At 63.9% G+C, this 57,671-nt stretch carries 50 protein-coding genes and 1 pseudogene (1 of these 51 running past the window's edge); 19 read left to right on the top strand and 32 right to left on the bottom strand.

All coding sequences use genetic code 11. The annotated features are described in order from the left end of the window. The 4 genes in view from FJW08_RS11630 to FJW08_RS32670 are tightly spaced (at most 36 nt apart) and all read right to left on the bottom strand, a layout consistent with a single transcriptional unit that may run on beyond the window. Positions 1-1,061: the 5' portion of an epoxide hydrolase family protein gene (locus FJW08_RS11630; protein ID WP_140810669.1), read on the bottom strand. Its footprint begins 79 nt before the window's first position; 1,061 of the gene's 1,140 nt are visible here — the first part of the coding sequence; it begins with the start codon at positions 1,059-1,061; its stop codon lies off the left edge, out of view. After that, the gene (locus FJW08_RS11625; protein ID WP_140810667.1) at positions 1,058-1,714 is read right to left on the bottom strand and encodes an MFS transporter; all 657 of its coding nucleotides are present in this window, start codon (positions 1,712-1,714) and stop codon (positions 1,058-1,060) included. The genes FJW08_RS11630 and FJW08_RS11625 overlap by 4 nt, the downstream gene beginning before the upstream one ends. Positions 1,715-1,726: 12 nt before the next feature. Continuing rightward, positions 1,727-2,527, bottom strand: coding sequence for an NAD(P)H-dependent oxidoreductase (locus tag FJW08_RS11620; protein ID WP_245463252.1), 801 nt, complete (start codon positions 2,525-2,527; stop codon positions 1,727-1,729). Positions 2,528-2,563: 36 nt separating this feature from the next. Continuing rightward, complete coding sequence (locus tag FJW08_RS32670) at positions 2,564-2,833, bottom strand: hypothetical protein (protein ID WP_210241183.1); 270 nt, start codon at positions 2,831-2,833, stop codon at positions 2,564-2,566. 52 nt (positions 2,834-2,885) lie between these two features. On the opposite strand from FJW08_RS32670, the gene FJW08_RS11610 reads away from it, so the two are divergent. Together FJW08_RS11610 and FJW08_RS32910 are read left to right on the top strand one after the other, a co-directional pair. Further along, complete coding sequence (locus FJW08_RS11610) at positions 2,886-3,866, top strand: LysR family transcriptional regulator (protein ID WP_126083415.1); 981 nt, start codon at positions 2,886-2,888, stop codon at positions 3,864-3,866. After that, a complete protein-coding gene (locus tag FJW08_RS32910) occupies positions 3,779-4,462 on the top strand; it encodes a DUF1186 domain-containing protein (RefSeq protein WP_181182902.1) in 684 nt (227 codons plus the stop codon). Before FJW08_RS11610 ends, FJW08_RS32910 begins: the two co-directional genes overlap by 88 nt. A 37-nt stretch (positions 4,463-4,499) precedes the next feature. Here the strand turns inward: FJW08_RS32910 and recQ are convergent, their stop codons facing one another. Together recQ and FJW08_RS11595 are read right to left on the bottom strand one after the other, a co-directional pair. Then, positions 4,500-6,332: a DNA helicase RecQ gene (recQ, locus tag FJW08_RS11600; protein WP_140810665.1), complete on the bottom strand. Its 1,833-nt coding sequence runs from the start codon at positions 6,330-6,332 to the stop codon at positions 4,500-4,502. After that, positions 6,329-8,014, bottom strand: a complete 1,686-nt coding sequence (locus tag FJW08_RS11595) for a hypothetical protein (RefSeq protein WP_140810664.1) — start codon at positions 8,012-8,014, stop codon at positions 6,329-6,331. The genes recQ and FJW08_RS11595 overlap by 4 nt, the downstream gene beginning before the upstream one ends. Before the next feature lie 131 nt (positions 8,015-8,145). Between FJW08_RS11595 and FJW08_RS11590 the strand changes: the two genes are divergently transcribed. Continuing rightward, on the top strand, positions 8,146-9,567 hold the full coding sequence (locus FJW08_RS11590; RefSeq protein WP_140810663.1) for a coniferyl aldehyde dehydrogenase: 1,422 nt from the start codon (positions 8,146-8,148) through the stop codon (positions 9,565-9,567). 153 nt (positions 9,568-9,720) lie between these two features. Here the strand turns inward: FJW08_RS11590 and FJW08_RS11585 are convergent, their stop codons facing one another. From FJW08_RS11585 to uxaC, 8 genes are all read right to left on the bottom strand, one after another. Continuing rightward, positions 9,721-10,059, bottom strand: a complete 339-nt coding sequence (locus FJW08_RS11585; protein WP_140810662.1) for a cupin domain-containing protein — start codon at positions 10,057-10,059, stop codon at positions 9,721-9,723. Between the two features lie 10 nt (positions 10,060-10,069). Beyond that, positions 10,070-10,834 carry a 2-dehydro-3-deoxy-D-gluconate 5-dehydrogenase KduD gene (kduD, locus tag FJW08_RS11580; protein WP_140810661.1) on the bottom strand — a complete coding sequence of 255 codons (765 nt, stop codon included), beginning with the start codon at positions 10,832-10,834 and terminating at the stop codon, positions 10,070-10,072. Continuing rightward, the gene (kduI, locus tag FJW08_RS11575; RefSeq protein WP_140810659.1) at positions 10,831-11,682 is read right to left on the bottom strand and encodes a 5-dehydro-4-deoxy-D-glucuronate isomerase; all 852 of its coding nucleotides are present in this window, start codon (positions 11,680-11,682) and stop codon (positions 10,831-10,833) included. The genes kduD and kduI overlap by 4 nt, the downstream gene beginning before the upstream one ends. A gap of 22 nt (positions 11,683-11,704) precedes the next feature. Then, entirely contained in the window at positions 11,705-12,478 is a 774-nt protein-coding gene (locus tag FJW08_RS11570) for a FadR/GntR family transcriptional regulator (RefSeq protein ID WP_140810658.1), read from the bottom strand. 113 nt (positions 12,479-12,591) lie between these two features. Further along, entirely contained in the window at positions 12,592-13,872 is a 1,281-nt protein-coding gene (locus FJW08_RS11565) for a TRAP transporter large permease (RefSeq protein ID WP_140754912.1), read from the bottom strand. Positions 13,873-13,875: 3 nt separating this feature from the next. Then, complete coding sequence (locus tag FJW08_RS11560; protein WP_140810657.1) at positions 13,876-14,400, bottom strand: TRAP transporter small permease; 525 nt, start codon at positions 14,398-14,400, stop codon at positions 13,876-13,878. Between the two features lie 62 nt (positions 14,401-14,462). Continuing rightward, a complete protein-coding gene (locus tag FJW08_RS11555) occupies positions 14,463-15,440 on the bottom strand; it encodes a TRAP transporter substrate-binding protein (protein WP_140810656.1) in 978 nt (325 codons plus the stop codon). A gap of 37 nt (positions 15,441-15,477) precedes the next feature. After that, positions 15,478-16,890 carry a glucuronate isomerase gene (gene uxaC, locus FJW08_RS11550; RefSeq protein ID WP_140754916.1) on the bottom strand — a complete coding sequence of 471 codons (1,413 nt, stop codon included), beginning with the start codon at positions 16,888-16,890 and terminating at the stop codon, positions 15,478-15,480. A gap of 203 nt (positions 16,891-17,093) precedes the next feature. On the opposite strand from uxaC, the gene FJW08_RS11545 reads away from it, so the two are divergent. Continuing rightward, entirely contained in the window at positions 17,094-18,602 is a 1,509-nt protein-coding gene (locus FJW08_RS11545) for a mannitol dehydrogenase family protein (protein ID WP_140810655.1), read from the top strand. Positions 18,603-18,746: 144 nt separating this feature from the next. Here FJW08_RS11545 and FJW08_RS11540 read toward each other — a convergent pair whose 3' ends face one another. The 8 genes from FJW08_RS11540 to FJW08_RS11505 all read right to left on the bottom strand — a co-directional run bounded on the left by FJW08_RS11540 (position 18,747) and on the right by FJW08_RS11505 (position 27,585). After that, complete coding sequence (locus FJW08_RS11540; RefSeq protein ID WP_140810654.1) at positions 18,747-19,154, bottom strand: F0F1 ATP synthase subunit epsilon; 408 nt, start codon at positions 19,152-19,154, stop codon at positions 18,747-18,749. A 111-nt stretch (positions 19,155-19,265) separates the two neighbouring features. After that, positions 19,266-20,840, bottom strand: coding sequence for a F0F1 ATP synthase subunit beta (gene atpD, locus FJW08_RS11535; protein WP_181182901.1), 1,575 nt, complete (start codon positions 20,838-20,840; stop codon positions 19,266-19,268). 70 nt (positions 20,841-20,910) lie between these two features. Next, positions 20,911-21,798: a F0F1 ATP synthase subunit gamma gene (locus tag FJW08_RS11530; protein WP_140754922.1), complete on the bottom strand. Its 888-nt coding sequence runs from the start codon at positions 21,796-21,798 to the stop codon at positions 20,911-20,913. A 31-nt stretch (positions 21,799-21,829) separates the two neighbouring features. Then, positions 21,830-23,359, bottom strand: coding sequence for a F0F1 ATP synthase subunit alpha (atpA, locus tag FJW08_RS11525; protein WP_140810653.1), 1,530 nt, complete (start codon positions 23,357-23,359; stop codon positions 21,830-21,832). Then, the gene (locus tag FJW08_RS11520) at positions 23,359-23,919 is read right to left on the bottom strand and encodes a F0F1 ATP synthase subunit delta (RefSeq protein WP_140810651.1); all 561 of its coding nucleotides are present in this window, start codon (positions 23,917-23,919) and stop codon (positions 23,359-23,361) included. The genes atpA and FJW08_RS11520 overlap by 1 nt, the downstream gene beginning before the upstream one ends. A 246-nt stretch (positions 23,920-24,165) precedes the next feature. After that, positions 24,166-24,561 (bottom strand): DUF4345 family protein, encoded by a 396-nt coding sequence (locus tag FJW08_RS11515; RefSeq protein ID WP_137933072.1) that lies wholly within the window; start codon positions 24,559-24,561, stop codon positions 24,166-24,168. Positions 24,562-24,656: 95 nt separating this feature from the next. Beyond that, a complete protein-coding gene (locus FJW08_RS11510; RefSeq protein WP_140810650.1) occupies positions 24,657-25,352 on the bottom strand; it encodes an aspartate/glutamate racemase family protein in 696 nt (231 codons plus the stop codon). 49 nt (positions 25,353-25,401) lie between these two features. Beyond that, a complete protein-coding gene (locus tag FJW08_RS11505; RefSeq protein WP_140810649.1) occupies positions 25,402-27,585 on the bottom strand; it encodes a primosomal protein N' in 2,184 nt (727 codons plus the stop codon). 92 nt (positions 27,586-27,677) lie between these two features. Between FJW08_RS11505 and fsa the strand changes: the two genes are divergently transcribed. Next, positions 27,678-28,334: a fructose-6-phosphate aldolase gene (gene fsa / locus FJW08_RS11500; protein WP_140754930.1), complete on the top strand. Its 657-nt coding sequence runs from the start codon at positions 27,678-27,680 to the stop codon at positions 28,332-28,334. A gap of 80 nt (positions 28,335-28,414) precedes the next feature. Here the strand turns inward: fsa and FJW08_RS11495 are convergent, their stop codons facing one another. From FJW08_RS11495 to leuS, 3 genes are all read right to left on the bottom strand, one after another. Beyond that, on the bottom strand, positions 28,415-30,955 hold the full coding sequence (locus FJW08_RS11495; RefSeq protein WP_140810648.1) for a DNA translocase FtsK: 2,541 nt from the start codon (positions 30,953-30,955) through the stop codon (positions 28,415-28,417). 254 nt (positions 30,956-31,209) lie between these two features. Beyond that, the gene (lptE, locus tag FJW08_RS11490; RefSeq protein ID WP_140810647.1) at positions 31,210-31,788 is read right to left on the bottom strand and encodes an LPS assembly lipoprotein LptE; all 579 of its coding nucleotides are present in this window, start codon (positions 31,786-31,788) and stop codon (positions 31,210-31,212) included. Then, positions 31,775-34,399, bottom strand: coding sequence for a leucine--tRNA ligase (leuS, locus tag FJW08_RS11485; protein WP_140810646.1), 2,625 nt, complete (start codon positions 34,397-34,399; stop codon positions 31,775-31,777). The genes lptE and leuS overlap by 14 nt, the downstream gene beginning before the upstream one ends. A 154-nt stretch (positions 34,400-34,553) precedes the next feature. Between leuS and FJW08_RS11480 the strand changes: the two genes are divergently transcribed. The 4 genes and pseudogenes from FJW08_RS11480 (at position 34,554) to FJW08_RS11465 (ending at position 37,126) form a co-directional block, all read left to right on the top strand. Next, positions 34,554-35,216 (top strand): YggS family pyridoxal phosphate-dependent enzyme, encoded by a 663-nt coding sequence (locus FJW08_RS11480; protein WP_140810645.1) that lies wholly within the window; start codon positions 34,554-34,556, stop codon positions 35,214-35,216. A gap of 74 nt (positions 35,217-35,290) precedes the next feature. Further along, positions 35,291-35,545 (top strand): type II toxin-antitoxin system Phd/YefM family antitoxin, encoded by a 255-nt coding sequence (locus tag FJW08_RS11475; RefSeq protein ID WP_140810643.1) that lies wholly within the window; start codon positions 35,291-35,293, stop codon positions 35,543-35,545. Continuing rightward, positions 35,545-35,943 (top strand): annotated as a pseudogene (locus FJW08_RS11470) (type II toxin-antitoxin system VapC family toxin); the annotation flags it as partial. The gene FJW08_RS11475 and the pseudogene FJW08_RS11470, both read left to right, overlap by 1 nt. A gap of 133 nt (positions 35,944-36,076) precedes the next feature. Continuing rightward, a complete protein-coding gene (locus FJW08_RS11465) occupies positions 36,077-37,126 on the top strand; it encodes an aldo/keto reductase (protein WP_140810642.1) in 1,050 nt (349 codons plus the stop codon). A 61-nt stretch (positions 37,127-37,187) separates the two neighbouring features. Here FJW08_RS11465 and FJW08_RS11460 read toward each other — a convergent pair whose 3' ends face one another. Continuing rightward, entirely contained in the window at positions 37,188-38,093 is a 906-nt protein-coding gene (locus FJW08_RS11460; RefSeq protein WP_140810641.1) for a LysR family transcriptional regulator, read from the bottom strand. A 122-nt stretch (positions 38,094-38,215) separates the two neighbouring features. Here FJW08_RS11460 and FJW08_RS11455 point away from each other — a divergent pair, with 122 nt between their 5' ends. After that, the gene (locus FJW08_RS11455) at positions 38,216-39,397 is read left to right on the top strand and encodes an MFS transporter (RefSeq protein ID WP_140810640.1); all 1,182 of its coding nucleotides are present in this window, start codon (positions 38,216-38,218) and stop codon (positions 39,395-39,397) included. A gap of 55 nt (positions 39,398-39,452) precedes the next feature. Continuing rightward, a complete protein-coding gene (locus FJW08_RS11450) occupies positions 39,453-40,487 on the top strand; it encodes an aldo/keto reductase (RefSeq protein WP_140810639.1) in 1,035 nt (344 codons plus the stop codon). A 237-nt stretch (positions 40,488-40,724) separates the two neighbouring features. On the opposite strand, the gene FJW08_RS11445 is transcribed toward FJW08_RS11450, so the two are convergent. Beyond that, positions 40,725-40,997, bottom strand: coding sequence for an usg protein (locus tag FJW08_RS11445; RefSeq protein ID WP_140810638.1), 273 nt, complete (start codon positions 40,995-40,997; stop codon positions 40,725-40,727). A gap of 304 nt (positions 40,998-41,301) precedes the next feature. Between FJW08_RS11445 and acs the strand changes: the two genes are divergently transcribed. After that, entirely contained in the window at positions 41,302-43,257 is a 1,956-nt protein-coding gene (acs, locus tag FJW08_RS11440; RefSeq protein ID WP_140810637.1) for an acetate--CoA ligase, read from the top strand. Beyond that, positions 43,257-44,003, top strand: a complete 747-nt coding sequence (locus FJW08_RS11435) for an MOSC domain-containing protein (protein WP_140810636.1) — start codon at positions 43,257-43,259, stop codon at positions 44,001-44,003. Before acs ends, FJW08_RS11435 begins: the two co-directional genes overlap by 1 nt. 15 nt (positions 44,004-44,018) lie before the next feature. On the opposite strand, the gene FJW08_RS11430 is transcribed toward FJW08_RS11435, so the two are convergent. From FJW08_RS11430 to FJW08_RS11420, 3 genes are all read right to left on the bottom strand, one after another. Then, complete coding sequence (locus FJW08_RS11430) at positions 44,019-45,287, bottom strand: cyclopropane-fatty-acyl-phospholipid synthase family protein (protein WP_140810634.1); 1,269 nt, start codon at positions 45,285-45,287, stop codon at positions 44,019-44,021. 361 nt (positions 45,288-45,648) lie between these two features. Further along, positions 45,649-47,127 (bottom strand): pilus assembly protein, encoded by a 1,479-nt coding sequence (locus FJW08_RS11425; protein ID WP_140810633.1) that lies wholly within the window; start codon positions 47,125-47,127, stop codon positions 45,649-45,651. Between the two features lie 359 nt (positions 47,128-47,486). After that, positions 47,487-48,356, bottom strand: a complete 870-nt coding sequence (locus FJW08_RS11420; protein WP_140754958.1) for a transglutaminase family protein — start codon at positions 48,354-48,356, stop codon at positions 47,487-47,489. A gap of 165 nt (positions 48,357-48,521) precedes the next feature. On the opposite strand from FJW08_RS11420, the gene FJW08_RS11415 reads away from it, so the two are divergent. Further along, positions 48,522-49,187, top strand: a complete 666-nt coding sequence (locus FJW08_RS11415) for an HAD-IA family hydrolase (protein WP_140810632.1) — start codon at positions 48,522-48,524, stop codon at positions 49,185-49,187. A gap of 9 nt (positions 49,188-49,196) precedes the next feature. Continuing rightward, entirely contained in the window at positions 49,197-49,661 is a 465-nt protein-coding gene (locus FJW08_RS11410) for a hypothetical protein (protein ID WP_140810631.1), read from the top strand. Positions 49,662-49,722: 61 nt separating this feature from the next. On the opposite strand, the gene FJW08_RS11405 is transcribed toward FJW08_RS11410, so the two are convergent. Further along, positions 49,723-49,944 (bottom strand): DUF1674 domain-containing protein, encoded by a 222-nt coding sequence (locus FJW08_RS11405; RefSeq protein ID WP_140810630.1) that lies wholly within the window; start codon positions 49,942-49,944, stop codon positions 49,723-49,725. A 105-nt stretch (positions 49,945-50,049) separates the two neighbouring features. On the opposite strand from FJW08_RS11405, the gene htpX reads away from it, so the two are divergent. The 4 genes from htpX (at position 50,050) to purH (ending at position 56,032) form a co-directional block, all read left to right on the top strand. Continuing rightward, positions 50,050-51,069: a zinc metalloprotease HtpX gene (gene htpX / locus FJW08_RS11400; protein ID WP_140810629.1), complete on the top strand. Its 1,020-nt coding sequence runs from the start codon at positions 50,050-50,052 to the stop codon at positions 51,067-51,069. Further along, positions 51,066-52,457 (top strand): RsmB/NOP family class I SAM-dependent RNA methyltransferase, encoded by a 1,392-nt coding sequence (locus FJW08_RS11395; protein WP_181182900.1) that lies wholly within the window; start codon positions 51,066-51,068, stop codon positions 52,455-52,457. The genes htpX and FJW08_RS11395 overlap by 4 nt, the downstream gene beginning before the upstream one ends. Positions 52,458-52,596: 139 nt before the next feature. Next, entirely contained in the window at positions 52,597-54,321 is a 1,725-nt protein-coding gene (locus FJW08_RS11390; protein WP_140810626.1) for a heparinase II/III family protein, read from the top strand. Between the two features lie 94 nt (positions 54,322-54,415). Beyond that, positions 54,416-56,032 (top strand): bifunctional phosphoribosylaminoimidazolecarboxamide formyltransferase/IMP cyclohydrolase, encoded by a 1,617-nt coding sequence (purH, locus tag FJW08_RS11385; protein ID WP_140810625.1) that lies wholly within the window; start codon positions 54,416-54,418, stop codon positions 56,030-56,032. Positions 56,033-56,075: 43 nt separating this feature from the next. On the opposite strand, the gene FJW08_RS11380 is transcribed toward purH, so the two are convergent. Continuing rightward, a complete protein-coding gene (locus FJW08_RS11380) occupies positions 56,076-57,452 on the bottom strand; it encodes an MFS transporter (protein ID WP_140810624.1) in 1,377 nt (458 codons plus the stop codon). Positions 57,453-57,671 lie beyond the last annotated feature (219 nt).

Raw genomic sequence — 57,671 nt, 5'->3', positions numbered from 1 at the left:
AAATGGCCGCCCCGCGGCATGTCGGTCCAATGCACGATGTTGTAGGTCTTCTCCGCGAACGAGCGCGGCGGCGGCAAGAACACCGGATCGGGGAAGGCCGCGACGCCGGTCGGCACCTGGATGCGGGTGCCGGCCGGAAGCATTAGCGACTTCTCAAGCCGGCTGCCGTAGTAGATCCAGGTTGCAGTCACGAACGATGCCGGCGCGATGTAGAGCATGATGTTGGTGAGGAGTTCCTCCTCGGAAAACTTGCTCCAGATGTCGGGGTCGCCATTGGCGGTTGTCGGAAGATCGGCCCACTTGCCGAATTTTTCGAGTATCCAGCCCGCCGCTCCGACCGGGCTGTCGGCCATCGCGATGCCGAGCGTCTGCGGACGGGTTTCCTGCTCGTGAAAGTAGGCGCTCTCCTGATCGGCAATCGCGGCCCGCTTGGCGGCGAAGGACTTCTCCTCGCCGGTCGTCGGAGCGGCGTCCTCCGCACGCACGGTCATCATGTTAATATGGATGCCGAGCAGAGCGTCCGGGCGATCATGCGCTGCCCAGGCCGCGATGCCGTGGCCCCAATCGCCCCCTTGAATGAAATACCGCGCGTCGCCGAACAGTTGAATCATCAGCCCATGCACGAGCGCAGCAGCCCGCCGCGGGCCGATCGGGCGCGTGATCGGGTTGGAGAACGCGAAGCCAGGAAGCGAGGGGACGACAACATCGTGCCCGTCCGCTGCGAGCGGCTCCAACAGCCGCCCGAACTCGAGATACGAGCCCGGCCAGCCGTGGAGAAGCAGGACGGGCGGCTTGGAGCCGTCGCCTTTCACATGAACGAAGTGGAGGTGCTCGCCTTCCACGTCGGCCGTGAAGTTGGGCAGCGCGTTGAGGCGCCGTTCGACCGCACGCCAGTCATAGCTGTCCCGCCAATAAGCGGCGAGTCGCTTGAGGTCATCAACCCCGACCCCCGCCGACCAGCCTCCCGCATCCGGCAGCTGGCTCCAGTCATAAGCCTCGACCTTGGCTCTGATCGTGGCGAGCCGTTCGTCAGGGACGTTTATTGTGTAGGGTGAAATCATGATGTTCTCCGCTTAAGCTGGGATGCGGTTCCAGGAAGAGGGTGTCCACGAATCCGATATTGTCGATCGATGTTCTGAGAGCCGAAGACTACTCGGCATACTGCTCGGTACGTCGCCGAGGTTGAAATCGAACCTTCTGATCTCCGTTTCCGAAGCGCGGTGCGTGGCGCTGGCGACGCATAGCCTTTGACCGCAGCCTGTGGACGAGCCGCTGGTCGCCGGAAGCCAGTACGTGCCATTTCGCTATCACCGCAGCTCTCACCGCCGCCTTCCTGTTCTGGCCTACACGGTCGAAACCACAATACTGAGATACCAGTGCGAGGGCTTTCCCGATTGGGAAGGCCCAGCGGGACGATGATGCGTCCCGCCAGCATCGCGCCATAGCCGGACGCGAAGCCGCTCAAGAGATTGCCGAGCGCGAACAGCAGCATCAATCCAACCGCTAGCGGCCGGCGCGGCAGATGCCCGACTAACGCCGTGACCGTGGGGGCACCGGCCGTCACGGCGAGGGCATAGCCGGAAACGAGCAGACCAGCCGCCGGGAGCGTTATCCCGAGATCGCGCGCGATCCCGGGAACCAGGCCGATGATCACGAACTCAGTCGTGCCAATGGCAAATGCTCCCGCGGCCAGCGCGATCAGCGAAGGCTTCATGATCGTCGTGCCTCACGCGTCAACCGTCTCGACCACCCTTTCGACATGCGCGACGATGCCGGTCTGGCCCGGCGCGACGTCATCCGCCATGGTGTGGCGATCGGGGAAATCGCCTCCGTTCTGCGCACGGAACGGGATTGGCGCGTCCGTGAACAGCCCGGCGAGTCGCGCGCGCCAGCCCGCCTTGATCGCCTCGACCTCTTCGGCGGTGGAGACATGGCCGGCGCTGTAGACAGCGTGCGTGGGCAGCACATCCATGCCCGGATAGAAGAGCGCGCCGTGGGTCAGCGGAAAGAGCAGCTGCTCAATCGGCGCGTTGATCCCGCGCGGGCCATAGTCCACCACAGGTCCACCGGCCTGAACATTTACCAGCGCGCGCTTGCCCTTCAGGATGCCGTTCCCGAAGCGAAACTCGTTGGTGCCGTTCTGGTAGCCATAAGCGAAACCAAAGGCATAGACGCGTTCGATCCAGCCCTTCAGGATCGCGGGCACGCTGTACCACCACAGCGGGAACTGCAGGATGACCGCGTCCGCGGCAAGGAGTTTGGCCTGTTCGGCGACAACATCCGGCGTCTGGTTGCCGGTCGCATAGGCATGGCCGGATTCCATGATGAACGACAGCCGGTCGGGATTGGTGCGGACGGGAAAGTCGTCGGCGTCGAACACTGCTTTCCACTTCATGCCGTAAAGTTCGGATTGCACGATCTCGTGTCCGGCGGCGCCAAGCGTCTCGACAGTAACATCGACCAACTGCCGGGTGAGCGAGGTTGGTTCGGGGTGCGCAGATACAATCAGGATATTCTTCATCATCATGCTTCTCTGTCTCTATCGTGGAGTGGGGGGTGCGCTTCAGCGCTCGCTGGGATGTACCCAAGCCAGCGGCTTCACCCGATCATAAAGCTCGGTATGGGCCAGCGCGTTGGTGAAGTTGGAGATGATCTTGGCGGCAAGCCCTATCAGCACTTCGAGCGCCTGACGCTTGGTGTAGCCGGCATCGATGAATGCCTCTGACGGCGCCGCCAAGCAGGCCCGGGGCCAAGGGCACATGTTTCTCGACATAATAGGCAGCATCGAAGCGTGCTTGCTCAGTATTGGATAAAGAAAACTGACGATGACCATCCTTGCCTCCCGCGGGAGAGATTGGTGAAGCTCCTGCGTCGATGCTTGCAAGATGGAGGCTTTCCGGCCATATTTGAAATCGATTATATTTTGTTCGGGAATAAAGGTGGTAGATACCAGCCGCATCGACCTCAACCTTCTGGCAACGCTCGAAGTGCTGCTCGCCGAACGGAACGTCACCAAGGCGGCGGCGAAGCTGCATCTCAGCCAGCCGGCAGTCAGTGCGCAACTCGCGCGGCTGCGGGATTTGTTCGACGATCCCTTGCTTCTTCCCGCCCAGCGCGGAATGACCCCGACCGCCAAGGCAACAGAACTTGCCCCGCAATTGCGCGAGGCGTTGGATCGGGTGCGCTCGACACTGCAATCCCACAGGGACTTCGATCCCGAAACGGCGCAACTCGCTGTGTCGATCGCTTGCTCGGATTATGTCCAGGCAGCCGTTGTGATGCCGCTCGTCTTAGCGCTCCGGCGGATAGCACCAGGCGTGCGCGTGGCGGTTTGGCACCTGTCCCCCGCCCTCATGGAACAGCAGTTGGCGAACGGCGATATCGATTTGGTGATCGCCACACCCGATCCCGCGATGCCGCATCTACGTGCATGTCATCTTTACGAGGAAACATATGTTCTCATCGGCAGGCAAAGCCACCCGGATCTGAAGCCTGGTCTGACGATCGAGAACTATGTCAGGCTGGAACATATCATCGTCTCACGGCGAGGCGGCAATTTCGAGACACCAGTTGACGACGCCTTGGGGGTTCTCGGTTATCGGCGCAATGTCGTCATGTCAGCGGGCTCGTTCTTGTTCATTCCCGAAATTGTTTCCAGCAGCGATCTTGTCGCGCTCGTACCCAGGCGGCTGTTTCGTGCCCAATCGGAAAGGCTGACGATCATCGATCTGCCCTGGCTGAGCGAGCGGTTCGATATCGGCTTGATCTGGCACGAGCGTTGTCACGGCCATGCCGGGCAGCGCTGGGTTCGCGAATTGATCGGAAAGCTGATGGTCGAGGGCGAAGACGACGCGCCGCGCGGCTAGGCGTATTCGACGGCGACGCCGACGCGCTGTTCGGCATCATTGCCGACCGCTCCGTCGACGAATTCATCCGCGACGGTGCATTTGGCGCGGTGACCTTTTTGACCTGGGAAGGTCGCATCGAGCGCGACCGGACGCGGGATTTCGTGGAGCGGTTCTACAAGGAGAGGTTGGCCGACGACTGGGATTATGCATGGGTCGGCTGGCTGAAGGCGATCGCGATGCTAGCCTTGCGAGACCTCGTTCCGCTTGTCTACAGCGCCTGGGACGAGGGCCGTATACCGGAAGATGTGCTTGAACGCAGCGATTTCGAAAGCGACCTGCGGGAAGCCAAGCAACAACCCGGTGACATTGGCCGGTTCGACCGCGCCAGTCTGAGTTACATCGAGGATGTCCTTGTGGCGCTGGATTGGACCCGCGGCCTTGGCGGCGACGATGGCTTCGAGCTCGACGAGGACGATGACGGGCAGTCCGCATTGGCGGACTCGATATGGTCGAATGTAACGCCGGTCACGAACCCGTGGCGCGACGTTGGACGCAACGATCCGTGTCCTTGTGGCAGCGGCATGAAATTCAAGAAATGCTGCCTCACCAGCTGAGGCGCCGAATTTCAAAGACAGTTCCGATATTGCCGTGTCATTCGGTGGCGTGCGCCGCGATCGCACTGAGAAAGATCTCACCGAACTCCTTGAGCTTCGCCGCGCCGACGCCGTTCACCTCGGCGAAATCGTCCAGATCGCGTGGTCGCCGCTCGGCCATGTCGATCAGCGTGCGGTCGGAAAACACCACATAGGCCGGCACCTGGCGCTCCTTGGCCAGCCGCAGCCGCAGCGCCTTGAGCGCCGCCAGCAGCGAGGCGTCCACGCCCTCGGCGCCGGCGGCGGAGCCTTCCCCCGAACGCTTCCTGCCGCGCGCAAGAGGGTCCCGCGTCTCGACGCGATAGCGGAAGTCAACCTCGCCACGGCCGAGCGCGCGGCCGCTTTCGGAGATGGCGAGACCGCCATGGCCCTCGGGATCCAGTATCAAGAACCCGCCGGCGACCAGTTGCCGGATCAGCGACAGCCACACTGGCTTCCTGTGCGCGGCGCCGGTGCCAAAACTGCTTAGCGTCTGATGGCCTCTCGCCAGCACCTTCTCGGTCTCGTGGCCGAGCAGGATATCGATGACATGGGCCGCGCCGAAGCGCTCGCCGCTCTGCGCGACCGCCGCGAGGATGTTCCGCGCCTCGGCACCGCCATCGGCGCGCGGCGCCTGGTCGAGGCAGTTGTCGCAGTTGCCGCAGGCTTGAGCCTCTTCGCCGAAATAACCGAGCAGCACCTGGCGCCGGCATTGCGCCGTCTCGCAATAGCCGATCAGCGTGTCGAGCCGGCGATGCGATCGTCTCTTGTGCTCGGGTGAGGCGTCCTCGTCGTCGATGAACAGCCGCCGCATGCGGATGTCGCCAAGACCGTAGAGCATATGCGCCTCGGCCTCGCGTCCATCGCGGCCGGCACGACCGATTTCCTGATAATAGGCTTCCAGGCTGCCCGGCATATCGGTATGGAAGACATAGGCGACGTCGGGTTTGTCGATGCCCATGCCGAAGGCGATGGTCGCCACCATGACGACGCCGGACAGTGTCATGAAGGCGTTTTGATTGGCCTCACGCACCTCCTTGCTCATGCCCGCGTGATAGGCGAGCGCTCTGACGCCGTTCTTCTCGAGGAACGCCGCCATCTCTTCGGTCTTCTTGCGCGACAGGCAATAAATGATGCCGCTCTTGCCCGCATGGCGCTCTATGAACCGCAGCAATTGCCGCTTGCTATCCTGCTTGGACTCGATCGCCAGCTTGATGTTGGGCCGGTCGAAACCCAGCACCAGGGTTTCGACGCGCTCGGCGAACAGCCGGGCGGCGATGTCGCCGCGCGTGCTCTCGTCGGCCGTCGCCGTCACCGCGATGATCGGCACATTGGCGAAGATGCCACGCAACCGCGACAGGTCTTCATATTCGGGCCGGAATGCCGGGCCCCATTGCGAGATGCAATGCGCCTCGTCGATGGCGATCAGGCTGACGTCGAGCCTGGAGAGCGCGTCGAGCATGCGCTCGGTCATCAGCCGCTCCGGAGCCAGATAGAGCAGCCGCGTCTGGCCCGATGCCACGCGGCGCCAGGCCGCTACATTGGCCTCGCGGTCGAGCGCGGAATTGATCGTATCGGCGGCGACGCCGGCAAGCCGCAGCGCCGCGACCTGGTCCTGCATCAGCGCCACCAGCGGCGAGACGACGAGGGTCAGCCCGCCCAGAACCAGCGCCGGAACCTGATAGCACAGCGATTTTCCGGCACCCGTCGGCATGACGGCCAGCACATGGCGCCCGTCGAGCAACGCGTCCATGACGTCGGCCTGGCCTGGCCGGAAATCGTCGAAGCCGAACACGTCCTTCAGGACGCGCCGCTTGCGATCCTCGGCCAGAATGCCGGTTGCCTGCGTCATTCAGCCAATTCCGTCGTCAATATGCCGGCCGAATTGTCATAGCCGAACTCCCGGCAGAAGCCGTCCACGCGCTCGAGAAACGACGGCGGCAGGCCGCGCAGATAGGTCCTGAACGCTTCATTGCGCTCCCATTTTCTCAGCGAGGTGGACCTGATGGGATTGTTTGCATCGCGGCTGAAGAGCGTAGCCGGCGCCAGGCCGAAGGATCGGGCAATCCTCGCCTGCGCGATGTTCGGTTCGGCGATCACGTCCTCATAGCGCAAATAGGAGATGACTCTCTCCGGCTGGGCCTGTCGCAGCCGTATCAAACCATCATACTCCGCCTCCCAACGCTCCATGGTCACGTGAAAAGGCCGCAGATCGACGGTCTCCGGATGAGAGCTGGTCAGCACGTCGAAAGGATGCCGTACGCAATAGATCAGGCCGACCGAGGCGGGCAAATCTTCAAGATCCCTATAGCTCACGAAAGTGCGTTTTACGACCAGGTTGGCTTGGTAGCGATCCAGATCGATCAGTGTCTGGTACGGCGCTTCGCTGATATGGACATAGATATCCTCAAAACAGCCCATCAGATTGAGGCTGAGCGTGGTGCCGCTGCGCGCGCAGCCGGCGATGAAAATTCTATTTCGGGGTCTCATTGCCGAAGGCAGCATTGGCGCCTTCTGTCGAAGGTGCCAGAAAAGCCGCCTTGCGCGGCGGCGTAACGCCGCGATCGGCTTCCGGGCCGCCGCAGCTTGCACCTCGGAAAAGCCAAGCTCGGCCAGGGCGATTCCGCTTTCTCCGGCGACCGCATAGAGCAGCCAGGTCTGATTATCCTGCTCAAAAATGGCCGGATCGCGTAGCGCGTTTTCGCTGTCCTGGGCTAGGCCGGTCCGACTGGGGCGGATCGGCAAGCCGGCCCCTTCGAACTCCGTCAGCGGCCGCAACACTTCGCTGTCGCCCCGCACGGTCCAGTCCCGCCAATCCTCGGCGAGATCGATTGTGCCGTAAAGGATCCGTTCCGGCGCGTCGCCCCGACGCGTGTAATAGACCCGCAGCCAGCGGCCGGATTTCTGCAGCGCGACATGCCGTGGGGCGAGGTCGTGCCGCATGGCAGGCAGCACGACCGGACCCCGTTGAAAATCCGAAATGCCGTTTCTCGATCGATAGACGGTGATCGCTCCCGTCCCAAGCAAACCGTACCACCAGCCATCGTGACGGAACATGCGCGCGTAGGACGGCCCGAGCGGCTCGGAAAGCGGAGTGAAACGAAGCCCGTCGACGGATGTCGCGACGAAGGTCATCTGGCCTTCACCGGATTTTGCCGGGCCGTGAAAATACATCACGAAATGGCGAAGCTTCTGGTCGATGTGAACATCGGGCGAGGCGATATGCCCGACGATGAATGGACATTGATCAAGAGACAGCACACCGCCGGGGTGGATGCGCCAAGGCCCATGCAGCGAATCGGAGTAGGCGAGGCGGATATAGGCCCCCGTGTGGTCCGCGAAGTAGAGATAGTAGGCACCAAGCCGGCCGGGCACCCATTCAGGCATGCTGATCAGCGACGGCCCGTTGATGTTGGCCCCGTCATTGCCGGGCAGCATGTCCGGCGTAATGATGAGTCCGTGTCGCATGGCGGTGACACGAATTTGCGGAATCATGCGCCACGCGCCCTTGTCGGAGATTTCAGCTTGCCGCATTCGATACAACGGCATGGATGCAAACGGAAGGTCAAACAGCCATGTGAGCCTCGCCTCTCCTTGCGGCATGTGCTCTGGCTGGATTCAGGCTGGCCCTGATGTAAGCTGGGCAGGAGCAAGGAGAGCGCGCGATGCTGCAGGTGAGACAGGATGTCCTCGGCGAGCGGTTCCGGCTGCAGCGCGCCGCCTTCGAGAAACAGCCCTTTGCCGACCTCGGCCTGAGAAAGGACCGCCTCAGGCGCCTGTTGGCGCTGACCGAGCGGCACGAGACCGAAATCTGCGCCGCGATCGACGCCGACTTCGGCGGCCGCTCGTCGCACGAGACGCGGCTTGCGGAACTGTTTGTCGTGCGCGCGGGCATTCGCCACGCCCTTGCGCATGTCGGCGGCTGGATGCGAGAGCGTCGTGTCGCCACCACCTTGCCCTTCCTGCCGGGCAAAAACCGCCTTCTGCCGCAGCCGCTCGGCGTCGTCGGCATCGTATCGCCCTGGAACTACCCCTTTCAGCTGGCCGTCGCGCCTGTCACGGCCGCGCTCGCCGCCGGCAATCGCGTCCTGGCAAAGCCCTCCGAACTGACGCCTGCTTTCTCAGAGCTGCTGGCCAGACTGGCCGCCGAGCACTTCGCCCCCGATGAGCTCAGCGTCATCACCGGCGATGCCGAGATGGGCAGGGCCTTCGTCTCGATGCCGTTCGATCATCTGCTGTTCACCGGATCGACCGCGGTCGGCCGCCAGGTCGCGCTCGCCGCCGCCGCCAACCTGACCCCGGTCACGCTCGAACTCGGCGGCAAGTCGCCGGCGATCCTCGACGCCTCCTGCGACCTCGACGCGGCGACAGCCAGCGTCGCCTATGGCAAGCTGTTGAATGCCGGGCAGACCTGCATCGCGCCGGACTATTTGCTGGTGCCCAAGGGACAGGCAGACACGGTCGCCGCGAAGCTCGCAATCGCCGTGGCGCGGCTCTACCCCTCGCTGCGCGACAATCCCGACTATACCGCCATCATCAGCGACCGGCATTACCAGCGGCTGCGCGCCATGATCGCGGAAGCCCGCGAGGCCGGCGCCGATGTGACCGAGATCAACCCGGCCGGCGAAGACCTCGGCACCGCGGGCCGGAAGCTTTTGCCGACCCTGGTCAGCAACGCCGGCCCCGACCTGCGGCTGATGCGCGAGGAGATTTTCGGCCCGGTGCTGCCGATTGTCGAATATGCCACGGTCGACGACGCGATCGACCATGTGAACCGGGCCGACCGGCCGCTGGCGCTCTACTGGTTCGGCACAGACAGCGGCAACCGCCGGCGCATCCTGCGCGAGACCGTCGCCGGCGGCGTCACCATCAACGACTGCATGCTGCATCTGGTGCAGGAGAACCAGCCCTTCGGCGGCGTCGGCGCCAGCGGCATGGGCACCTATCATGGCGAATGGGGGTTCCGCACCTTCAGCAAGCAAAAGCCGGTCTTCCTGCAGTCGCGCTTGAGCGCGGGAGCCCTTTTGCGCCCGCCCTATGGCAAGACGTTCGAACGGCTTTTCAGCCTGCTCAGGCGCATCACCTGACGCGCATTAAGTCTATCTTCATCATGATCCGGCAGGTTTCCGATCCTGCGGTGATGTTTTGAGTACCGCGGCGTCATTGGCGCCCAGGCAACAAACCCGCGCTTCCCTGGAGGCGCGGGTTTTTCATTGGCCGAGAAATCGTCGGCGGCCCGGTCAGGCGAGAAAATCGGCGCGGTGCGGCGTAAAACTGTCGACCAGACGCCCGGCCTCCAGCGCCCTGACGCCGTGCACCAGGCCGGAGGGCACGATGAAGCTGCCGCCGGTCTCCAGGATTTCGGTGCGGCCCTCGACGGTCACCTCGAAACGGCCTTCGGCGACATAGCTCGCCTGGACATGCGGATGTGAATGCAGCGCGCCGACGCCGCCCTTGTCGAAGCCGAATTCGACCATCATCAGCTCGTCGGTGGATAGGAGCACGCGCCGGCGGTTGCCGTCCGGGGTCGGTGTCCAGGCGCCCTCGCCGGCTTGCGCGAAAGTCTTCGGCTTGGTCATTGCCATCTCCTCACCGCGCCAGCCAGCCGCCGTCCACCGGCACCACCGCGCCATGCATGTAGTTCGAGGCCGGCGCCAGCAGGAAGACGGCGGCATCGCCAATGTCTCCCGGCTCGCCCCAGCGCCCGGCGGGAATACGCCCGAGGATGGCGGCACTACGGTCGGGGTCGGCGCGCAGCGCCTGCGTATTGTTGGTCTCGATATAACCCGGCGCTATACCGTTGACATTGATGCCTTTCGCCGCCCACTCGCAGGCGAGCAGCCGGGTGATGCCGAGCACCCCATGCTTGGATGCCGTGTAGGACGCAACGCGGATGCCGCCCTGGAAACTCAGCACCGAGGCGATGTTGACGATCTTGCCCTGGCGTCCCTCGGCAAGGATGCGCTGGGCAAAGGATTGGCACAGCAGGAATGCCGTTTTCAAATTGACGTCGATGACATCGTCCCAATCGGTCACCGTCAGGTCGACGGCATCGGCGCGGCGGATGATGCCGGCATTGTTGACCAACCCGTCGAGCGGCCCGCTTTCGTCCCAGACACGACCGAGCATCGGTCCGGCCGCGCCCGTGTCGGCAAGGTCGGCGGCAACCGCCTCGAATTGGCCGCCCAGAGCCGCGACCTTGCTCGCGGTCTCGGCCATCGACGAGCGGCCGACGCCGATCACCGCGCCCCCGGCGCGCGCGATCGAGACCGCGATGCCTTGGCCGATACCGGTGTTGGCGCCGGTCACCAGGATGCGCTTGCCGGCCAGGCTGAAGGCTGTGAGATCGCTCACCGCAGCGTGTCCATCGCCACCGGGTCGACATCGGTGTAGTCGACATTGTCGCCGGCCATCGCCCAGATGAAGGCGTAGTTGGACGTGCCGGCGCCCGAATGGATCGACCAGCCCGGCGACAGCACCGCCTCCTCGTTGCGCATGACGATGTGGCGTGTCTCGTCCGGCTCGCCCATGAAGTGGAAGACGCGCGCCGCCTCGGGCAGGTCGAAATAGAGATAGGCCTCCATGCGCCGGTCATGCACATGGCACGGCATGGTGTTCCAGATCGACCCCGGCGCCAGCTGCGTCACGCCGACGACGAGCTGGCAGGTTTTTGTTCCCCCGGCATGGATGAACTGGAAGATCGAGCGCTCGTTGCAGGCCTCGTTGCTGCCGAGGTCGAGGCGCTTGGCGTCATCGAGGCGGATCAGCCGGCTGGGATGAGCCTGGTGCGCCGGCGCACTGAGCAGGTAGAACTTGGCCGGCGCGGCCTTGTCGGCCGAAGCGAATGACACATCGCTGGAGCCCATGCCGAGATAGAGCATGTCGCGCGCCTGCAGGTCGAAGGACTGGCCGCTGGCTTCGATCATGCCGCCGCCGCCGATATTTACGGCGATCAATTCGCGCCGGTCGAGAAAACCCCTGGTGCCGGTCGGCTTGATCGCTTCCAACGGCAATGCCGTCGCCACCGGCATGGCGCCGCCGACGATCATGCGATCGTAGTGGGTGTAGGTCAGGCTGATGCGGCCGGGCTGGAAGAGGTCTTCGATGTGGAAATTATGGCGCAGTTCGTCCGTTCCCATGGCAGCGGCCGCGGCCGGGTCGATGGCGAAGCGCGATGTGTAGTCGGTGTGGTTCTGGCTCATCTCTGTCCTGACTGCTGGTGGATCATTCGCCGGCGGCCGCCTTGACCGAACTGGCGTAATAGGCCTGCCGCGCCTGCAGGCGCTCGCGGTAGCGTTGCTGGCTGGCGCCGAGATGGGTGCGCATCGCCTCACGCGCGGTTTCGGCATCGCCTGAAGTGATCGCGTTCAGGATCACCAGATGCTCGCGCTGCAGCCCGCGCTGGTAGCTGTCGGACTGCACCAGTTCGGTCGACCAGGGCGAGGTCACGTCGCAAGGAATGGCGCGGCGGCCGAGCACGTCGAGCATCTCGACATAGAACGGATTGTTGGTGGCGCTGGCGATGGCGCGGTGGAACGCAAGGTCGGCGGGTCCGGTCGGCTGGCTGTCGAGCAGCATCCGCTCGAACTCGAAGAAGGCCTCCTGGATCGCCGCCTCCTGCGCGGCGTTGCGACGGACGGCGGCGAGCCCGGCCGATTCGATCTCGATCGCCAGCCGCACCTCGAGCACGTTGAGCGCGATGGAATCCTTGTTGCCCATGTCGGCTGCCAGCGCGCCGAACATGGTCGAGATGTGCTCGGTGACGAAGACCCCGGCGCCCTGCCGCGGCTCGACAAGGCCGTCGGCGGCAAGCTTGGCCAGCGCCTCGCGGATGACGGTGCGGCTGACGCCGAAGGTCTCGGTCAGTTGGCCCTCGGTCGGCAGCTTGTGGCCCGGCAGGATCTCGCCCGCCTGCAACTGCCTGCGGATCGCCGCCACGACGGTTTCCGACAGCTTGGGTTTTCTCTCGACCCTGAGGTCGTTTGCGGTCTCGGACACGTAGTGACCTCCTAGAGCAATTCCAGGAAAGGCGCGTAGCGGTTTTCCCTGTGGAATTGCGTGAAAACAAAGAGTTAGAGCGGTTCAGCGATTCCACCGATCGCTGAACCGCTCTAATGGAACAGGCCCGGCAGCCACAATGAGATTTCCGGTATGTAGGTGACGAGCATCAGCACGGCGAAGGCGGCGCCATAGAATGGCCAGATCGAGCGCATCGCCGTCCAGATCGGAATACGGCCGATGGCGCAGCTGACGAACAGCACCGCGCCGACCGGCGGCGTGCAAAGGCCGATGCCGAGATTGAGGATGAGGATCACGCCGAAATGCACCGGATCGACGCCATAGGCCATGACCACCGGCAGGAAGATCGGCGTCGTGATGATGATCAGCGGCGACATGTCCATGAACGTGCCGAGGATGAGCAGGATGAGATTGAGCAGCAGTAGGATGACAAGCTTGTTGTCGGATACCGATTGCAGGAAGGCGACGAGCGAGGCCGGCACCCTGAGATAGGCGAGCAGCCAGCCGAAGGCGGCCGCGCAGCCGATGATCATCAGCACCATCGCCGTCGTGCGCACCGCTGCCGTCGTGGCGGCGACGAAGTCGCTCCAGCTCATCGAGCGGTAGATGATCAGCGTCACCAGGAAGGCATAGACGATGGCGATGCAGGAGCTCTCAGTCGCGGTGAAGATGCCGGACCTGACGCCGCCGAAAATGATGCCGATCAGGATGAGCCCGGGAATGGCGGCGACAAGCAGCTGCAAGGCCCGGCCGAAGCCGGCGAACGGCTCCGTCGGGTAGCCGCGGCGGCTGGCGACCCAATAGGCCGTTGTCATCAGCGACAACGCCAGCAGCAGACCCGGCAGCACGCCAGCCGTGAACAGGTCGGCGATCGAGATACGGCCGCCGGCCGAAATCGAATAGATGATCATGTTGTGGGACGGTGGAATGAGAAGGGCGATGATGGCGCCGACCGACGTGATGTTGACGGCATAGTCGACGCCGTAGCCGCGCGCCTTCATCTGCGGGATCATCAGTCCGCCGACCGCGGAGGCATCGGCCACCGCCGAGCCCGAAATGCCGCCGAACAAGGTCGATGCCGCGATGTTGACCTGCCCCAGACCGCCGCGCAAATGGCCGACCAGGGAGCCCGCCAGAGCGACCAGCCGCGCGGCGATGCCGCCACGCACCATCAGGTCGCCGGCGAAGATGAAGAACGGTATGGCCATCAGCGAAAAGACGCTGACGCCGGAATTCAGCCGCTGGAATACCACGACCGGAGGCAGGCCGAGCGTGAGGATCGTCGCGAAGCTTGCGACGCCGAGGCAGAACGCGATCGGCGTGCCGATGATCAGCAGGAAGACGAAGGTACCGAAGAGAACGGTGAGCGCCATGGTTCAAAGCTCCTCGCCGGTCGCATGGATGTCGGCATCGACGGGCAGGCCGGCAAAACGTCCGGCCAGCCGCTCCAGCGAAAAAAGGCATACCAGCGCGCCACCCAGGATGACTGGCAGGAAGCTGACGCCCCCCGGCAAAGCCAGCGAAGGCATGACCGTGTTCCAGGTCAGCCTGGCCAGTTGTACGCCGTAGACGATCATGCCTGCGCCGAAGGCCAGCACGACAAGATCGGAAATGCTGCGCAGCACCGCCTTGGCCGAGGCAGGCAGGACATAGAGCAGCACGTCGAAGCCCAGATGCGTGCGCTCGCGCACGCCGACGGCGGCACCGAGAAAAATGAACCAGCCCATCAGCAGCACCGAGAAGGATTCGGTCCAGCTCGGCGAACGGTTCAGCACATAGCGCGAGAACACCTGCCAGAAGATGATGATCGTCATCAGCGTCAGCCCGGCGCCGCTGACCCAAAGTGCCAACCGTGCAAGCCCGGAGAGCACCCGTTCCGCGCTCAGCCAGAAGCCTCGCATGGCCGACGCGCCCGAAGGCAGCGCGGGGACCTCCGCGCTGCTCGGTCCGTTGCCCGTGCCGTTCATTTCTCGGCCTGTATACGGGCGGCCAGGTCCTTGAGCTCGGGTGTCGACAGGTACTTGTCGTAGACCGGCTTCATCGCGTCGATCAGCGGCTGCTTGTCGATCTCGCTGACCTTGACGCCCGCGGCCTCGACGATGCCGCGCGACTTCTTCTCCTGCGCGTCCCAGAGTTCGCGCATCTTGACGACGCTGTCCTTGGCCGCCTGACGCACGATCGCCTGGTCTTCCGGCGACAGCTTGTCCCAGCTTGCCTTCGACATGACCAGCACTTCCGGCACGATCTGGTGTTGGTCCATCGTGTAATGCTTGGCGACTTCGTAGTGCTTGGCGGATTCGAAGCTCGGCCAGTTGTTTTCGGCGCCGTCGATGACGCCGGTCTGCAGCGCCGAATAGACTTCGCCATAGGCCATCGGTGTCGCATTGGCGCCAAGCGCGTTGACCATGTCGACGAACACGTCCGATTGGATGACGCGGAACTTCATGCCTTTCATGTCGGCCATCGAGGTGATGTCCTTCTTGGTGTTGTAGAAGGACCGCGCGCCGGAATCGTAGAAGGCGAGACCGACGAGATCATGCGCCTCGAACGCCTTCAGGATCTGGTCGCCGATCGGCCCGTCCATGACGTGGCGCATGTGCTCGACGGAGCGGAACATGTAGGGCAACGACGGCACGGCGGTCTCCGGTACGATGCCGTTGAACGGTCCCATCGAGACACGGTCGAGGTCGATGACGCCGGCCTGGGTCTGCTCGATCGTGTCCTTCTCCTCGCCGAGCTGCGCCGAGTGATAGACCTCGATCGAATAGCGGCCGGCGGTGCGCTGCTTGATCAGGTCGCCCATGTACTTGACCGCCTCGACGGTCGGGTACCCGTCCGGATGGGTATCCGAGGATCGCAGCACGGTTTCGGCATTGGCTATGCCGATCAGCAGCGAGCCGAAGGCAAACGTGGCCGCCGTCAATTTCGAGAAATGCAACATTACTGACTTCCTCCCTTTGAAAATCGAAACGTCCGGCTCAGAGCCGGTACGCATTCTTGGCAAGCGTGTAGGCAAGCTCCTTCGCGAGTTCATGCGCCTCGTCCTCACGCAGCCGGTGCTCGGCGACGAGACGCGCCAGGAACGCGCAATCGACGCGGCGCGCCACGTCGTGACGGGCGGGGATCGACGGAAAGGCGCGGGTGTCGTCGTTGAAGCCGACCGTGTTGTAGAAGCCGGCGGTCTCGGTCGTCATCTCGCGAAAACGGCGCATGCCTTCCGGACTGTCGTGGAACCACCAGGCCGGCCCGAGCCTCAGCGCCGGATAGACGCCGGCCAGCGGCGCCAGTTCGCGCGCATAGCTGGACTCATCCAGCGTGAACAGGATGACGGTGAGATCGCGCTCCAGCCCGACACAGTCGAGCAGCGGCTTCAGCGCCGTCACATAGTCGGTGCGCGTCGGGATATCGAAGCCCTTGTCCCTGCCAAATTTCTGGAAAACGCCAGGCGAATGGTTGCGCCAGGAGCCCGGATGGATCTGCAGCACCAGCCCGTCATCCCGGCTCATCTTGGCCATCTCGGTCAGCATCTGGGCGCGAAACAGCTTTCGTTCGCGCTCGTCCTGCGAGCCGGCGCGGACCCGGTTGAACAACTCCTGCGCAGCGGCATCGGACAGATTGGCGGTCTCGGCCGTCGGATGGCCGTGATCCGTCGAGGTCGCGCCGAAACTCTTGAAGAAGGCGCGCCGCTGGCGATGCGCGTCGAGATAGCCGGCCCAGGTCCCGGTGTCGCAGCCGGTGATCTCGCCGAGCCGGTCCAGATTGGCCGAAAAACCTTCGAAATCGGGATCGACGACGGCGTCCGGCCGATAGGCGGTGACGACGCGGCCCTCCCAGCCGCTGTCGCGGATCATCTGGTGCCATTTGAGATCGTCGAGCGCGCCTTCGGTCGTCGCGATGACCTCGATGTTGAAGCGTTCGAACAGCGCGCGAGGACGGTAATTCTCCCACTGCAACACCGTCGCGATCGTGTCGTAATGGCGATCGGCGGTTGCGGCGCTCAACGGCTCTTCGATAGCGAACAGATCCGCGAGCACATGGTCGAACCATAGCCGGGTCGGCGTGCCACGGAAGAGGTAGTAGTGCTCGGCGAACAGCCGCCAGATCGCCCTGCCGTCGGTTTCGACGGGCGCACCATCGAGGGTCGGTACGCCGAGAGCCTCCAGCCGCACGCCCTGGCTGAACAGCATGCGAAAAATATAGTGGTCCGGCACTATGAGCAGCTGCGCGGGATCGGGGAACGGCTCGTTCAACGCATACCAGCGCGGGTCGGTGTGGCCGTGCGGGCTGACGATGGGCAGGTCCTTGATGCCGGCATAGAGATCGCGGGCGATCGAGAGCGGACGCGCCTCGGCTGGAAACAGCAAATCCGCATTGATCAGTGCCACGGCCATCCTCCCGGCCCTATCGGTAGGGTTGACCAGAAATAATGTCAACATACAAAAATTGGATTGTTGTATGATGACTTTTGAGCAAAGCTGAGCATTGTCGGCGAACGCCGCCGGTGTTACGCCGCCAGTGTTCCGCGGCTTGCGATCCGCCTCCGGATCACCGCCGTTCCATGACCAGCCGTTTCACGAGATGAGTGCGCGAACCGATGACAGACCGCCGCCTTTCCAACCGCACGGCGCCCGCATTACCGGCCAAGGTCGCCGCGCCTCGATATGATCGCGGTGCGGTTGCACCGGGCATCGTGCATCTGGGCGTCGGCGCCTTTCACCGCGCCCACCAGGCCGCCTATGTCGATGAATGCCTGGCTGCCGGCGAAATGGGCTGGGGCATAACAGGCGTGTCGCTGCGCAGCGCCGACACGCGCGACGCGCTGGCGCCGCAGGATGGGCTTTACACACTTGCGATCCGCGGCAGCGGCGGCGAGAAGCTGCATGTCATCGGCTCCATCGGCTCGATGCTGGTAGCACCGGAAGACCCGGCCGCGGTTCTGGCGGTGCTGACCGATCCGCGCACCCGCATCGTGACGCTGACGATCACCGAGAAAGCCTATCTGCGGGCTGCCGGTGGCGGATTGGACGCGGCGCATCCCGACATCGTCCACGACCTGGCCAATCCGCGAACGCCGAAGACGGCGCATGGTTTTCTGACCGAAGCGCTCGCCTGGAGGCTGGCTGCCGGCATCCCGCCCTTCACCGTGCTTTGTTGCGACAACCTGCCGGCCAACGGCGCCACCTTGCACAGGCTGCTCATCGAATTCGCTGAATTGCGCGATGCCGGTCTTGGCTTGGCGGGCGGTGCTGGAATCGCCGGCCACATCGCCGGTCATGTCGCATTTCCCTCGAGCATGGTCGACCGCATCGTGCCGGCCACGACGGATGCCGACAGGGCGCGGATATCAGGTGAACTTGGTATCGAGGACGCCTGGCCCGTGATGACCGAACCCTTCAGCCAATGGGTGATCGAAGATAGTTTCCCCACGGGCCGCCCGGCCTGGGAAAAATTCGGCGTCACCATGGTCGGCGATGTCGCTCCCTTCGAGGATATGAAGCTGAGGCTTCTCAACGGCGCGCATTCGGGCATCGCCTATCTCGGCCTGCTCAGCGGCCACCCCACGGTCGATCGCGCCTTTGCCGATCCGGCGATAAGGCGGTTCGTCGATGCGCTGTGGGAGGAGGCCAAATCGACATTGCCGGACGATGCCGGCCTCGACACATCAGCCTATACGGCCGAGCTTGCCGAGCGTTTCTCGAACACGGCACTTGCCCACCGCACGGCGCAGATCGCCAATGACGGCAGCCAGAAGCTGCCTCAGCGCATCATCGCCTCGGCCATCGAGTGCCTCGAAGCCGGCACCGAACTGGTCCACCTTACGCTGGTCGTTGCTGCCTGGATCGCCGCTTGCGCGGCGCGCGGAAAAACCTTGCCGGAGGGCCATTTCACCGATCCGCTCGACGCGCCGCTGACGGCGCTTCTGGACCAGCAGCTGCCGGCCAACGAAACCGTGACGGCGGTGTTCGATCTGGCCGGCTTCGCCAGGGATCACGCCGAGCGCCAGACGCTGATCGAACTCGTCGCCGTCCATCTCGTCCACCTGCGGCGGGACGGCACGACCTTGGCTTTTGCTGCGCTCGGCATAGAGGCCAAAGGGCCGTAAGGCGGAACTGGCACGGATCAGCGGGCCATAGAGGACTTTGATGCCGGCGCCACAGCATCGCGCCATAGCTGAATTCTCGCCGCTCGAACGAAACAAAAAAGCGAGGCAAGTGCCCCGCTTTTCACTTCGCTTCTGAGTTGAGGGTCAAGCCGGCAGGATGGCGCCTTCCAGCGTGGTGAGTTGGCCAAGGAACTGTTCCGCCTTGCTGCGCGCCTGGTCGTCCTTGGCGTCGGCGGCGTCTTCCCTGGCTTCCTGGATGCGGCGGGCGAGATCGGCGCGGTCGACATCCTTCACCGCGACCGCCGATTCCGCCAGCAGCGTGCAGCCGGCCGGGACGATGTCGGCGAAGCCGCCGAACACGACATAGCGTTCTTCGCTGCCCGAGGCGTTCTTCACCGTGACGACGCCCGGCTTGATCGTGGTCATGACCGGTGCGTGATGCGCCATGACGGTCATCTCGCCTTCGGCGCCTGGAATGACGACGGATTCGACCTCGGCGGAAACCAGCAGGCGCTCCGGCGAGACCAGTTCGAATTTGAAAGCTTCAGCCATGATCAAATTAGCGAGTAGGGAATAGTGAGCAGGAAGTAGGGAGAGAGGACAACCGCCCGATCACCCAGCTGCTATTCACTACTGACTACTGACTACTCCCTATTCCCTTGATTAAGCCGCTTCAGCCGCGAGGCGCTGTGCCTTCTCGACCGCTTCGTCGATGCCGCCGACCATGTAGAAGGCGGCTTCCGGCAGATGGTCATAGTCGCCATTGCAGAGGCCCTTGAAGCCCTTGATGGTGTCGGCGAGGTCGACCAGCTTGCCCGGCGCGCCGGTGAACACCTCGGCGACGAAGAAGGGCTGCGACAGGAAGCGCTCGATCTTGCGGGCGCGGGCCACCGTCTGCTTGTCCTCTTCCGAGAGCTCGTCCATGCCAAGGATGGCGATGATGTCCTGCAGCGACTTATAGCGCTGGAGGATCGACTGCACCTGGCGGGCGACGCCATAGTGCTCCTCGCCGACGACCAGCGGGTCGAGCATGCGCGAGGTCGAATCGAGCGGATCGACGGCCGGATAGATGCCCTTTTCGGCGATCGAACGGTTCAGCGTCGTCGTCGCGTCAAGGTGAGCGAACGAGGTCGCCGGCGCCGGGTCGGTCAAGTCGTCGGCCGGCACGTAGATCGCCTGCACCGAGGTGATCGAGCCCTTGGTGGTGGTGGTGATGCGTTCCTGCAGCGCGCCCATGTCGGTGGCGAGCGTCGGTTGATAGCCCACGGCCGACGGGATACGGCCGAGCAGCGCCGACACTTCCGAGCCAGCCTGCGTGAAGCGGAAGATGTTGTCGACGAAGAACAGCACGTCCTGGCCCTGGTCGCGGAAATATTCGGCGACCGTCAGGCCGGTCAGGCCGACGCGGGCACGCGCGCCCGGCGGCTCGTTCATCTGGCCGTACACCAGCGCCGCCTTCGAGCCTTCGCCGCCGCCCTTCTTGTTGACGCCGGATTCGATGAACTCGTGGTAAAGGTCGTTGCCTTCGCGGGTGCGCTCGCCGACGCCGGCGAACACCGAGTAACCACCATGCGCCTTGGCGATGTTGTTGATCAGTTCCTGGATCAGCACGGTCTTGCCGACGCCGGCGCCGCCGAACAGGCCGATCTTGCCGCCTTTGGCGTAGGGCGCGAGCAGGTCGAGCACCTTGATGCCGGTGATCAGGATCTGCGCTTCCGTCGACTGTTCGATATAGGCCGGAGCCGGCTGATGGATCGAGCGCAATTCGACCGCGTCGACCGGGCCTGCCTCGTCGACCGGCTCGCCGATGACGTTGATGATGCGGCCGAGCATGCCCGGGCCGACCGGCACGGCGATCGGGCCGCCGGTGTCGCGCACTTCCTGGCCACGCACCAGACCTTCGGTGGAGTCCATGGCGATACAGCGCACCGTGTTTTCACCCAGATGCTGGGCAACTTCGAGCACCAGTCGGTTGCCGACATTGTTGGTCTCGAGCGCGTTCAGGATCGGCGGCAGATGCTCGCCGAACTGCACGTCGACGACAGCGCCGATGACCTGGCGGACCTTGCCGACAACCCCGGTGGCCTTGGTGGCCACGGCCTGCGTCTTGGCTGCTGCTGCCCTGGCCGGAGCCGCCTTTGCTGCCGCGGCCGGGGCCTTGGCGGCCTTCGCGGGGGCTGCTGCCTTGGGGGCTGCCGTCTTCGGGGTTGCCTTCTGGGGGGTCGCTGCTTTCGCCATCGTCTTTACCCTTTTCGTCCTTTGTTTCTCACGCGGTCCGGTTCGCGGGCCAATGACCCGCAGACCGCGCCTAGAGCGCCTCGGCGCCCGAAATGATTTCGATCAGTTCCTTGGTGATCTGCGCCTGCCGCTGGCGGTTGTAGGTGATCGACAGCTTGTTGATCATCTCGCCGGCGTTGCGCGTCGCATTGTCCATGGCGCTCATCTTGGCGCCCATTTCGCCCGCCGCGTTTTCGAGCAGCGCGCGGAATACCTGCACCGCGATGTTGCGCGGGATGAGGTCGGACAGGATTTCGCCCGGCTCCGGCTCATACTCGTAGACGGCGCTGGCGCCATCCGCCGACTCGGGCTGAGCCGAAGAGGCGGAAGCTGCCGGAATGATCTGCTGCGCGGTCGGAACCTGGCTGATCACCGACTTGAACTGCGAGTAGAACAGCGTGCAGACGTCGAAGGCGCCCTCGTTGAACAGGTGGATGACCTTGCGGGCGATCGCATCGGCATTGACGAAGCCGAGCGTCTTGACCTCGCGCAGATCGACGCGTTCGATGATCATCGCGGCATAGTCGCGGCGCAGGATGTCGAAACCCTTCTTGCCGACGCAGATGATCTTGACCTGCTTGCCATCGGCCAGAAGCCGGCGGATATGGTCGCGGGCATGACGGGCGATCTGCGAATTGAAGCCGCCGCACAGGCCGCGCTCGGCGGTGCATACGACAAGCAGATGCACGTCGTCCTTGCCGGTTCCAGTCATCAGCGCCGGGGCATCGCCACCGCCACCGACAGCCTGGGTGATGTTGGCCAGGACGGAACCCATGCGCTCCGAATAGGGACGCGCCGCTTCCGCCGCCTCTTGCGCACGGCGCAGCTTCGCCGCGGCGACCATCTGCATCGCCTTGGTGATCTTCTGCGTCGCCTTGACCGAGGCGATACGGTTACGAAGGTCTTTTAATGAAGGCATGCTTCAAACCTGATCCCGTCTTGCACTTCGCTCAGGCGAAGGTCTTGGCGAAGGCGTCGATCTCGGCCTTCAGCTTGGCGCGCAGATCGTCCGACAGCGCCTTTTCCTTGCGGATGGCGTCGAGGACGTCCTTGCCGGCCGAACGCATGTGGCTGAGCAGGCCGTGCTCGAACTTGCCGACCTGGTTGACCGGCAGCTTGTCGAGATAGCCGTTGACGCCGGCGAAGATCACCGCGACCTGCTCTTCGGTCTTCAGCGGCGAGAACTGCGGCTGCTTCAACAGCTCCGTCAGGCGCGAGCCGCGGTTGAGCAGGCGCTGCGTGGCGGCGTCGAGATCCGAGCCGAACTGCGCGAAAGCAGCCATTTCGCGGTATTGCGCGAGCTCGCCCTTGATCGACCCGGCAACCTGCTTCATCGCCTTGATCTGCGCCGAGGAACCGACGCGCGACACCGACAGGCCGACGTTGACGGCCGGACGAATGCCCTGGAAGAACAGGTTGGTTTCGAGGAAGATCTGGCCGTCGGTGATCGAGATCACGTTGGTCGGGATGTAGGCCGACACGTCGTTGGCCTGCGTTTCGATGACCGGCAGCGCGGTCAGCGAGCCGCCGCCCAGATCGTCGTTGAGCTTGGCGGCGCGCTCGAGCAGGCGCGAGTGCAGGTAGAAGACGTCGCCCGGATAGGCTTCGCGGCCCGGCGGACGGCGCAGCAACAGCGACATCTGGCGATAGGCCACCGCCTGCTTCGACAGATCGTCATAGCTGATCAGCGCATGCATGCCGTTGTCGCGGAAATATTCGCCCATGGTGCAGGCCGTGAACGGCGCCAGGAACTGCATCGGCGCCGGATCGGAAGCGGTGGCGGCGACGATGATCGAATATTCGAGCGCGCCGCGCTCTTCCAGCACCTTGACGAACTGCGCGACGGTCGAGCGCTTCTGGCCGACGGCGACGTAGACGCAGTAGAGCTTTTCCTTCTCGGGGCCGTTGTCGTGCACCGACTTCTGGTTGAGCATCGTATCGAGGATGATGGCGGTCTTGCCGGTCTGGCGATCGCCGATGACCAGCTCGCGCTGGCCGCGGCCGACCGGGATCAGCGCGTCGATGGCCTTGAGACCGGTCGACATCGGCTCGTTCACCGACTTGCGCGGGATGATGCCCGGCGCCTTGACGTCGACGCGCTTGCGCTCGGTCGCCTTGATTGGACCCTTGCCGTCGATCGGATTGCCGAGCGCGTCGACGACGCGGCCGAGCAGGCCGGGGCCGACAGGCGCGTCGACGATGGCGCCGGTGCGCTTGACGGTGTCGCCTTCCTTGATGTCGCGGTCGGCGCCGAAGATGACGACGCCGACATTGTCGGCTTCGAGGTTGAGCGCCATGCCGCGGATGCCGCCGGGGAATTCGACCATTTCGCCGGCCTGGACATTGTCGAGGCCGTAGACGCGGGCGATGCCGTCACCGACGGACAGCACCTGTCCGACTTCGGAGACCTCGGCCTCCTTGCCGAAATTCTTGATCTGGTCTTTCAGAATTGCGGAAATTTCCGCGGCGCGGATGTCCATCAGCCGACCTCTTTCAGTGCAAGCTTGAGCGAATTGAGTTTGGTTTTGAGCGACGTATCGATCTGGCGCGAGCCCATCTTGACCACCAGCCCGCCGAGCAGCGACGGGTCGACGGTGACGGAAATGGCCACGTCCTTGCCGGCAACGCTCTTCAGCGCCGCCTTGAGTTCGGTCTGCTGCGCCGCCGTCAGCTCATGAGCCGAAGTGACTTCGGCGGCAGCCTCGCCACGGTGCTCGGCGGCGATCTGGCGGAACGCCTTGATCATGCCGGGCACCGCGAACAGTCGGCGGTTCTTGGCGACGACGCGCAGGAAATTGCCGGTCAGGCCGGTGATGCCGGCCTTGTCGGCGATCGCCGCGATGGCCTTGGCCTGGTCCTCGCTGGAAAACACCGGGCTGTTGATCAGCCGGGTGAGGTCCGCGCTGCCCGCCAGCATCGTCTCGAAACTGTTGAGGTCGGCCTCGACCTTGGTCACGGAATTTGCCTGCGATGCCAGTTCGAACAGCGAACCGGCATAGCGTTCTGCGACACCTGAGATTGGCGATGACGATTGAGCCACGGACCGTCTTTTCTCTTGTCTGACAGGCCGCAGATTGTTGGCGCGAGCAAAAACTCTGGCTAAATCTTTGACCTTACTGCATTTTTCCAAGCACGGAGGCGCGGCTTCCGCTATCCCCGGCCGAAAGTCGATTGCCGTCTAGCACAGGCATTTTAAGACCGCAATGCGTCGTTCCGCATGGTTTTCAGGCACTATTGTCGCATCCGGCGAAAGATCAGCGTCCCGCGCGCCGGAATAGCCTTCGATTCAGGGCACAAAGCCGAAGGCAAAGGCGAGCGGCAAGGCCGCGAGCGCCAATTCCACCACGATCGAAACCCAATTGAAAGGTGTATTGGCGCCATCCGACATCATCGACAGCAGCCGGCCGAAGGCGGTGAACAGCCAGGAGAAGCCGAGCGCCATGTAGACCAGCGGCTGCGCGAGCAGGATGCAGCACAGGCCGACCCCGAGATAGAAGCCCGACATGCGGCCTCGCCCTTCGGCGATCGCCGCCGCCTTCTCGGGTTTCGCCTGCAGGCGCAGGATGCGGAACGCCAGAGCCGGCGCCAGGAAGAACAGAAGGCCGAGCAGGACGGTGAAGACCGCGCTCGACCAGGCCAGCCATTCGCCCTGGCTCGTCGGCCATGGAAGCGCAAAATCCATCGTGTCCCCTCGAAATGCCTGCTTGAAATTGCGGGGCATTCTAGCGGAGGAAAAATGCCGCGCCAGATGGCTCCAGCCACTTTAGGAGACGCGCATCAACCGAGCGCGAATTCCACCGCCGCCTCGGCATGGATGCGCGTCGTGTCGAAAACCGGAATGTCGAAATCGCCCTGGCCGATGAGCATGGTGATCTCGGTGCAGCCCATGATCAGGCTGTCCGCGCCCTCTTCGCCGCGCAAGCGGTTTGCCTCGGCGACATAGGCGGCCTTCGAGGTTTCGGTGACGATGCCCTGGCAGAGTTCCTCGTAGATGACGCGATGGACCATGTCGCGCCCGGCGTCGTCAGGCACCACTGGCGACAGGCCATATTTGTCGGCAAGCCGGCCCTTGTAGAAATCCTGCTCCATGGTGAAGCGTGTCGCCAGCAACGCCGGACGCTGCATGCCGGCTTTTCTGATCGCCATCGCAGTGGCATCGGCGATATGGATCAGCGGGATCGACACAGCCGCCTGCACCTGGTCGGCCAACTTGTGCATTGTATTGGTGCACAAAAGCAGGCCTTGCGCGCCGCCGGCCTCGAGTTTGCGCGCGGCATCGATCAGCAGCGCGCCGGCACCGTCCCAGTCACCATGATGCTGCCGCTCGGCAATCTCAGAAAAATCGAACGACCAGAGCAGCAGCTTTGCCGAATGCAGCCCACCCAGCCGCTCGCGCACGATCTCGTTGAGCAGGCGATAATAGATTGCGGTCGATTCCCAGCTCATGCCGCCGAGCAGGCCAAGGGTTTTCATTGATCTTTCCGTTTCTCTCGCCGAGACAACTGTAGCTGAAATTGAGTCCCTACAAAAAACTCTGCGGGTCGATGTCGACCTGCACCCGGATCGAGCCGCGCTGCTTCGGTCCGTTGGCGAGCATGGCCCGGATAAAACCTTGCATGTCGGCGCGCCGTTCGCCCTGGATCAGCAGGCGGAAGCGGTGGCGTCCGCCGAGCAGGGACAGCGGTGCTTCCGCCGGCCCGAGCACGAACAGGTCCGACGCTTCCGGTGCCGCGCGGCGCAGGCCGCGTGCATGGCCCTCCGCCTCCGCCCGCGTCACCGCGCTGACGATGACGCCTGCCAGTCGGCCGAAGGGCGGCAAGGCGGCGCGCTCGCGCTCCGAAATCTCACGCTGGTAGAAAGACTCGGCATCGCCTGAGACGATCGCCCGCATCACCGGATGGTCGGGCTGGAAGGTCTGCAGCAGGCCAAGGCTCTTCTTGCCGGTGCGGCCGGCACGGCCGGTCACCTGGCTGAGCAGCTGGAAGGTACGCTCGGCGGCGCGCGGATCGCCATTGGCGAGGCCGAGGTCGGCGTCGACGACGCCGACCAGCGTCATGTTCGGGAAATTGTGACCCTTGGCGACCAGTTGCGTGCCGATGACGATATCGGCCTCGCCATTGGCGATTGCCTCCAGCTCCAGCCGCAACCGCCGTACGCCCCCCATGATGTCCGACGACAGCACGATGGTGCGCGCGTCCGGGAAATGCGTGACGACCTCCTCGGCAATGCGCTCGACCCCCGGCCCGCAAGCAACCAGATGATCGAGCGTGCCGCATTCCGGGCAGGCTTCGGGACGGCGCTCATTGTGACCGCAGTGATGACACACCAACTGGCCGCGAAAGCGGTGTTCGACCAGCCAGGCCGAGCACACCGGGCAGCCGAAACGGTGGCCGCAGACCCGGCACAGCGTCAGCGGCGCATAACCGCGCCGGTTGAGGAACAGCAGCGACTGCTCCTTCTTCTCCAGCGTCCGGCGCATATGGTCGATCAGCACCGGCGACAGGAACCCGCCACGGGCGGGCGGCGCGCGGCGCATGTCGATCGACTTGAGATCGGGAAGTGCCGCCTCGGCGAAGCGTGCGGAAAGCACAGCCCTTGCATAGCGGCCCTGGCTGGCATTGACCCGGCTCTCGACCGACGGCGTCGCCGATGCAAGGACCACGGGGAAGCCGCCTATATGCCCGCGCACGACAGCCATGTCGCGCGCATTGTAGAAGACGCGGTCTTCCTGCTTGTAGGCGGGGTCGTGCTCCTCGTCGACGACGATCAGGCCAAGTTCCTTGAACGGCAGGAACAGCGCCGAGCGCGCGCCGGCAACGACACGCACGCCGCCCTCCGCCACTTGCCTCCAGACTTTTTCACGCATTCGCGGCGGCAGGTCCGAATGCCATTCGCCCGGCTTGGCGCCGAAACGTTGCTGGAAGCGTTCCAGAAAGGCATGCGTCAAGGCGATTTCCGGCAGCAGGATGAGCACCTGCTTGCCCTGCTCGAGCGCGGCCGCCACAGCCTCGAAATAAACCTCCGTCTTGCCCGAACCGGTGACGCCGTCGAGCAACGCGACGTTGAACTCGCCGGCCGCCACATTGGCGCGCAGCATCGACGCGGCCTCGTTCTGGTCCGGCATCAGTTCGGGAACGGCATAGCTTGGGTCAGGCGCGGCCACCACCGGGCGCGGCGGGATCATCACCGTCTCGAACACGCCTTGCGCCTTCAGCCCCTCGATCACAGTCGACGACACGCCCGCGGCATGGGCAAGCCCGGAGCGCGTCCAGGCAAGGCCGCCTTCGGCCGTTTCCAGAACGCGCGCCCTCGCATCGGTCATCCGGTCAGGCACAAGGAGGGTGCGCTGCAGCCCTTCGATCCAGGGTTCGGGATCAAAGGCCTCCGGCGCCCTGAGCAGCATGCGCGCCACCATGCCCGGCGCCGACAGCGTGTACTGCGCCACCCAGTCGACGAAGCGGCGCATGGCGCGGTCGATCGGCGGACAGTCGAAAACCTGCTCGATCGGGCGTAATTTCCTGGCATCGACCTGCTCGACCGCGCCGTCCCAGACAATGCCGGCGACCTGGCGCGGCCCGAGCGGCACGCGCACGATCGAACCCGGCACCACGCGCATGCCGACCGGCACGGCATAGGTGTAGGGGCGTTCGGCCGGCATCGGCACCAGCACCGGCGCGGCCGCGACAAAGGGCGAATCTTCGATCATGAGGCGTGACCTTGCCCTGACTTTGGTCTAGATCAAAGAGCAACGCTGAACGTGCCTTCCCAAGCACGACGAAAATCGTCAGGAGACCCGCCATGAAATTTTTTGCCGACACCGCCGATATCAAAGAGATCAAGGAACTGAACGATCTGGGACTGCTCGATGGCGTCACCACCAATCCCTCGCTGATCCTGAAATCGGGCGGCAAGATCATCGAGGTCACCAAGCAGATCTGCGACATCGTCGAAGGCCCTGTCTCGGCCGAGGTCGTGGCGACCGAGTTCAAGGACATGATGGCCGAAGCCAAGGTGCTGGCCAAGATCGCGCCCAATATTGCCATCAAGGTGCCGCTGACACTGGACGGCCTGAAGGCCTGCAAGACCATCCGCACCGAGATGAACCGCATGGTCAACGTCACGCTGTGCTTCTCGGCCAACCAGGCGCTGCTCGCGGCCAAGGCCGGCGCGTCCTTCATCTCGCCCTTCGTCGGCCGCATCGACGATACCGGCTCGGACGGCATGGAGGTGATCCAGGAGATCCGTCAGATCTACGACAATTACGACTTCCAGACCGAGATCCTGACCGCTTCCGTGCGCACGGTGAACCACGTCAAGCAGGCGGCTCTCATCGGCGCCGACGTCATCACCGCGCCGCCGGCGACGCTGAAGGCGCTGGTCAATCATCCGCTGACAGACAAGGGCCTTGCCGCTTTCCTCGCCGACTGGGCCAAGACCGGCCAGAAGATCAGCTGAGCGATCCGCTACCGGATATGAAAAAAGGCCGGGCAACCGGCCTTTTTTCATGCGCTGTGGATCAAGAGAAGCCTGCCCGGTCAGTCCGTGCCGTCGTCGGGGAGCGCGGTCGGCGACGGGCGCTTGCCCGCCATGATCTCGCGCTTGCCGACATGGTTGGGCGCGCCGACCAGGCCTTCCTTCTCCATGCGTTCGACCAATGAAGCCGCGCGGTTGTAGCCGATGCCGAGGCGGCGCTGGATGTAGGACGTCGAACATTTCTTGTCGCGCAACACCACCTTGACCGCCTCGTCATAGCTGGAATCGCCATCCTCGGCGGCAACGGCTCCCTTGTCGAAGACCGCTCCCTGGTCGTCTTCCTCTTCCTCATCATCCTCGTCGGCCGTCACGGTCTCCAGATATTCGGGCCGGCCCTGCGCCTTCAGATGCGCCACGACATGCTCGACCTCCGCGTCGGAAACAAAGGGGCCGTGCACGCGGGCGATGCGCCCGCCGCCCATCATGTGCAGCATGTCGCCCTGACCGAGCAGTTGCTCGGCGCCCTGTTCGCCCAGGATGGTGCGGCTGTCGATCTTCGACGTCACCTGGAAGGAGATGCGGGTCGGGAAATTGGCCTTGATCGTGCCGGTGATGACGTCGACCGAAGGCCGCTGCGTCGCCATGATCAGGTGAATGCCGGCGGCGCGCGCCATCTGCGCCAGGCGCTGGATGGCGCCTTCGATCTCCTTGCCGGCGACCATCATCAGGTCGGCCATCTCGTCGACGATGACGACGATGTAGGGCATCGGCGTCAGGTCGATCTCCTGCTGTTCGAACAGCGGCTCGCCGGTGCCCTTCTCGAAGCCGGCCTGCACGGTCATGACGACCGTCTCGCCCTTGTCCCGGGCTTGGGCGGCGCGCTCATTGTAGCCGTCGATGTTGCGCACGCCGAGCCGCGCCATCTTGCGATAGCGATCTTCCATCTCGCGCACCGCCCATTTGAGCGCGGTTACGGCCTTCTTGGGATCCGTGACGACGGGGGTGAGAAGGTGCGGGATGCCGTCATAGACGGACAGTTCGAGCATCTTTGGATCGACCATGATCAGCCGGCATTCTTCCGGCTTCAGCCGGTAGAGCAGCGACAGGATCATGGTGTTGATGGCGACCGACTTGCCCGAGCCGGTGGTGCCGGCGACGAGCAGATGCGGCATTTTCGCCAGCTCGGCGATGACGGGTTCGCCGCCGATCGTCTTGCCAAGGCAAAGCGCCAGCTTGCAGCTGGTCTTGCGGAAGCCCTGCGATTCGATCAGTTCGCGGAAATAGACGGTTTCGCGGGTCTCGTTCGGCAGCTCTATGCCGATGACGTTGCGGCCGGGCACCACGGCGACGCGCGCCGAGACCGCCGACATGGAGCGGGCGATGTCGTCGGCGAGACCAATGACGCGGGAGGATTTGACGCCCGGCGCCGGCTCGAACTCGTAGAGGGTGACGACCGGGCCGGGGCGTACGTGGATGATCTCGCCGCGCACGCCGAAATCCTCCAGCACGCTTTCCAGGAGATCGGCATTCTGCTCGAGCCGCTCCTGCGACATGTAGAAGCCCTGCCCTTCCGGCGGCTGCTGCAGCAGCTCCTCCGAGGGAAGTTCGTAGCTTTCGCCCGTCACCGGCCGCGCAACCTTGCCAGCCATGGGCAGCGACGGTGCGCGCATGGCGGGAACGGCTTCCTCCGCGCGCTGCACAAGTGGCGCCGGGAGGGCGCTGCTTGCAGCAGGCGCCATCGCGGCCGTCGTCCGAGCCTGCCGGGCAGCCCTGCCCGCCGGAACGGGCTGCACGGCCACGGCCTCGTTGGAGTTGGCCGGAAACACGTCCGGCGTGGCGGACGGGGCCTGGCCTGGAAGGCATTCGATGACACGGAACAAGGCGGTGACATCGGCCGCGGAGATATCGGCCCGCACGGTGGCAACCGGCGGAGGCGCGACCGGTGCACGCGAAACTGGGTTGACTGAGCGGGCCGGCGACGTCACGTCAACCAGAAGCGGCGCCAAGCCCTCGAAGAAGGCATGATCGGAAAGATAGGGCCGCCGGACTTTTTCAGCAGGGGGAGTTTTGACTGGTGCGCCATTCCCGCCGACGGGCGCCGGGCGCGTGGCCGCTCGAGCGGGCACCTTCGGAGCCGCGGGCGGAACACCTTGCGACGTCTCGCCGCCGCGTGCTGGCTGAGCGGGCGCGGCCGGCGACGGTCCGCGATGCATGACGCCGCCGGGCCCCACTTGCTGCGTCGGCAGCGCCTGCGGGCCACCCTGCCCGGCAACCTCGTCCTGCGGCGGGCGGTGCTTGGGCTCATAGTCCGGGGTGCGTGTAAAACGCACATTGGGCGCAAGGAAAAAATACTCTTGCCAGGCAGGGCTTTCGGTATCGCCGCCCTGCGGGAAGGCGTTGCCCGCCGCGGGCTTGCCATTCGGCCCCGCGGAGGACTGCCTGTCGCTGCGGGGATCGGCAACCCGCCCGGATTGGCCGGCATAAGAATCACCGGGCTGGCGGATATCCACCTTGCCGCGCGGGCCGCCGGCGCGCTCCCCTTCGGGGTCATCGGGCGAAGCTGTGTGCAACGAATTGACCCGAGAAAAACGCCTGGCTTCCATGCTCAAGACTCACTGTGGAACGTCTGCTGAGCAATAGGGAGCGAGTGGTTAACAGTTGCTTCCGTCAGTGCCGTTGGAGCGACCGAAAAATATCTTTCGCGGCGATGGCCGAACGATACGGATTCGAGCGCTGGATCGTATTCGACGATTATCCACGCGCGCCGGGCGAGCATGAGCAAGCGCTGGCCCTTGGCCATCGGAAACGGCCCAGGCACCAGGATCGAGAGGACGTCTTTCGTGAACGAAGAGTGGCGCTAGCTGGCCGTCTTGCCGTGCCGGGCCAGATCCTGGGCGATGGACAGTTGCAGGGCTTCGGCCAGTTCGCGCGCGGCACGGTTCTCGGCGTCGATCTGCGCCCGGTAGGAAGCAAATTCCTGACGCGGCTTGTCGAAGGACGAGGTGATCGCCCGCTTGCCGACCGCGATCACCGCGCCGGTTTTCGCGTCGGTCAGCGTGTAGCCGGCGGTCAGCGTCACCGAACCGGCGGTCGGCTCGTCCTGGTCGGTTCCAACCTGGACGAGCGCCGAGGATTCAACGGCTTCGGTCACGCCGAGATCGAGCGAATAAAGCGGCGAGGCCGGCTCGCCGGCGCCGCGCCCGAACCCGAAGATCAGGTTGTTGCGCACCTGCTGGGCATAACGCGTCCGGACCGGCTTGACGGCGATCGACGCCATCTCGGCATTGGCGGTCGAACCCGTCGACAGCGGCGCGCTCGAATAGAGCGGCCGCACCTGGCAGGCCGAGACGAGCGCAAGCGAGCCGACGAGGCCGGCAAGCGCGATGCGGCGCAGCAAACGGCTCAACTCTGTCTTTTCCCGATCAGGCAACGACATTGACGATCCTCTGCGGCACGATGATCACCTTGCGCGGAGCCTTGCCTTCTAGTGCTTTCTGCACGAAGTCGAGAGCCAAGACCGCTTTTTCGACCGCACCTTGGTCCGCGTCGCGGGCAATTGTCAAATCCCCCCGCTTCTTGCCGTTGACCTGCACCGGATAGGTGACTTCGTTGTCGACGACCAGCGCCGGATCGAAGACCGGCCACGGCCGTTCGGCAACCAGATCGGTGCCGCCCAACTCCTCCCAGCACTCTTCGGCAAGGTGCGGCATGACAGGCGCGATCAGGTGCACCATGATCTCCACGGCCTCGCGGCAGGCGCTTTTCAGCGCCGTATCGGCCTTGCCTTCCGCCACCTCGTTGAGCGGGGCGGTCAGCGCGTTGGCCAGTTCATAGATGCGGGCGATGGCACGGTTGAAGGCGAGCTTCTCGATGTCTTCGCCGACCGCCTTCAGGATTTTGTGCGCGGCCTTGGAAACGGCCCCCGCCTCGCCATCATTGGCCGCCTTGGGCGTGACGCCTGCCAGCGTCTCGGCCGCCGTCGACACCAGCCGCCAGATGCGCTGCATGAAGCGATGCGCGCCGGCGGCACCGTCGTCGGTCCACTCGACATCGCGTTCGGGCGGCGAATCCGACAGCATGAACCAGCGCGCCGTGTCGGCGCCGTAGCCGTCGGTGATGTCTTCCGGGCTCACAGTGTTCTTCTTCGACTTCGACATCTTCTCGAGCGGGCCGATGGTGACCGCCTCGCCGGTGGCGATGTCGATGGCGCGGCGCTTGCCGTCGACATCCTCCAGCCGCACTTCGGTCGGCGCCAGCCAGCGGCCATTCGATGCCGTGCCGACGCGGTAGGTTTCGTGCACCACCATGCCTTGCGTGAACAGGCCCTTGAACGGTTCGGCCAGGTCGACATGGCCGGTCTCGCGCATGGCGCGGGTGAAGAAGCGCGAATAGAGCAGATGCAGGATCGCATGCTCGATGCCGCCAATATACTGGTCGACCGCCAGCCATTCGTTCGCCGCCTTGGGATCGGTCGGATCATGCGCCCAGGGTGCCGTGAAACGGGCGAAATACCAGGACGAATCGACGAACGTGTCCATCGTGTCGGTTTCGCGCCGGGCGTCCTTGCCGCATTGCGGGCACTTCACATGCCGCCACGTCGGATGCCGGTCGAGCGGATTGCCCGGCCGGTCGAAATCGACATCGTCCGGCAGCTTGACCGGCAGGTCGGCCTTCGGCACCGGCACCACGCCGCAATCCTCGCAATGGATCATCGGGATCGGGCAGCCCCAGTAGCGCTGGCGCGAAATGCCCCAGTCGCGCAGGCGGAAGTTCACCTTGCGCTCGGCCATCGGCCGGTTGCCGATCGTCTTCTGTTCCAGGAGGTTCGCGACCTCGTCGAAAGCCCGGTCCGGCTTCATGCCGTCGAGGAAGCGCGAATTGATCATCGCGCCGTCGTCGACATAGGCCTCGTCGACGACCTGGAAAGCCGACGGGTTCTCGCCGTCCGGCATCACCACCGGCACCACCGGCAAGCCGTATTTGTTGGCGAAGTCGAGGTCGCGCTGGTCATGCGCAGGGCAGCCGAAGATAGCTCCGGTGCCGTATTCCATCAGCACGAAATTGGCGACATAGACCGGCAGCGTCCAGGTATCGTCGAAGGGATGGACGACGCGGATGCCGGTGTCGAAACCCTTCTTCTCGGCCGTCTCCAGCGCCGCCACCGACGTGCCCATATGGCGCACTTCGTCGATGAACTTCGCCAGCGCCGGATCGGTCTCCGCGGCCTTCTTGGCCAGCGGATGATCGGCGGCAATCGCCATGAAGGAAGCGCCGAAAATAGTGTCGGGCCGCGTCGTATAGACTTCCAGCTCATGCTCGCCGGCAATTTCCGAGGCCAGCGGCCAGCGGATCAGCAAGCCTTCCGAACGGCCGATCCAGTTCTGCTGCATCAGCTTCACTTTTTCGGGCCATTCATCGAGGCCGTCCAGTGACTCCAGCAGGTCCTGCGCGAAATCGGTGATCTTGAAGAACCATTGCGTCAGTTCGCGCTGTTCGACCAGCGCGCCGGAGCGCCAGCCGCGCCCGTCGATGACCTGCTCGTTGGCGAGCACCGTCATGTCCTCTGGGTCCCAGTTGACCTTGGAGGATTTGCGCGTCACCAGCCCCTTCGCGACGAAATCGAGGAACAGCATCTGCTGGCGGTGATAGTAATCGACGTCGCAGGTGGCGAATTCGCGCGCCCAATCCAGCGACAGGCCCATCACCTTGAGCTGCTCGCGCATGGTGGCGATGTTCTGATAGGTCCATTCCTTGGGATGGACCTTGTTCTGCATCGCCGCGTTCTCGGCCGGCATGCCGAAGGCGTCCCAGCCCATCGGATGCAGCACGTTGAAGCCCTTGGCCCGCTTGTAGCGCGCCACCACGTCGCCCATCGTATAATTGCGGGTATGGCCGATATGGATGCGCCCCGAAGGGTAGGGGAACATCTCCAGCACGTAGTATTTCGGGCGCGGATCGTCATTGTGCGCTTCGAAAAGCTTCTTTTCGGCCCAGGCCTTCTGCCATTTGGGCTCTGACGCGCGCGGATTGTATCGTTCGGTTGCCATGGGATGTTTTTCACTTAAAAGCATGCGGACTGCGGGCAAGAGCCCGGCAGTTCACGAAATGTGGTCCGGGTGTTCACCATGGTTTGGCAAACCCGTCAACCATATGGGCATCGCGGCTGACAAAAACGCGGGTCAAAAACAGCGGGATTTGCATATGGGCGACACCGTTCAGCAGTTTTTCGCGGTCAGGGCGAAGATCGCCGCCGCCGAGCAGGAAGCCGGCCGTGAAGCCGGCGCGGTGACGCTGGTGGCGGTCTCCAAGACCTTCGACGCCGTCGATATCCAGCCGGTGATCGAGGCCGGCCAGCGCGTCTTCGGCGAGAACCGCGTCCAGGAAGCACAGGGCAAATGGCCAGCGCTGAAGGAAGCTTCCCCCGATATCGAACTGCACCTGATCGGCCCGCTGCAGTCGAACAAGGCCAAGGAGGCGGTGGCGCTTTTCGACGTCATCGAGACCATCGACCGCGACAAGATCGCCGCCGAGCTCGCCAAGGAAATTGCCCGGCAAGGCCGTGCGCCAAAGCTCTATGTTCAGGTGAATACCGGTTCGGAACCGCAGAAAGCCGGCATCGAACCGCGCGAGGCGGTCGCCTTCGTCAAGCGTTGCCGGGAAGTCCACGGCCTCGCCATCGAGGGCCTGATGTGTATTCCGCCGGCCGACGAAAACCCTGGCCCGCATTTCGCACTGTTGGAGAAGCTCGGCAAGGAAGCGGGCATCGCCAAACTGTCGATGGGCATGTCCGGCGACTACGAGACCGCGATCGCCTTCGGCGCCACCAGCGTCAGGGTCGGTTCGGCGATTTTTGGAAGCAGGTAGTCCGGCCTGAACCGCCGGCTTGCTGCGTCATGAGTCGGATGCGATATCTAGCCAAGCTAGCTAGGACGCATTCTATGAACTGGCACCTTCAGGACGCAAAGAACAATTTCTCCAAGCTGGTCCAACGCGCGCGCAGCGAGGGACCGCAGACGGTGACGTTGCGCGGCGAGCGTGCCGCAGTGGTACTCTCCGCCGATGATTACGACCGTCTGGCTGGAAAAAAGAAGTCGTTGGCTGAGTATCTTTTGACTGGCCCGGTTTGGGACGACGATTTCGCCGAGGAGGTCAACCGTCGCCCGGAAACGATGATCCGGAACGTCGATCTCTGATGTATCTGCTCGATACGGACATCGTTTCAGATGTGCAGAGGCGGCTGCCCAGGCCGACTGAATGCCTGGCTTCGGTGGATCCAACATCGGTCAACGTCAGCGTCATTACCCTTGGTGAAATCGAGCGTGGGATCGTCAAGCTGGGCAAGGTCGATTCCGAAAAGGCGACACGCCTCGATTTATGGCTACGGAAGCTTCGGCGTGACAACGCCGACCGTATTCTTGCTGTCACGGAAGACGTGGCGTTGACTTGGGGCCGCATCACCGCCGGTCGGACACGAGGCAGCGCTGACACGCTCATCGCGGCAACCGCACTAGCTCATGACCTCATTCTGGTAACTCGCAATGTCACCGACTTTGAAGATACTGGTGTGACGGTGCTCAATCCCTGGGACTCTAAGCGTTCCTTTCCGCTCGGAATGCACCATATCGTTAGGCCTGATCCGCAGGGCCATTATGCCAGCACTAGAAACGAAACGTACCGTTCCTATTTGTCTCGGCGTCACCACATATTCTCCTGGAGCTTTCGCCATGCGTTACAATCAGCTTGGAAATACGGGGATGTTCGTCTCCGAACTTTGCCTCGGCACCATGACTTTCGGCGCCGCCGGCCAGAATGCCCAATGGGGCCTGATCGCCAGCCTCGACCAGAAGGGCGTCAACGAGATCGTCGGCCGCTCGATCGCCGCCGGCGTCAACTTCTTCGACACGGCCGACGTCTATTCCGTTGGCGAGTCCGAACGCCTGCTCGGCCAGTCGCTTAGGGATCTCGGTGTTCTCAGGTCGAATGTGGTCATCGCCACCAAGGTTCATGGCGCCATGGGTGAAGGCCCGAACCAGCGCGGCTCCTCGCGCGGCCACATCATGGATTCAGTCGATGCCAGCCTCGAACGGCTGCAGCTCGACCATATCGATCTCTATCAGTTGCACGGCACCGACGCGGTGACGCCGATCGACGAAACGCTGCGGGCACTCGATGATCTCGTCTCCAGTGGCAAGGTTCGCTATGTCGGCGTCTCCAACTGGCAGGCCTGGCGCATCGCCAAGGCGCTCGGCATCGCCGACCGCAAGGGCTTTGCCCGCTTCGAGACCATCCAGTCCTATTACTCGATCGCCGGCCGCGACCTCGAACGCGAGATCGTGCCGCTGATCAATGAGGAGAAGCTCGGCCTGATGGTTTGGTCGCCCATGGCCGGCGGGCTGCTGTCCGGCAAATACGGCCCCGGCGCACCGGGCAATGGCGAGGGCCGCCGCGCGTCCTTCAACTTCCCGCCGGTCAACGAGGACCGCGCCTGGGCGGCGGTCGCCGTCATGCGCGAGGTCGCCAAGAAGCATGATGTCGGCGTCGCCACCGTGGCGCTCGGCTATGTCCTGGCCAAGCCTTTCGTGATGAGCGTGATCATCGGCGCCAGCCGCATGGACCAGCTCGAGCAGAACCTTGCCGCCACCAGCCTCGAGCTCGATGCCGACGATCTCGCCAGGCTGGACGAAGTGAGCGCCTTGCCGTCCGAATATCCCGGCTGGATGGTCGACCGCCAGAGCGCCGGCCGTCGTCCGGCGCCTTTCGTCCCGAAGGCATAGTTCGTACCGCGAGCAAGCCGGCCCTTTTCGACGCCGCGTGTCCCTGGACGCGCGGCTTCGGTTACAGCCGGACGGTCTCGGCAAGAAAGTCGAGAAAGGCCCGCACCCGTGCAGGCAGGTGTTTGCCCTGGCCGACATACACGGCATGGGTCGGCTCTTCGTCGCCGGGGTTGAAGTCTTCCAGCAGCGGCACCAGCCGGCCGGCGGCAATGTCGGGCTCGACATGCCAGCGCGCCAGCCGCGCAATGCCCGCCCCTGACAGGGCGGATAGCCGCATTGCCTCGCCGTCGCTCACCGTGGCGGTGCCTGCGATCGGGACCATGACCGGTGCTCCGGCCGTGTCGATGAACGGCCAGCCGTCGATGTATCGGACGAAACCGAAGGCAAGCATGTTGTGACGGCCGAGATCGCCGGGCGTCAGTGGCGTGCCGCGCGCTTGGAGATAGGCGGGCGTGGCAACTACCACCATCCGGCTCTGGCCGAGCTTGCGCGCCACCAGTCGTGACTCGCGCAGCGGCCCGGCGCGTATGGCGATATCGGCGCGCTCTTCCAACAGGTCGATCACGCTGTCGGTCAGCACGGCCTCGACGGAAATTTCGGGATAGCGTTCCAGAAAGCGCGGTAGCAGCGCCATTAGCCGGTGTTGGCCGAACGGCACGTAGCTGTTGACCCTCAGCCTTCCGCGCGGCGCGGCTCCTGCCGCGGCTTCACGCTCGGCCTTATCCATGTCGGCGAGCACGCGCACGCCGCTGTCGTAAAAGGCCGTTCCTTCCGGCGTGAGCTGGAGCTTGCGCGTCGAGCGGCTGACAAGCCGCGCGCCAAGCCGGGTTTCGAGCCGCGCGATCAGCTTGCTCACCGCCGAAGGTGTCATGCGCAGCAGCCGCGCGGCGGCCGAGAAGCTCCCCACCTCGACGACACGCACGAAGACTTCGATCTCGCCAGAGCGGTTGATGTCGGGTCGAGCCATCTGTGAATCTATTTCACAGGAAGTATGCCTTGGGCAAGTCTGGTTCACAACCTGGTGGACCACGATCTTCCGGGCCGGGGCGCGCGCTGGGCGTCCTTTGCCGACAGATGGGACCAACCGCCATGCCTCTTGCTCTCTATGCCCTCGCTGCCGGTGCCTTTGGCATCGGTGTCACCGAATTCGTCATCATGGGCCTGCTCATCGATGTCAGCAAAGACCTCGGCGTCTCGATCTCCGCCGCCGGCCAGCTGATTTCCGGCTATGCACTGGGCGTCGTCATCGGTGCACCCTTGTTGACCATCGCCACCGGCAACTGGCCGCGAAAAACCGTACTGCTGGCGCTGATGGCGATCTTCACGATTGGCAACCTCGCCTGTGCGCTGGCGCCCGATTACTGGACGCTGATGGGTGCCCGCATCATCACCGCCTTTGCCCATGGCACTTTCTTCGGCGTCGGCTCGGTGGTCGCCACTGGTCTGGTCGCGCCCAACAGGAAGGCTTCGGCGATCGCGCTGATGTTCACCGGGCTCACCATCGCCAACATCCTCGGCGTGCCCTTCGGCACCTGGCTCGGCCAGGCCTTTGGCTGGCGCGCGGCCTTCTGGGCGGTGACCGCGGTCGGCCTCGCGGCCTTCGCCGTCATCCTGGCCCTGGTGCCGCGCGGCCAGGCCGCGCTCGAGAAGAGCGACTGGCGCGCCGATCTCGCCGTGCTGCGCCGCACGCCCGTCCTGCTCGGCCTCGCCACAACGGTGCTCGGCTATGCCGGCGTCTTCGCCGTCTTCACCTACATCGCCCCGTTGCTCACCGAGATCAGCGGCTTCAGGGAAGCGGCCGTGTCGCCGATCCTGCTCGTCTTCGGCGGTGGCCTCGTCGCCGGCAATCTCGCCGGCGGCAAGGTCGCCGATCGCTGGCTGGTGCCGGCGGTGCTCGGCAGCCTCGTGGTGCTGGCGCTGGTGCTTGCCACGATGAGCTTCGCCATCCACAGCCAGATCATGGCCGTGATCTATGTCGGCCTGCTCGGTGCGGCCGCCTTCGCCACCGTGGCGCCGCTGCAGATGTGGGTGCTGGAAAAGGCGCAAGGCGCCGGCCAAAGCCTGGCCTCGTCGTTCAACATCGCCGCCTTCAATCTCGGCAATGCCGCCGGCGCCTGGCTTGGCGGCGCGGTCATCGCCCATGGCCTTGGACTGGGTTCGCTCACCTGGGTCGCTGCCCTGCTGCCGCTCGCGGCACTCGCCGTGGCCGGACTGGCGCTGCGCCTCGATCGCGGCGCCAGGCTCGGCGCGCCTGCCCCTGTCCGGTCGTGACATCGGCCGACACCCGAATCGCCTCACCTATTCACAAACCACCAGGAGCAAGAAAATGGACTATCGACATCTCGGCGCATCGGGCCTGAAAGTCCCGGCGCTTTCATTCGGCGCCGGAACTTTTGGCGGTTCCGGCCCGCTGTTCGGCGCCTGGGGAAACAGCGACGCGCAAGAAGCGCGGCGGCTTATTGACATCTGCCTCGAGGCCGGCGTCAACCTCTTCGACACCGCCGATGTCTATTCGAATGGCGCCTCGGAAGAAGTGCTCGGTGAGGCGATCAAGGGCCGCCGCGACGCGGTTCTGATCTCGACCAAGACCGCGCTGCCGATGGGCGACGGGCCGGCCGACTATGGCTCGTCGCGCTCACGGCTGATCAAGTCGGTGGACGCCGCGCTGAAGCGCCTCGGCACCGACTATGTCGACCTGCTGCAACTGCACGCCTTCGATGCCGGGACGCCGATCGAGGAAGTTCTGTCGGCGCTGGACGGGCTCGTGCGCGCCGGCAAGCTGCGCTATGTCGGCGTCTCCAACTTCTCCGGCTGGCAAGTGATGAAGTCGCTCGGCCTGGCGGAGAAGCACGGCTACCCACGCTATGTCGCGCATCAGGTCTACTATTCTCTGCTCGGCCGCGACTATGAATGGGAGTTGATGCCGCTCGGCCTCGACCAGGGCGTCGGCGCGCTGGTGTGGAGCCCGCTCGGCTGGGGCCGCCTGACCGGCAAGATCCGCCGTGGCCAGCCTCTGCCGGAAAAGAGCCGGCTGCACGAGACCGCGAGCTTCGGCCCGCCGGTCGAGGACGAGCATCTCTATCGGATTGTGGATTCGCTCGATGCGGTGGCGCAGGAAACCGGCAAGACCGTGCCGCAAATCGCCATCAACTGGCTGCTGCAGCGCCCGACCGTCTCCTCCGTCATCATCGGCGCCCGCAACGAGGAGCAGCTGCGCCAGAACCTCGGCGCCGTCGGTTGGACGCTGACGCCGGAGCAGGTGAAAAAACTCGACGCGGCAAGCGAGGTCACCGCGCCGTACCCCTATTTCCCCTATCGGCGTCAGGAAGGCTTTGCCCGGCTGAATCCGCCGGCGGTGTGATTGCGAGGACTCTAGCAGGCAAGGTCGCGGGACAGCGCCCCCCTCTGGCCTGCCGGCCATCTCCCCCTCTTGGGGGGAGATGGGATGCCGCGATGGCTTTCGCGAATCTCGAACGTTGACGGAGCGGCGGCATCACCGAACCAGTCAATCTCCCCACTTGAGGGGGAGATGTCCGGCAGGACAGAGGGGCGCGCCGTAGGGTGCCGACCTCAACAGCCATCATCGCGTTACCATCGTTCAATGCAGCACGAATTCCCCATCGACTTTGCGCCACTCGTTCGGCGCGATCAGCTTCTGGTGCGTATAGACCACCGAATGCAGCGGCCCGTCGAGCTTGGCCTTCCAGAATTCGATGAACCTGACCAGCACCGGAAACTTCGGAGCGATGTCGTAGTCCTGCCAGACGAAGCTCTGCAGGAGATGCGGGTGGTCGGGGAAATGATAAAGAATCTTGGCCGTGGTCAGCCCGTAGCCTTTGAGCATCAGGTCCATTTCAAGATGGTCGCGCATTGCGGTCCCCAAGGTTGATTCTCCATCCCCCAAGCACCAATTGTGCGCGCCGTTACTTAACTGTCTATTGATTTTTCTTGATCGCAAAACGAACTTTTCCCACAAAAACATGCAGTTAGCAGCGAACCGCGTCGAGTGCTGACAGTCTCGAAAAGCGCCCCTGCGGCATCCCGCCACGCGAATCCAACGTCTAATATTGCCGTCGCGGCGGAACTGGTAATAATGCCGCCGAATTCGCGGCTGCGTCGCCGCGATCACGCGGGCGTTTCAAGCCGGCGGATTGGGTTCGGGAGGAAAGCCAGAAATGTCCGAGGTTCATGTCCATCGCGTCCAGCCGGCGTGGAAGAAGAACGCCCTGATTGACAATGACACCTACCTCAAATGGTACGCCGACAGTGTGAAGAACCCGGATAAGTTCTGGGGCAAGCACGGCAAGCGCATCGACTGGTTCAAGCCCTTTTCCAAGGTCAAGAACACCTCCTTCGACGGCAAGGTCTCGATAAAGTGGTTCGAGGATGGCCAGACCAATGTCTCGTACAATTGCATCGACCGCCACCTGAAGAAGCGCGGCGACCAGACCGCCATCATCTGGGAAGGCGACAATCCCTACGACGACAGGAAAGTCACCTATAACGAGCTCTACGAGCATGTCTGCCGGCTCGCCAATGTGATGAAGAAGCACGGCGTCAAGAAAGGCGACCGCGTCACCATCTACATGCCGATGATCCCGGAGGCGGCCTACGCGATGTTGGCCTGCACGCGTATCGGCGCCATCCATTCGGTCGTCTTCGGCGGCTTTTCGCCCGATGCGCTGGCCGGCCGCATCGTCGACTGCGAATCGACCTTCGTCATCACATCGGATGAGGGTCTGCGCGGCGGCAAGCCCATTCCTCTCAAGGACAACACCGACAAGGCGATCGAGGTTGCCGCCAAGCACCATGTCAAGGTCAAGACCGTCGTGGTCGTGCGCCGCACGGGCGGCAAGATCGGCTGGGCGCCGGGGCGCGATGTCTGGTATCACGACGAAGTCGCGACGGTCAGGCCTGAGTGCAAGCCGGAGAAGATGAAGGCGGAGGATCCGCTGTTCATCCTCTACACGTCGGGCTCGACCGGCCAGCCGAAGGGCGTGCTGCACACCACCGCCGGCTATCTCGTCTATGCCTCGATGACGCACCAATATGTCTTCGACTACCATGACGGCGACATCTACTGGTGCACGGCCGATGTCGGCTGGGTGACCGGACACAGCTACATCGTCTACGGACCGCTCGCCAACGGCGCCACCACGTTGATGTTCGAGGGCGTGCCGAACTATCCCTCGCAGTCGCGCTTCTGGGAAGTCATCGACAAGCACAAGGTCAACATCTTCTACACCGCGCCGACGGCGTTGCGCGCGCTGATGGGCGCCGGCGACGACCCGGTGAAGAAGACCTCGCGCAAGTCATTGCGCGTGCTGGGCTCGGTCGGCGAGCCGATCAATCCGGAAGCCTGGGAGTGGTATTTCAACGTCGTCGGCAACGGCAAGGTGCCGATCGTCGACACCTGGTGGCAGACCGAGACCGGCGGCATCCTGATCACGCCGCTGCCGGGCGCCACCGACCTCAAGCCAGGCTCGGCGACACGGCCCTTCTTCGGCATCAAGCCGCAGTTGGTCGACGGCGAAGGTAAGGTGCTCGAAGGGGCCGCCGACGGCAATCTCTGCATCACCGATTCCTGGCCCGGCCAGATGCGCACCGTCTATGGCGATCACGATCGCTTCGTGCAGACCTATTTTTCGACCTACAAGGGCAAATACTTCACCGGCGACGGGTGCCGCCGCGACGCCGACGGCTACTACTGGATCACCGGCCGTGTGGACGACGTCATCAACGTTTCCGGCCATCGCATGGGCACGGCCGAGGTCGAATCGGCGCTGGTCAGCCATGAGAAGGTCTCGGAAGCCGCCGTCGTCGGCTATCCCCATGACATCAAGGGCCAGGGCATCTACAGCTACGTGACCTTGATGAAGGGCATGGAGGCGACCGAAGAGCTGCGCAAGGAGCTCGTCGCCCATGTCCGCAAGGAGATCGGCGCCATCGCCACGCCCGACAAGATCCAGTTCGCGCCCGGCCTGCCCAAGACCCGCTCGGGCAAGATCATGCGCCGCATCCTGCGCAAGATCGCCGAGGACGATTTTTCCGCGCTCGGCGACACCTCGACGCTTGCCGATCCGGCCGTGGTCGACGACCTCGTCGCCAACCGGCAGAACAAGAAGGGCTGATGCGGGAAGACGCGGCATTGGGCACCGTCACCCAGTTGTGGCGCTATCCCGCCAGTTCGCTCGCCGGCGAGCGCCAGGACGCCATCCTGGTCGGCACCGACAGCATCGAGGGCGACCGTATGTTCGGCCTCGTCGATATCTCGGACAATGAAATCGCCCGGCCCGACCGTGACGCCAAATGGCACAACGTGCCGCGCATCCGGACCCGGTTGAGCCGTAGCGGCGAATTGGAAATCGCCATCCCCGATGGCGACTGGCTCTCCGCACCCGGCGCCGAATGCGACCGCGCCGTGTCGGCCTATCTCGGCTTCGGCGCCTCGATCCGGCCGTTCCGCAGGGAGAATGCGGCAGGCTATGCCGGTCCGCTGACCGCGGAACGCTACCGCAAGGCGCCGATACATCTCCTGACCACGGCATCCCTGTCGCGGCTGGAGGCGCTGCATCCGCAACGTGCCGCCGATCCCCGCCGCTTCCGCCCCAACATCGTCGTCGACATGGCTCCGGTCGACGGCTCGTTTCCCGAAACGGAATGGATCGGCCGCAAGCTCGCCATCGGCGACCTCGTCCTGACCATCTCCGAGCCGTGCCGCCGCTGCGGCTTCACCATCATTGCCCAGGATGGTTTCGACAACGATCCGGGGATCCTGCGCAACTTGGTCCGCCACAACGCCCACAATCTCGGCGTCTACTGCACCGTCGACCAGCCCGGCCGTGTCGAGATCGGCGCGCCGATGCGGTTCGTCTGACCTACCGACCCAAGCCTACCGATAAAGATCCGCCCGCGTCGGTGGCAGGCCGCTTGGGCCTCGCGCGCGTTTGGTGGCGACGGTCTGGAATATCTGCGCCGAGGCGCGTTCGAAGGTGATGGAGCAGCCGCTCAGGTAAAGCAGCCACAGCCGCGCCTTGGCTTCACCGACCTCGGCGATCGCCTCGCCGAACCGCGCCTGCAGACGCTCGGCCCATAGCCTGCAGGTGCGGGCATAGTGCTCGCGCAAATTCTCGACATCGTAGACGAGGAAGCCGTGTGCCTCGAGATTGCCTAGCGTCATGCCGATCGTGTCGAGCTCGCCACCCGGGAAGATGTATTTGATCAGCGCCTTGTATTCCGGCCCCTTGCGCAGGGTCTTCTTGATGTCGCCTTTGCTGCGCCTCGTGATGGCGTGATGCAGATAGATGCCGCCCGGTTTCAGCAGCCAATGGACAGCGGAGAAGTAGGCGGCATGGTTTGCCAGGCCCAGATGCTCGAACATACCGATGGACGATATCTTGTCGAAGGTGCCGGTGAGTTCTGCGTAGGACTTTATCTCGATGGTTATCTTGTCCTCCAGACCCTCGGCGCGAATGCGCTCTCGGGCGAGTGAGGTCTGGGCTTGCGACAGCGAGACGCCGTGTCCGACGACACCGTAATTTTTCGCGGCATGGATCAGCATCGCGCCCCAGCCGCAGCCGATGTCGAGCAATCTTTCACCGGGTTTCAGCCGAAGCTTGCGGCAGATATGGTCGAGCTTGTCGACCTGCGCCTCGTCGATGCCGTTTGCGAAATCCTGGAAATACCCGCAGCTATAGACCATGCGCTCGTCGAGAAAGAGCCGGTAGAAGGCATTCGAGATATCATAGTGATGCTGGATCGCCTCCTTGCTGGAGCCGCTGACGAACGGGTTGCGACCAGCGAGATCGACCCGCGACGCCATCTGCTTTCTCGAAAACAGCACCGCCGGCAAGTCACGCAGAAGCGCCCGTTTCGGCAATGCCTTCAGCTTCGAGCGCAGCTTGCCCGTTGAAGGCAGGGCGTAGAAATCGAACAGCGATCCATCCTCGATGTCGACTGCCTTGGAAATCCACATCTCGATGAGGGTCGACAGGGAGGGTCGGCGAACGATCTGCCAGACAATGTCGTGGTCGTTGATGACCAGCACGGGGCCGGTGGCGGGGCCGATCCGCTCGCCGGTCCACAGCCTGACCGCGAAGCCGGGCTTCACCGCCTCGACTACCGTTCGAACGATGCGCGCAGCTCTTTCGGTGGCGTCCATGCCCTTCCCCGCGGTCGATGGCTCGATCTTGTCCGTTTGAGACCTGGATCGCAAGCCAAAGCATGCGGCGCCATCTTCGGGCAAGGATGCCTTTTTCAGCATGGCACTTGTCATTTGCTGCAACGCACCCCATCATGAGGGTGTGTTCAACAAATCGAAAGGAGGTGATCCGATGTCGAGTGATTTCGTTTTCCAGAACGTGGCCTCAGCGGATTGCACTTTCGGGAAGCAGTCTTCCCGTTAAGGCGCGAGATGCGCGGCGGGTGACGTGAACGTCACCGCCATTGAGCCGCGCCATGGACGGAAACACGGAAGGCCGCCGGCTTCGAAAGAAGCGGCGGCCTTTTCCTTTTTGGGCGGATTATTGGGTCAGTATGACCTTTTCGCTGTTGCGGATGATTTCCTGAAAGGCATCGTTCAATTCTACGCCGGTGGACACCTCGAAATAATGTTTCTCGGTGGCGGAGGCGTCTTTCGACGAACAATCCTTCAGCACCGCCTTTGCCTGGTCCCGCTCGGTTGCCGACATGTCCTTGTCGTTCAGGTCGAAGCCGATGGTGAAGATCTCGATGCCGTCATTTTTCATGTTGTCGCACAGCGTTTCAGCATTGCCGCGCGCAAGGTTACCCTGGCCGTTGTAGCTCCCGGCGGCACCCGCGAAGGCCGTATTGAACTGGCCATCGGTCATCAGGATTGCGACCTTGGCAATCTTCTTCGGATCGGCGTTCGAAGCGCCGTTGCCGAGGCCGGCATTCTTGATTGCGGCGCGCCATTGCGGCGACAGCATATAATAGGTCCACTGAATGGCGATCGCGCCGGCTGTAAAACCACCGGCCCGGAAGTCGTCGATCGAATCAAGCAATGCATCGGAATCCGCGGTCAGCGGAATCACTTGCGCGTCAGGACATCTGTTCATTCCCTCGCCGCTGAGATGATCATCCCGGTTGACCAGGGCATAATATTTCTTGCCGTTCCTGTCTGTGCGAACAGTGTCTGGGCCGTCGGCGCTCAAATCCGCATCGCCGTTTTTGTTCTTGCGCTCCGTAGCGCAATTATCCGGGCGCGGCATGGCCGCACCAACAATGGAGATGTAGTCGCTGAAGGACGGCAGCAGATTTTTGCCCGTCTTGGCAACGAGAAGCGAACTGCCGGCGACGGGTGGCAGCTCGGAACTCCCTTGCTTTTCGGCATAGACGTTTTCGGCCAGTTTGCCGGCGTTCACGCCAGATGCATAAGGCACAATCGCGACACGGACGCGGGGGTTCTTCGGGTCCTGGTTCTCGAGCATCGTCTGGACGGCATTTCGCGCAGCGGCTATCAGGTCGCCGATCTTGTTGACGTTGCCCCGCTTGGCCATCGATCCCGTTATGTCGAGCATCATGGCCACCTCTATCTGCTTGTCGGAATAGAGCGCTGTGGTGGAAGCACCGACGCGCTGCATGTCACCGGTGCTGAACAACGGGAAATAGAGGCCGACATCGACATGGGCATCCGCCTGGACCGTTTTGGCGGTCCTGTCGACGATCAGCTTGTCGAGCACGATCTGGCCGGCGTGCAGAATTCCGGCGGTAGCGTTGGCGTCGAGAAAGGCCTGCACGGATTTGTCGGCGTCGGCTTCCTTGGTGGCGCCGGTGGTCAGGTCACGCGCCGTCGATGTCACCGCCGCATCGACCACGCCCTGCAGGCTCGATCTGGCATTGTAGAGCTGCGCGACATTGACCGAAAAGCCCGCGACCAGCGCCAAGACCGAGGCAGCAAAGCCGAACAGGACCGCGAAATTTCCACCGCGATCTCTGGCGAACCCGCCGACCGCGTGAACAAGACCCCCGTAATTCCGCATCCAACAGCCTCCGCTTGCCTCGGCCTCGTCGCCGCAGACAGGGCAATGCAGGATTCCAGCCGGATGACGCCGCCTCGCGCCGGGACATTTTCGGCCAGACATCAAGCTATTGTTTTTGCTTGATTTCGGTCTTCGTGAAGGTGAACGGCTGGTAAACGAAAAAGCACGATCGCCGCCGCGTTTACCAGGCGCTTACCATGCTCGACAGGAGGCAATTGCCGAAGCCTTGGCGACGTCCTGTTGCGGCACAGGCCTTCTGTGCCGAAGCGGACCAACTGTCCCAGGATTGCGAGGCCGAGGCACAAACCTAGGTGTGTTGAGATTCAGGTCAGGCCGGCCTCATCTGAATATCGACATAGCTAGGCCAGCATCTGTGCGCTGACCGTCCTGTCGATGCCGCGGTGGGGTGGATTGAACAGCCTGCCTTGCTGTTCGTAGGTCCATACCTTGAACAGGGTGAGCCGGTGCGGGCCGAAACTGTGCAGCAAGGGAACGTCGATGGCGTCGCGCCCGCGCGCGATGACGACGCGGCCGATCCTGGGCCGGTTGTGGCGCGGGTCGAACGTGTACCACTTGCCGTCGAGGAACGCTTCCATCCAGGCCGAAAAATCCATCGGCGCCGGATCGGCCGGCACGCCGATGTCGCCGAGATAGCCGTTCACGTAGCGCGCCGGAATGTTCATGCAACGGCAAAGCGTGATCGCCAGATGGGCGAAGTCGCGGCACACCCCGACGCGTTCCTCGTGCGCCTGCGCGGCAGTGCGGGTCGAACGCGCATAGCCATAGCCGAAGGACAGGCGGTTGTGGACATAGCCGACGATTGCCTGCACCCGCGCCCATCCGGACGGAAGATGGCCGAAAAGCTGCCAGGCGAGATCGCTCAGATGATCTGTCTCGCAGTAGCGGCTGCCCAGGAGATAGAAGAGCACCTCGTCGGGCAATTCGGCGACCGGCATTTCCCGGGCCAGCGTGTTGACCTCGTCCGTCTCGCCACTGTCCTCGACGACCGCGTCGTAGAGGATGCGAAAGCCGCCGGCGGGCGCGGTAAAACGGCGACAGGCATTGCCATGCAGGTCGTGATAGAGCCTTGTCGGCACCGATGGCGAGATGAGCACACGTGTCTGCCGCTTGATGTCGCCCTGCCTGTCCTTGTGAATCTCGAGCAGCGAAATCACCGGAGTTGCCTCGGCGCATTCAATGGCGATCTCGTAGCCGAGGCGTATTAGCATGGGCGTCGTCCCCTGGTTCGCGTGATGGGAATTGTACGGTTTCAAACGTTGCAAGGTGACGGTGGTTCCCTGGATCAAATGCGCTCGCGCGCCTTTCCATGCCGGCGCCTTGGCGTTACGGTTGCGTCCTCCCTCGACACCCTCCCCCGGACTTCAAGGAAAATCATGTTTGCTGGCAGAAAATTCGCCGCCTTCCTCTTCGACATGGACGGCACGCTCATCAATTCCATCGCCTCGGCGGAGCGGGTCTGGGGCGATTGGGCGCGGCGCCACGGCCTCGACGTCGCGGCCTTCCTGCCGACGATCCACGGCGTTCGGGCGATCGAGACCATCACCGCCCTGGCGCTCCCGGGCGTCGACCCGAGACACGAAGCGGATTTGCTGCTGAAGGCCGAGGCCGACGATCTCGATGGCATCCTCCAGATCGCCGGCGCCGTGTCATTTCTCAACGCGCTGCCGCCGGAACGCTGGGCGATCGTAACCTCGGCGCCGCGTTCGTTGGCGCTTGCGCGCATGAAGGTCGCCGGCATTCCTGTCCCTGCCGTCCTCGTCGCGGCGGAGGACGTTTCCCGCGGTAAGCCGGCGCCCGATTGCTTCCAGCTCGGCGCAAGACGGCTTGGCTTCGACGCACGCGATTGTCTGGTGTTCGAGGATGCCCCGGCCGGCATTGCGGCGGCGGAGGCGGCGGGCGCGTCGGTCATGGTGATCAACGCCACGCACCAGCATCCCCTGGCAACACAGCATGCCGCGATCGCCGGTTATGATGAGATCGACATCACCGTCGACGAACGCGGCTGGGTTGCGCTCGAGCCGCAGCGCAACGCTGCTTGAAGAACCGATATGGATAAACGGCCTCCTAAAGCTGACGAACCGGACATCCTACTAGCCGGTCTTTCACTTTGGGCCATGTCGCGTGAGTTCCCAGACAGCGACGATTATTGGGACGGCAACTGGATTAACATCCTGGCACGCGTGGATGCCTCCGGAGCCCGGATTGAAGTACAGGGACCATATGTCCGCAGCGACGAACTTGGAGTTTTTCACGACCAACTGGCGACGCTTTACCGGGACTTACGTGGGAGCGCTGAGCTAAAGTGCATCGAGCCCGCGCTCCGTGCGAAGGTAACCTGCGGCTTATTGGGGCAGATCGAGGTCATCGTCGATATCACGCCCGATCACCTTTTCCAGTCACATCATTTTGTCTTTACGGTTGACCAAAGCTGTCTGGTCGTGACTCTCGCTGGCTGCCGGCGTGTATTGCAACTGTTCCCGGTCAAGAACGCGCCAGACCGCCCCACAGAGTAACGGCAAACAAGCGGCTGGAAGACTGTTAAAGGAGGGTTGGCTTCAAGAAACCTGAAGCGTTCTAAAAGTCGCTTGTCAGGCCCTTCACTTCCCAGTCGCCATAGCGGCCGGGTTCCTTGCCCCCACGGCCGCCGATCTCGCGGGGCAGCGCGGCTTCCTTCCGGGCATAATCTTGCCGCCTTGCCTCTGCTTCCTGCAGCGCGCGGCGGGCGGCGGGCGTCAGCTCTTTTGGCGCCGTGCCGTCATCGGGGCCGGCCGGCGTTTTACTGGTTTCGTCGTTCATGCGATATCTCGAGCGGATTGAAACAGGAGCAGGTGTTTCCCATCATATAGCGATGACCTCACGAGGATCGACCCTTTTTCACCGCCATCCGGACAGGAGCAGACGATGAACACCATTCGCACCGCCATGCTTCTCGCCACCATGACTGCGCTGTTCATGGGCGTCGGCTTTTTGATCGGCGGTTCAGGCGGCATGATGATCGCGTTGGTGATCGCCGCCGGCACCAATTTGTTCAGCTATTGGAACGCCGACAAGATGGTGCTGTCGATGAACCACGCCGTCGAGGTCGACGAGAAGAACGCGCCCGAATATTACGCCATCGTCCAGGCACTGGCCAAGCAGGCCGGCCTGCCGATGCCGAAAACCTATCTGATCGACAATCCGCAGCCGAATGCCTTCGCCACCGGCCCCAACCCGCAGAACGCGGCGGTCGCCGCCTCCACCGGCCTGCTGCAGCGGCTGACCCATGAAGAGGTCGCCGCCGTAATGGCGCATGAGCTCGCCCACGTCCAGCACCGCGACACGCTGACCATGACCGTCGTCGCCACCTTTGCCGGTGCCATCTCGATGCTCGGCAATTTCGCCTTTTTCCTCGGCGGCAACCGCGACAACAACCCGTTCGGCTTTGTCGGCGTGCTGGCGGCGATGATCGTGGCGCCCTTCGCGGCCATGATCGTGCAGATGGCGGTCAGCCGCACCCGCGAATATGAGGCTGACCGGCGTGGCGCCGAAATCTGTGGACACCCGCTATGGCTGGCCTCCGCGCTTGACAAGATCGCCCGCGGAGCCGAACGCATTCCCAACCTCGATGCCGAGCGCAATCCCGCGATAGCGCATCTCTTCATCATCAACCCCCTGCATGGCGAGCGCATGGACAGTCTGTTCTCCACCCATCCGAGCACCGACAACCGCATCGCCGCCCTGCAGGCGATGGCGCGGCAAATGGGCGACGGTGCATCGCGGGCCACGCAGCGCCAGGCACCGACACCACCGCAGGCGGACGAGCCGCAATCGGCCGGACCGTGGGGCAAGCCGGCCGAACCGGAACAGACGGCCGAACCGGCCAGCCCGAAGCCCAATCCATGGGGTCGCAACCCGACCGGGCCCAAAGGCCGGTGGTCGTGAGCGTGGCGGGCAGAGCACCTCGGCGCACGGTTTCAGGCGATCAGGACCACGATGCCGGCGGCGAGTTCGTTGCCGGCCTTGCCGCGCGCAAGGCGGCGGCGCGGCTGCTGGCAGCCGTCATCGATGCACGCACGCCGCTTGACGGCCTGACCGACCACGAGAACGGCCATCCGCAATACAGGGCGCTCGATTTGCGCGACCGCGGCCTGGTGCGCGCCATACTGGTCACCGCGCTGCGCTACCGCATGACCATAACGGGACTGCTGGCGCGGCGCCTGGAAAAGCCGCTGCCGCCCAACGCGACCGCCTTGTCGCACATATTGCATGTGGCGGCGGCGCAGATCCTGTTCCTCGACATCCCCGACAGCGCCGCGGTCGACCTCGCCGTGACCCACGCCAAGTCCGATCCCCGAACGCAGCGTTTTTCCGGCCTGGTCAACGGCGTGCTGCGCACGCTGGCGCGAGCCAAGGAAGCCGAGCTTCCGGCCGCGCTTGCCGCCACCGACGAGGCGCCAAAATGGTTTTCCGACCGGCTGAAGGCCGCCTATGGCACCGAGGAGGCCCGGCAGATCCTGGCCGCCCATCGCCACGAGGCGCCGGTCGATTTCTCGGTCAAGGCCGATGCCGAACTCTGGGCCGAAAAGCTCGGCGGCATCGTCCTGCCCATGGGAACGGTTCGGGTGGATAAGCTTGCCGGCGCCGTCACCGAATTGCCTGGCTTCGCGGAGGGCGCATGGTGGGTCCAGGATGCCGCCGCCAGCCTTCCCGCCCGGCTGTTCGGCGATGTCACCGGCCTGCGCGTCGCCGATCTTTGCGCAGCGCCCGGCGGCAAGACCGCGCAACTCATTCTCGCCGGCGCCAAGGTCACCGCGGTAGACACCTCGAAGAACCGCTTGGCGCGGCTGGCGCAAAACCTCGACCGCCTTGGCCTCCCCGCCGAAATCGTCCAGGCCGACCTGCTCAAATACGAGCCGGCGGAGCTGTTCGACGCCGTGCTGCTCGACGCGCCATGTTCCTCGACCGGTACGGTGCGCCGGCATCCCGACGTGCCATGGACCAAGACGGCGGCGGACGTCGAAAAGCTCGCCGACTTGCAACGCAGGCTGCTCGCCCGCGCCGTTATGCTGGTCAGGCCCGGCGGCAGGATCGTCTTTTCAAATTGTTCGCTCGACCCGCTCGAAGGCGAGGAACTGCATCGTTCCTTTCTCGAGGACACGGCTACGGTCATTGACGATCCGCTGCGGCAAGGCGAGATCGCCGGCATCGATTCGTTCCTCACGTCGCAGGGCACGCTGCGCACCACACCCGCCGATCTCGACCTCGGCGCCCCGGAGCGCTCCGGTCTGGACGGCTTCTTCGCCGCACGCATGCGTCGAACCTCGGCCTAACCACTGGGATTTGCAGATTTTTTTTGGAAGCACCCGGTCCAAGAGCAGGGGACCCCGCTCCGTCCTATGGAATTCGCCTCGCATAAGTTCTTGAATCATATAAGCTTGTGCTTGGGGTATAGGACGACCAGGAGGGGTTTTGGCACTGGCTGCCAGCAACACGACGCGTCTGTGGACGCTGGTCGCGAAGGAGTTCTGGCGCAAGACGCGCCGGCGCCTGCGTGCCGGCCCGATCTATCGTTGGCGCTATTCCGGACGTACACCCGAACGCGTCCTGATCGCGCCGCCGGACCTGCGCCTTGCCGATCCGCAGATCGCGCTCGAGATCTATTACGGCCGTTATCCACTGTCTGGCCATCTGGTCGAGACCGGTGGCAAATCCCCTTTCCAGATCAATGTCCCCAATCACGGTTGGCAGAAGACGCTGCATGGCTTTCGCTGGCTGCGCCATATGCGTGCCGCCGGCACGGAGCTCGCCGCGGCAAATGCCCGCGCGCTCGTCTCCGACTGGATCGCCATGCATGGCAACCATATTTCGGGCATTGCCTGGGAACCAGGCACGACGGCCAAACGCATCATCGCCTGGTTGCAGCATTCTTCCGTCGTGCTGCAGGGCGCCGAGTTCCCCTTCTACCGTGCTTTCCTGAAATCGCTGGCCATGCAGATCCGTTATCTCAGGTCGATGGCGCGCGAAATGCCCGACGGCAAGGACCGGCTGCGCGCCCGCATCGCGCTGGCCTTCGCGGCACTGTCCCTGCCGGCGCCGGCCTCGGCGTTGCGCCGCGCTACCCGCAACCTCGCAGAGGAACTCAATCGCCAGATCCTTGCCGACGGCGGCCATATCTCGCGCAATCCAATGGCGGTGCTGGAAATCCTCGCCGACCTCCTGCCGCTGCGCCAGACCTATGCCAACCAGGCCGAAGCGCCGCCGCAGGCGCTGATCGGCGCCATCGACCGCATGCTGCCGGCGCTGCGCTTCTTCCGCCATCAGGATGGCAGCCTCGCCCGTTTCAACGGCATGGGCGCCACAATCCATGACCGCATCGCCACCATCCTGCGCCATGACGACACCGCCGGCTCGCCGCTGCTGCATGCGCCGCATTCGGGCTATGAGCGGCTGGCGATCGGCGGCACCACCGTCATCGCCGATACCGGCCCGCCGCCGCCGGTCGACGTCTCCAATGCAGCGCATGCCGGCTGCCTCGCCTTCGAACTCTCGTCGGGACGCCAGCACTATATCGTCAATGCCGGCATCGACACCTACGGCGCCGCCGAGTTCCGGCCGCTGGCTCGCGCCACCGCCGCGCATTCGACAGCCACCATCAACGACACGTCTTCGGCGCGTTTCACTCACGCGCTGCGGGTCAACGACCAGTTGGGTTCACCGTTGATCGGCGGCCCGCGGCAAGTGCAGTGCAAGCGCATCGACCAGAAGGGCGTCCACGGCTTCATCGCCCGTCATGACGGCTATCTCCAGCGTTTCGGCTTCCTGCATGAGCGTGAGCTGAAACTCTCCGCGGACGGCAATGTGCTGGCGGGTCGGGACCGGTTCCAGCGGCCCGGCAACGCAGCGATCCGCAACAGCGGCCGCGATTTCATCACCGTGCGCTTTCACGTCCATCCTGACATCAATCTGCTGCAGGACGAACAGGAACGGCTGGTACTGACCGCCGATCAGGCCGATACCTGGGTGTTCACCTCGGGCGAAGTGACGCCCGAAGTTGAGGAATCGATCTATTTCGCCGGTCTGGGCGGTCCGCGCCGCAGCCGCCAGATCGTGCTCGCCTTCAAGGCGTCCGAAATTGCCGAAGTCCATTGGCAGCTGACGCGGACAAAGATCGTCGGTTATCCCGAAAACAACTGACCCTGGCTTCCAGCGCCGACCTTGCCGCTTGATTTCCTGATGCCATATGCTACGGCGCGGGCTTGCCCCTCCAGCCGTGAAAGGCCGCCAGCCCATGGCCGTTCCTGCCAAGAACATCCCCGCCCCCGACCTCGTTCCGGTTCGCCGTGCCTTGCTCTCCGTCTTCGACAAGACCGGGTTGATCGATTTCGCCAGGGCACTGGCCGCGGCCGGCGTCGAGCTCGTCTCCACCGGCGGCACGGCAAAAGCGATCGCCGAAGCCGGCATGGCGGTGCGCGACGTCTCCGAGCTCACCGGCTTTCCCGAGATCATGGACGGCCGCGTCAAGACGCTGCACCCATCCGTGCATGGCGCGCTGCTTGGCGTGCGCGATGATCCCGACCATGCATTGGCGATGCGCAAATATGGCATTCAGCCGATCGATCTCGTCGTCTCCAATCTTTATCCGTTCGAGGAGGTCCGCCGCTCCGGCGCCGACTACGCGGCGATCGTCGAGAATATCGACATTGGCGGCCCGGCGATGATCCGCGCCTCGGCCAAGAACCATGCCTATGTCGCCATCGTCACCGATCCCGGCGACTACGCCGCGGTGTTGAACGCGCTGGAGATGAACATCGGCTCGCTGTCGCTGGATTTCCGCAAGAAGCTGGCGGCCAAGGCCTTCGCCCGCACCGCCACCTACGATGCGGCGATCTCGGGCTGGTTCGCCGAGGCGCTGGAGATCGAGCATCCGACCTGGTGCGCCTTTGGCGGCAGGCTGGCCGAGGTCATGCGCTATGGCGAGAACCCGCATCAGGATGCCGGCTTCTACGTCAATGGCGACAAGCGGCCGGGCGTCGCCACAGCGCGGCAGTTGCAGGGCAAGCAACTATCCTACAACAACATCAACGACACCGACGCCGCCTTCGAACTGGCCGGTGAGTTCGATCCGAACCGCTCCGCCGCCGTCGCCATCATCAAGCACGCCAATCCGTGTGGCGTCGCCGAAGGTAGGTCGCTGAAAGCGGCCTACGCCAAGGCGCTCGCCTGCGACCCGGTCTCGGCCTTTGGCGGCATCGTCGCCTTGAACCGCACCCTCGACGCCGAGGCGGCCGAGGAGATCGTGAAAACCTTCACCGAGGTGATCATCGCTCCCGACGCCACCGACGAGGCCACGGCAATCATAGCTGCCAAGAAGAATTTGCGCCTGCTGATCACCAGCGGCCTGCCCGACCCGCGCACGGCAGGCACGACCGTCAAGTCGGTTTCCGGCGGCTTGCTCGTCCAGGGCCGCGACAATGCCGTGGTCGACGACCTCGAGCTGAAGGTGGTGACGAAGCGCGCGCCGACGCCAGCCGAAATGGCCGACCTCAAATTCGCCTTCCGCGTCGCCAAGCACGTCAAGTCGAACGCCATCGTCTATGCCAAGGACGGCGCCACCGTCGGCATCGGCGCCGGCCAGATGAGCCGGGTCGATTCCTCACGCATCGCCGCGCGCAAGGCCGTCGACGCGGCGGAGACGGCGGGCATGGCGGAGCCGTTGACCAAGGGCTCGGTCGTCGCTTCGGACGCCTTCTTCCCCTTCGCCGACGGCCTGCTGTCGGCCATCGAGGCCGGTGCCACCGCCGTGATCCAGCCGGGCGGCTCGATGCGCGACGACGACGTCATCGCCGCCGCCGACGAACACGGCATCGCCATGGTGTTCACAGGCGTGCGCCATTTTCGGCATTGAGCGCGACTTCCTTCTCCTCTTGTGGAAGAAGGAAGCGGCGCTGCTACTCAACCGGCCGATCCGCCGGATAGGGTGTGCGAACCAGGATCGCCATGCCGACCGCCAGGAATAGGATGATGGCCGCCATGCCAAGCCGGGCCGAGCCGCTGGTGGCGGTGATCGTCGCCACCATGAACGGCGCCAGGAAACTGGTTGCCCGCCCGGCCAGCGCATAGATGCCGAAATAGCGGCCGGATTCGGCCGCGGTCACGCTGCGCGCCATGTAGGAGCGCGACGACGCCTGCACCGGCCCGAAAGCCAGGCCGATCAGCAGGCCATACATGATGTAGGCCTTCTCAGCCGCCGTGCCGAACAGGCCCCCGAAATCGGTGGTGGAAAGCTGGATCAGGCCGAGCAGCGTGAAGCCGGGCCCGGTCGATATGATGCCGATGGTGGCGATCGACAGCATGACCAGCGAAATCATCACCACCGCCTTGGAGCCGAGCGCGGTGTCGAGCCGCGCCGCGATCCAGCAGCCGAAGATGGCGACGATGTTGAGGATGATGCCGAACATGCCGATTTCGGTGATCGACCAGTGGAACATGCCGGCCGCGAAGGTGCCGCCCAGCGCCAGCAGCGCATTGACGCCATCCTGGTAGATCATGCGGGCGACGAGGAAGCGGAAGATGCCGCCACGCTTGCGCACCTCGGCCAGCGTCGATTTCAGCTCCGACAGGCCTTCGCGCACCGCCGGCCCGATCGGGATGCCCTTGATGGCGTCGGGCGTGAAGAAGAACATCGGCAGGATGAACAGGAAATACCAGCCGGCCGACAGCGGCCCGGTGGCGCGGGCATCCTCGCCCAACTGCGGGTCAAGACCGAACAGCGGGGTGATGCCGATGATCGTCTTACCGGTCTCCGGCGAGCCGGCGAGGCAAGTGACGACGAAGATCAGTGCGATCATGCCGCCGAGATAACCGAGGCCCCAGGCCATGTTGGAGATGCGGCCGATCTCGCTCTTCGGCACTAGGCGCGGCATCATGGAATCGTTGAAGACGGTGGAGAATTCCGCCGCCACCGACGCCAGCGAGAACAGCGCCACGATCAGGAACAGGTTGGAACCTGGCGCGGCGAACCAGAGCAAGGTGAGACTGGTGACCTTGATCGCCGCGAAGAAGGCGATCCACGGCTTGCGCGGTCCGGTCTGGTCGGCGATCGAACCGAGGATCGGCGACAGTACGGCGATAACCAGCCCGGCGGCGGCGATGCCATAGCCCCAGACGGCCTGGCCGGTGGTCGGGTCGCCCGCCATGCGCGAAACGAAATAAGGGCCGAAAATGAAGGTGGTGACGACCGTGAAGAACGGCTGCGCCGCCCAGTCGAAGAACATCCACCCCCAGATGCCGCGCCCGGACGCCCGCTGCATTGTCTCTACCGCCATAATGACTCCCCCGGCACCCGCTCCGCCCGTGTCGGCGGCATGTCTGCACGTTTTCCGATACTCATGCAAATGACAAGCGTCGCGCCGCCCCTCATTGTCCTGCCGGGCATTTCTCCCCGTGCAGGACGGGGAGAAAGACGCTTTGTCCGAACCGGATAGATAGGTAACAGAATGGACCGATAGCATGGGTGACAGTTTTCTTGTCCGCCGGGAGGACCG

The organism is Mesorhizobium sp. B3-2-1 (genome assembly GCF_006439515.1).
GTDB lineage: Bacteria > Pseudomonadota > Alphaproteobacteria > Rhizobiales > Rhizobiaceae > Mesorhizobium.
This window is presented reverse-complemented; position numbering and strand designations above follow the sequence as displayed.

Bases quoted from the DNA above. Each gene is read 5' to 3' on its own strand.
- FJW08_RS11410 (WP_140810631.1), top strand. From the start codon at position 49,197: ATGGATAAACGGCCTCCTAAAGCTGACGAACCGGACATCCTACTAGCC.
- kduI (WP_140810659.1), bottom strand. From the start codon at position 11,682: ATGAGCCAGAACCACACCGACTACACATCGCGCTTCGCCATCGACCCG.
- FJW08_RS11405 (WP_140810630.1), bottom strand. From the start codon at position 49,944: ATGAACGACGAAACCAGTAAAACGCCGGCCGGCCCCGATGACGGCACG.
- FJW08_RS11475 (WP_140810643.1), top strand. From the start codon at position 35,291: ATGAACTGGCACCTTCAGGACGCAAAGAACAATTTCTCCAAGCTGGTC.
- FJW08_RS11540 (WP_140810654.1), bottom strand. From the start codon at position 19,154: ATGGCTGAAGCTTTCAAATTCGAACTGGTCTCGCCGGAGCGCCTGCTG.
- FJW08_RS11450 (WP_140810639.1), top strand. From the start codon at position 39,453: ATGGACTATCGACATCTCGGCGCATCGGGCCTGAAAGTCCCGGCGCTT.
- lptE (WP_140810647.1), bottom strand. From the start codon at position 31,788: ATGTCGTTGCCTGATCGGGAAAAGACAGAGTTGAGCCGTTTGCTGCGC.
- FJW08_RS11415 (WP_140810632.1), top strand. From the start codon at position 48,522: ATGTTTGCTGGCAGAAAATTCGCCGCCTTCCTCTTCGACATGGACGGC.
- FJW08_RS11505 (WP_140810649.1), bottom strand. From the start codon at position 27,585: ATGATCGAAGATTCGCCCTTTGTCGCGGCCGCGCCGGTGCTGGTGCCG.
- purH (WP_140810625.1), top strand. From the start codon at position 54,416: ATGGCCGTTCCTGCCAAGAACATCCCCGCCCCCGACCTCGTTCCGGTT.
- FJW08_RS11560 (WP_140810657.1), bottom strand. From the start codon at position 14,400: ATGCGAGGCTTCTGGCTGAGCGCGGAACGGGTGCTCTCCGGGCTTGCA.
- recQ (WP_140810665.1), bottom strand. From the start codon at position 6,332: ATGACGCAGGCAACCGGCATTCTGGCCGAGGATCGCAAGCGGCGCGTC.
- FJW08_RS11480 (WP_140810645.1), top strand. From the start codon at position 34,554: ATGGGCGACACCGTTCAGCAGTTTTTCGCGGTCAGGGCGAAGATCGCC.
- FJW08_RS11425 (WP_140810633.1), bottom strand. From the start codon at position 47,127: ATGCGGAATTACGGGGGTCTTGTTCACGCGGTCGGCGGGTTCGCCAGA.
- FJW08_RS11435 (WP_140810636.1), top strand. From the start codon at position 43,257: ATGCGGGAAGACGCGGCATTGGGCACCGTCACCCAGTTGTGGCGCTAT.
- FJW08_RS32670 (WP_210241183.1), bottom strand. From the start codon at position 2,833: ATGGTCATCGTCAGTTTTCTTTATCCAATACTGAGCAAGCACGCTTCG.
- FJW08_RS11555 (WP_140810656.1), bottom strand. From the start codon at position 15,440: ATGTTGCATTTCTCGAAATTGACGGCGGCCACGTTTGCCTTCGGCTCG.
- FJW08_RS11380 (WP_140810624.1), bottom strand. From the start codon at position 57,452: ATGGCGGTAGAGACAATGCAGCGGGCGTCCGGGCGCGGCATCTGGGGG.
- acs (WP_140810637.1), top strand. From the start codon at position 41,302: ATGTCCGAGGTTCATGTCCATCGCGTCCAGCCGGCGTGGAAGAAGAAC.
- FJW08_RS11515 (WP_137933072.1), bottom strand. From the start codon at position 24,561: ATGGATTTTGCGCTTCCATGGCCGACGAGCCAGGGCGAATGGCTGGCC.
- atpD (WP_181182901.1), bottom strand. From the start codon at position 20,840: ATGGCGAAAGCAGCGACCCCCCAGAAGGCAACCCCGAAGACGGCAGCC.
- leuS (WP_140810646.1), bottom strand. From the start codon at position 34,399: ATGGCAACCGAACGATACAATCCGCGCGCGTCAGAGCCCAAATGGCAG.
- FJW08_RS11590 (WP_140810663.1), top strand. From the start codon at position 8,146: ATGCTGCAGGTGAGACAGGATGTCCTCGGCGAGCGGTTCCGGCTGCAG.
- FJW08_RS11565 (WP_140754912.1), bottom strand. From the start codon at position 13,872: ATGGCGCTCACCGTTCTCTTCGGTACCTTCGTCTTCCTGCTGATCATC.
- FJW08_RS11460 (WP_140810641.1), bottom strand. From the start codon at position 38,093: ATGGCTCGACCCGACATCAACCGCTCTGGCGAGATCGAAGTCTTCGTG.
- FJW08_RS11455 (WP_140810640.1), top strand. From the start codon at position 38,216: ATGCCTCTTGCTCTCTATGCCCTCGCTGCCGGTGCCTTTGGCATCGGT.
- uxaC (WP_140754916.1), bottom strand. From the start codon at position 16,890: ATGGCCGTGGCACTGATCAATGCGGATTTGCTGTTTCCAGCCGAGGCG.
- FJW08_RS11595 (WP_140810664.1), bottom strand. From the start codon at position 8,014: ATGCGGCAAGCTGAAATCTCCGACAAGGGCGCGTGGCGCATGATTCCG.
- FJW08_RS11545 (WP_140810655.1), top strand. From the start codon at position 17,094: ATGACAGACCGCCGCCTTTCCAACCGCACGGCGCCCGCATTACCGGCC.
- FJW08_RS11465 (WP_140810642.1), top strand. From the start codon at position 36,077: ATGCGTTACAATCAGCTTGGAAATACGGGGATGTTCGTCTCCGAACTT.
- fsa (WP_140754930.1), top strand. From the start codon at position 27,678: ATGAAATTTTTTGCCGACACCGCCGATATCAAAGAGATCAAGGAACTG.
- FJW08_RS11610 (WP_126083415.1), top strand. From the start codon at position 2,886: ATGGAGGCTTTCCGGCCATATTTGAAATCGATTATATTTTGTTCGGGA.
- FJW08_RS11445 (WP_140810638.1), bottom strand. From the start codon at position 40,997: ATGCGCGACCATCTTGAAATGGACCTGATGCTCAAAGGCTACGGGCTG.
- FJW08_RS11420 (WP_140754958.1), bottom strand. From the start codon at position 48,356: ATGCTAATACGCCTCGGCTACGAGATCGCCATTGAATGCGCCGAGGCA.
- atpA (WP_140810653.1), bottom strand. From the start codon at position 23,359: ATGGACATCCGCGCCGCGGAAATTTCCGCAATTCTGAAAGACCAGATC.
- FJW08_RS11625 (WP_140810667.1), bottom strand. From the start codon at position 1,714: ATGAAGCCTTCGCTGATCGCGCTGGCCGCGGGAGCATTTGCCATTGGC.
- FJW08_RS11510 (WP_140810650.1), bottom strand. From the start codon at position 25,352: ATGAAAACCCTTGGCCTGCTCGGCGGCATGAGCTGGGAATCGACCGCA.
- FJW08_RS11495 (WP_140810648.1), bottom strand. From the start codon at position 30,955: ATGGAAGCCAGGCGTTTTTCTCGGGTCAATTCGTTGCACACAGCTTCG.
- FJW08_RS11530 (WP_140754922.1), bottom strand. From the start codon at position 21,798: ATGCCTTCATTAAAAGACCTTCGTAACCGTATCGCCTCGGTCAAGGCG.
- FJW08_RS11620 (WP_245463252.1), bottom strand. From the start codon at position 2,527: ATGATGATGAAGAATATCCTGATTGTATCTGCGCACCCCGAACCAACC.
- htpX (WP_140810629.1), top strand. From the start codon at position 50,050: ATGAACACCATTCGCACCGCCATGCTTCTCGCCACCATGACTGCGCTG.
- FJW08_RS11585 (WP_140810662.1), bottom strand. From the start codon at position 10,059: ATGACCAAGCCGAAGACTTTCGCGCAAGCCGGCGAGGGCGCCTGGACA.
- FJW08_RS11430 (WP_140810634.1), bottom strand. From the start codon at position 45,287: ATGGACGCCACCGAAAGAGCTGCGCGCATCGTTCGAACGGTAGTCGAG.